This window comes from Streptomonospora sediminis (assembly GCF_054778995.1).
Genome location: NZ_BAAGYZ010000028.1, coordinates 1 through 48,531, shown reverse-complemented (window position 1 = coordinate 48,531; position 48,531 = coordinate 1). Strand labels below are relative to the sequence as shown.

Below are 48,531 nucleotides of genomic sequence, written 5' to 3'. Positions count from 1 at the left end.
ATCGCCGTCGCGGCCGCGGTTGCGCGGGGCTCCGCGCCGCTGGCGGGGACCGCCGCGGCCGCCGCCGCGCGAACGCTCGGGCTCCGGCGGCTCCACCCAGGGCTCCCAGGAGGGCTGGCGGGCACCGGTGACCTCCTGCAGCAGGGTGTCACCGGGGTTGACCAGGTGCTGCTGGGCCTCGACACCGGCGTCGCCGAGCAGCTTGCGTGCCGTGCGCCGCTGGTTGGGTGCCACCAGCGACACCACGCGGCCGGACTCCCCGGCGCGGGCGGTGCGGCCGCCGCGGTGCAGGTAGTCCTTGTGCCCGGTGGGCAGGTCGATGTTGACGACCAGGTCGATGCCGTCGACGTGGATGCCGCGCGCGGCGACGTCGGTGGCGACCAGGGTCTGCACGCGGCCTTCGCGGAACTTGGCCAGCGTCTTGGTGCGCACGCTCTGCGTCTTGCCGCCGTGCAGCGATGCCGCGGGCACTCCGGCGGCCACCAACTGCTCGGTGATGGAGTCGGCGCGGTGCTTGCTGCGCACGAACAGCAGCGTGCGGCCCTCGCGGGCGGCGATCTCGGTGATGACCTGCTTCTTGTCGTGCGGCAGCACCTTGAGCAGGTGGTGCTCCATGGTGGTCACGTGCGAGACGGGCGGGTCCACGGAGTGGGTGGCGGGGTTGTTCATGTAGCGGCGCACGAGCTTGTCGACGTCGCCGTCGAGCGTGGCCGAGAACAGCAGTGTCTGCGCGTCGGAGGGCACCTGGTCCAGCAGCGCGCGGACCTGGGGCAGGAACCCCATGTCGCACATCTGGTCGGCCTCGTCGAGCACGCTGAAGCCGACGTCGCTCAGGTCGCAGGCTCCCTGCTCGATCAGGTCGGTGAGGCGGCCCGGGGTGGCCACCAGCACCTCGACGCCGCGGCGCAGTTCGTTGATCTGGCGGGAGTAGGAGCTGCCGCCCACGACGTCGCCGATTCGCGCGCCCAGCGGGCGGCCGTAGTCGATCAGCGCGTCGCGCACCTGGTGGGCGAGTTCGCGGGTGGGGACGAGTACCAGACCGCGGGGGCGGCGGGATGCTGCGCGGCGCTCAGCGGTGCGCATCAGCAGCGGGAGCCCGAAAGCGATGGTCTTGCCCGATCCGGTGCGCCCGCAACCGAGCACATCACGGCCTTCCAGCGCATCAGGGATGGCGGCGGCCTGGATCGGGAACGGCGCGCTGACGCCGTTCTGCGCGAGCTTTTCAACGATCTTGTCGGGTAGTCCCAGATCGCCGAAACCCGGGCATGCGGCATTGTCCGTCAAGTGACGTAAACCTTCCTCATCAGTCGGCGGCGTTTCGAGGAAGGCTCTGCGGCCCCTTGGGCACGGCAGAGAGATCACACAAACGCGCCGGATAACGCGCCTCGGGAATCCTTGCGGATCCCCGGCGCCAGGCGGCCCGGCGCGCCCGATGCGCGCAGCACGGATTGACCGCCTTGTGCAGCCTACTAGACCGTCGTTTGGAACCGGGACGGCGCCGCCGGTATTCCTGCGGTGAGATCCGCCTCCTTACCGGTCCGCTGCGTACGCGCCCCGTGCGGGAGCGGGAGGCGGCGGGGTTCGCCGCCCGCCGCGTCCCGCCGCAGTGCGGGGGCTACCGGTCCGGGTCCTGGGCCGCCATTGCGGCCAGCCGCTGGGTTTGGGCGGCGCGCTCGGCCGCGGCCTGCTCTTCGAGGGTGCGGCCGTTCGCGCCCAGCAGGAGTTGCTTGGTGGCGGCCGCGGCTTCCCCGGGCACGGCCAGCAGCGCGGCCACGAGGTCGTCGACCGCGCCGTCGAGTTCGGCGCCGCCGACGACGAGCTCGGCCAGCCGCAGCTCGCGCGCCTCTGCGGCGGAGACGGTGCGCGCGGTCAGGCACAGTTCCATGGCGCGGTTGGGGCCCACCAGGTCGACCAGCGGCTTGGTGCCGGTGAGGTCGGGCACCAGCCCCAGCGCGGGCTCCTTCATGCACAGCTGCGCGTCGTCGGCGAGGATGCGCAGGTCGCAGGAGAGCGCAAGCTGCAGCCCGGCGCCGATGGCGTGGCCGCGCACGGCCGCCACCGTGACGATTCCGGGCCGGCGCAGCCACAGGAAGCCCTCCTGGAATGCGGCGATGGCCGCGTCCAACTCGGCGCCGCCGGCGCTGCCGCCGGCGATGGTGTCCATCAGCGAGGGCTCGCCCTCGGCGCCGCCGGGGCGGAACATGTCCAAGTCGATACCGGAGGAGAACGACGGGCCCTCTGCGTTAACCACAACAATACGGACAGAGCCGGGCAGGGTCTGGCCGACATGGGCCAGTGCCTTCCAGGTGCGTCCCGTCATCGCGTTGCGGCGCTCGGGACGCGCCAGAGTCACCGTTGCGACTTCGCCGTTCACCGCGAGCCGCAGCCCGGCCGCTTCCAGTCCGGCGTCGCCGGGTCCAGCCGCATCCGCCATGCGCACCTCCGCAGTGTGTCGCTGTGCCGCCGCAGCCGACCTGCGGGCCGCCGGCGTCCGATCGATGTCGGCCCAGGTTATATTCGCCATCAGCAGAGGCTGCAGCGGCGGTGCGGTTGTTGCGGCGCCGGTGTTGCCGGTCTGGTGCGGCGTATAGGGCCGTTGCGGCAATGGGGACGGCGCGGCAGTGGGGCCGTGGCCGGCAGCGGGGCGCGGCGGCCTGCCGCAGCCCGTCCCCTGGCGGGACCGGTAACGATCGCGGCCCGCACGGGCCGGGCGGGCGGTTCCATGCCGGCAGCGGTGCGGGTCAGCGGGTGCCGCCCTTCGCGGACGCCTTGTTCCAGCCGGAGGATTCAGAGGATTCCCAGGCGCTCCCGCAGGGCCGGGGCAGGCCCGATTCATTGCGGCGGGAACGCTGTCTGCAGTGGCAAGGCGTGGCGCGAAGGACCGCGGGGCCTTGGAGGCGTCCGGCCGCCCAAGGTGTGCACTCGCGCCTGGAAACCGATTTCCGGGCGGAGCGGGCCGGGCGCTCAGCCGCGGCGGGTTGCCCCTCCGCGGCCGCGGAGGGTGACGCCCGCCTCGGTGAGCAGGCGGTGCACGAATCCGTAGGAACGGCCGGTGGAGGCCGCCAGCGAGCGGATGCTCTCGCCTTCGTCATAGCGTCTTTTTAGTTCGCTCGCTAGTTCCGAACGTTCCGTGCCGGTCACTCGCGTGCCCTTCTTCAGGGTCTCGGCCACAACGTCCTCCCGTGCTCGTGGGTGATCAACGCGACATCGCTGCCCATGATCAGCCATGCGGAAGCCGGTGGCTACCCGTCGGCGACGCGGTGGAGTCGTCCCGACGCGGCGTGCGTATTTCGGTCAGTCCCTAATGTGGACCACAATTTCGGCCGCGACAACCACCTGGCACCAGCGCGCGTCGCGCCGGCCGCCCGGTGCGGATCCGCAGCTCAGGCGAGGGTGATCAGGTCGGTGAACTCCGAGGTCCACAGGTCCTCCACGCCGTCGGGCAGCATGATGACCCGTTCCGGCGACAGCGCCTCGACGGCCCCCTCGTCGTGGGTGACCAGCACGATGGCGCCCTTGTAGTTACGCAGCGCACTGAGGATCTCCTCGCGGCTGGCGGGGTCGAGGTTGTTGGTGGGCTCATCCAGCAGCAGCACGTTGGCGCTGGAGACCACCAGCGCGGCCAGTGCCAGCCGGGTTTTCTCGCCGCCCGAGAGCACGCTCGCGGGCTTGCCGACGTCGTCTCCGGTGAACAGAAACGAGCCCAGCGTGCGGCGCGCCTCGACCTCGGGCAGGTCGGGGGCCGCGTCCATCATGTTCTCCAGTACCGAACGGCCGGTGTCGAGGGTCTCGTGCTCCTGGGCGTAGTATCCCAGGCGCAGCCCGTGCCCGGGCAGGACCTCGCCGGTGTCGGGTTTTTCCACACCGGCCAGCAGCCGCAGCAGCGTGGTCTTGCCCGAGCCGTTGAGGCCCAGGATGACCACGCGGCTGCCGCGGTCGACGGCCAGGTCCACCCCGGCGAAGATCTCCAGCGACCCGTAGGACTTGGACAGTCCCTTGGCGGTCAGCGGCGTGCGCCCGCTGGGCGCGGGGTCGGGGAAGCGCAGCTTGGCCACGCGGTCGGATTGGCGCTGGCCCTGCACCGAGCTGAGCAGGCGTTCGGCGCGGTTCTCCATCTGGTGGGCCGCCCGCGCCTTGCTGGCCTTGGCGCGGAAGCGGTCGGCCTGGCGCTGCAGCTGGCCGGCCTGTTTCTCGGCGTTGGCGGTCTCGCGCTTGCGGCGGCGCTCATCGGCCGCACGCTGGTCCTGGTAGCCGCGCCAGCCCATGTTGTAGATGTCGATCACGGACCGGTTGGCGTCGAGGTAGAACACCTTGTTCACCACGTCCTCGGTCAACTCGACATCGTGGCTGATCACCACGAGCCCGCCCTGGTGGCCCTTTAGGAAGTCGCGCAGCCAGGCTACGGAGTCGCCGTCGAGGTGGTTGGTGGGCTCGTCCAACAGCAGGGTGTCGGCGCCGCTGAACAGGATCCGGGCGAGTTCGATGCGGCGGCGCTGGCCGCCGGAAAGCGTGCCCAACGGCTGGCTGAGCACGCGGTCCTCAAGCTTCAGGCTGCTCGCGATCGAGGCGGCCTCGGCTTCGGCGGCGTAACCGCCCATCACGTGCAGGTGCTCCTCGGCGCGGGCGTAGGCGCGCCCGGCTTTCTCGCGGACCTTGGAGTCGTCGCTGCCCATGCGGTCTTCGGCCGCACGCATGCGCCGCAGCGCGTCGTCGATACCGCGGGCCGAAAGGATGCGGTCGCGGGCGAGCTCCTCGGGGTCGGTCGCCCGCGGATCCTGCGGGAGGTAGCCCACCGTGCCGCCGGTGGTGACCGCGCCCGCCGTGGGGATGTCTTCGCCGGCCAGCACCTTGGTCAGGGTGGTCTTGCCTGCGCCGTTGCGGCCCACCAAGCCGATGCGGTCGCCGGGGGCGACCTGTAGCGAGGTGGGTTCCAGCAGTAGCCGGGAACCCACGCGCAGTTCGAGGTCAGAGGCGATCAGCATGGCACAACGACTTTCTGGCAGCAGGTGGTGCAGGGCGGTGCGGTCAACGGAGGAGGAGGTGCGGCGCGCGGCCGAATCACGCGGCGCAGCACCGGAAGGCGAGGGTCAGTTGGCGCGCATGCGCCCAGACTAGTGCCTCAAGGTCAAACACGTGCGACCGCGGCGTGATTCCCGCCCGCTGCGACCGGCCCGCCGGCCGACCGTGCCGGTGCTCCGGCCGGCGGCCGGAGCACCGGCAGTCATCCAACCGTTCCTAGGACCGCGTGGAACCGCTGTCGCCGGCCTGCCGGTCGGCGGCGGGCTCGGACGGCGGAGCAGCCGCGGATCCGGTGGCGTTGTTCGCCGGCCGCGCACCGGAGGCGCGCTCCGCAGGCGTGTCGGGGCCGCCCTGGGCGACCTGGTCGGGCCGCCCCCCGGCGGCTGCGCTGATGCGGCCGGTCTCTTCGGCCCGCGCCAGCGGGCGGTTGCGCAGCAGGGCCGCCAGCACCGCCACCACCGGGGTCGCCAGGAACATACCGAGGATGTTGCCGACGATCCCGCCGACGGTGATGACCAGCAGAACCACGGCCGAGGGCAGTTCCAGCGCCTTGCCGTACACCCGCGGCGCGAAGACGTGGCTCTCCAGTTGCTGCACGACCACCACGACCGCGACGACCACAACCGCGATCAGCCAGCCCTCGGTGACCAGCGCGACCATCGCCGCCAGCAGCCCGGTCAAAAAGGCTCCGATGACCGGCAGGAACGCACCGACGAAGGTCAGCACGATGAGCGGAATCGCCAGTGTCGGATCGATCAAAAAGACCAGGAACAGCCCGATGCCCACCGCGTCGATGAGCCCGACCAGCGCCACGCCGCGGACGTATCGCCCCATCACCCCATAGGAGATCTCGGCCGCGGCCTTGATGGAACGGCGCGAATGGCGCGGGAACAGCGAGGAGAGCCACTCCATGAGCAGGTCGCCGGAGTGCACGAAGTAGACGGTCAGCACGACGATGAGCACGACGCCGAGCAGGATCTCCAGCACGGTCGTACCGGCCACCAGCGCCTGGTTGACCCACTGCGACCAGTTCTCCTGCAGCATGGAGCTCAGTTCGCGCTCGACGGCCTCGATGGTTGTCGTGGCCAGTTCCGGGTCGAGCCCGAAGGCCTGCAGGTAGGTCGGCAGGTCGTCAATGGCCTGCTCGACGCTGTCGACCAGCCCGGAAAAGCCCGAGATGGCCGGCTGCACGACCATGGTGATGACCCCGGACAGCACGATCAGTCCGCCAATGCAGGCGATGGCGGTGGAGGTGCCCCGGCCCAGCCCCTTGCGCCGCATCCAGTTGGTGGGCGGCATCAGCAGCGCGGTGACGAACACGGCCAGCACCACCGGAATCGCGACCACGCTGATGTAGGCGAGGCCGTAGACGATGAAGCCGACGACGACTCCGATCAGCAGCAGCCGCCAGGCGACGTTGCCCATCCGCACCAGCATGTTGTCCGGCTCGGGCGGGTGATCGCCGCCGGTGTCGGGTGCGGCTACTGCGGGCCGGGGCTGCTCTGCGGGTTGCGGGCGCGTCCTGCGCCTCCCTTTCAGCAGCGGCCATTCCCACGGCCGTGTCAAGCGCACGTCTTCCCCCTACCTCTGCTGCCTGCGCGATGGCGCCGTACCGTTACCGGCCACGCCGCACCGATCAGCCGAAGTTACCGTATTGCCGGGTAAGCACACCGCTAAGTGCACCGCCCGGGTCGGCGGTGCGGCCGGCACCGGCCGGGGAGGGCCCGGCGCCGACCGCACCGGCTATCCGGTGCAGCCGGTTACAGCTGCCACGGTTCGCGCGGCCGGTCGCTGTCGACGATCTCGTTGCCGAAGGGCGCCAGGGCGACCGGGATCATCTTCAGCGATGCCCAGGCCAGCGGGATCCCGACGATGGTCACGGCCAGCCCGATCGCGGTGCCGATGTGGCCCAGCGTCAGCCACCACCCGGCCACGATCAGCCAGATGATGTTGAGCAGGGTGCTGCCTCCCCCGGCGCCCGGCTTGCGGGCGAGCTCGCGGCCGAAGGGCCACAGGGCGTAACGCGCCATCCGGAACGACGCGACACCGAACGGGATGGTGACGACGAGGATGTAGCAGATGACGCCGGCCAACACATAGCCCAGTGCCAACCACAGCCCGGCCACGAACAGCCAGATGACGTTGAGAAGCAAGCGGAGCAATGCCACTTGGGGTCGTTTCCCTTCCAGAGTTTCGCCCCGGCGCCGCAACGCGGCCGGGGAGTTCGGTGGCCTCTACCCGCATACGACGCCGCTTGCGCGCTGCGGGGTTCCGCGCCGCGCCCCCCGTTCGTCCCCTAAGGGGGCTGGGCGCACGGCGCGGCACACCGTACGCGCGATCCCGGTGTGCGGCGCACGGCCGGTCGCCGCGGCGCCGCGCCAATTCGCCGGAGGCCGCTAATGCGGGCACCCGCTCCGGCCCGCGCGTTAGGATCGGGGGCGTGCAGATCACCAAGCTCGGACACGCCTGCGTGCGCCTCCACCGCGACGGCGCCACTCTGGTCATCGACCCCGGTGGATTCAGCGAATCCGACGCCGCCGTGGGCGCCGACGCGGTAGCGATCACGCACGAGCACCCCGACCACTTCGACGTGGACCGCCTGCGCGCGGCGGCCGCGGCAAAGCCCGGCCTGGATATCTACACCCATGCCGGAATCGCCGCGCAGTTGCACGAGCTCGGCGACCTGGACGCTCGGGTGCACACGGTGGCCCATGGCGACACCATCGCCCCCGCAGGGTTCGACGTGCACGTCTACGGCGAGCGGCATGCCGTCATCCACCCCGACCTTCCGGTCGTCACCAACGTCGGGTTCCGGGTGGCCACCGCCGATGGCGCGGTCTTCCACCCGGGAGACGCGCTGACGGTTCCGGAGGACCCGGTGAGCACGCTGCTCGTGCCGGTGCAGGCGCCGTGGTCGAAGATCTCCGAGGTCGTCGACTACCTGCGTACCGTGCGTCCGGCCACTGCGGTGGTGGTGCACGATGCCCTGCTCAGCGAGACCGGCGCCGGTGTCTACTCGCGCAACGTCAGCCGGCTGGTGCCCGATATCGCTTATACGCACCTGCAGCCGGGAACCGTCACCAAGGGCTGACCGGCCGAGACCGCAACACGAGCCGGACGGCGGCCGGGCCGGACCGGTCCCCGCCGCCGCGCGATGCCCCGCTCAGCGAGACCGGCGCCGCGGTGCCGGTGCCTGCGCACGCAACACCTCGGCCGACCGGCGCCCGATATCGCCTGCGCGCACCTGCGGCCCGGGCCGTCACCACCGGCTGATCGATCGAGACCGCAACGCGAGCCGGCCGGGCCGAAACGGTCCCGGCCGCCCCTGATGGCGGGTGGCGGTGCCGCCCCGCTGGTCACGGGCACCTCCGGACCGATGCCGCGTGCTGCCGGGCGCGGCCGGCGCCGCTCGGGCACCGTGAGCCCTTACCTGTTTTGCAGGCGGTCTAAACCTTAATGTGATCGGCTCATCACGCCTTGCCCCTAGGCAGGCGGGCCATCGGTCAATACGATGTGTTGCACCCGGTTGAACAGACCAGGTCTTCGCAAATCAACACCGAAATCGGACATATGACCAGACTTTGGTCAGTGTTGATCGGTTTCGGTAACGGTTAAGCGAGTAATTTCCCCACCCCCCGTGCGCAAGCGGGAGTGGGGATGGCATGATTACGTACCGGCTCGCAGGGAGGGCGGCACCGCCTCCCCGGCCGTTTCGTGTGAGCGCCCCGCCGGTTTCGGCGGTCGGCCGCAGTGGCCTCCACCACACCCGGGAACACCGAAACAACGCACGGCGTTCAGGTCGTGCGGGGTTGCTCACGCTGTATGACTGCTTACACGTCTGACCCTTTCTTCCCGACAGCTTACTAGTGATTTCAGTAGAGGTGGTTCAACCATGTCTCAGGTACGCCGGCAGGCCACGCTGCGCCCCCGCCCGCACTGGGGGTGGCAGGATGCCGCCGCGTGCCGGGGCGAGGACCTTGTGCTCTTCTTCGGCCCCGATGGCGAGCGCCAGCCGGAGCGGGAGATCCGCGAACGCAAGGCCAAAGAGATCTGTACTCAGTGCCCTGTCCGTACCGAGTGCCTCGATTACGCGATCTCGCGACCCGAGAAGTACGGCACGTGGGGCGGCCTGAACGAAGACGAGCGCGCGTCCGAGCGCCGGCGCCGTATGCGCCGTGCCAACGCGGCCTGATCCGATACTTCCGCCCCGGCCGAACTCGCAGCGGACGACGATCCGAGACAACAGTTCTCTGAAGCGGCCCCCGGCCACGCTAACCCGCGGCGCCCCGACGGTTACCCGTCGAGGGCGCCGCGGGTTTTCTGCGTCTTTTTCCGCCGCGCTCGTTCCCGCCCGCGGCCAGGCGGCAGGCGGCGGCGCGCACGCGCGCGGCCCGCGCCGCCTACACATGGCGGCCCACACCGTGGTGCTCGTCCATCAGCGCCATCACCTGGTGGTCGGAAAGCTGGCCGAAGTCGCTGTACCACTCCCCCACGGCTCGGAAGTTCTCCGGGACCGCCAAGGCGACGATGCGGTCGGCTTCGCCGCGCAGCGCGTCGATCGCGGATTGCGCCGCCACCGGCACCGCCAGCAGCACCCGCGCGGGGTTGCGGCGGTGGACCATGCGCAGAGCGGCGCGCGCCGTGCCGCCGGTGGCCACCCCGTCGTCGACGACGATGACGTCGCGCCTCCGGAGATCCGCAGCAGGGTGTCCCCTCCGGTAGGCGTCCAGGCGCCGGTCCAGCTCGGCCCGCTCGGTCTCGACCGTGTGCGCCAGATGCTCGCGTGTCAGCCGCAGTTTGGCCAGCGCGGCGTCGTCGAAGCACACGTGGCCGTCCTCGGCGATGGCGCCCACGCCCAGTTCGGGGTGCCCGGGCACGCCGATCTTGCGCACGACGACGACATCCAGCGGCACGCCCAGCGAACGCGCGAGTTCGGCACCGACCGGGACCCCGCCGCGCGGCAGCGCCAGCACCACCGGATTATCGGCGGCATAGGCCCGCACCCGCTCGGCGAGGCGGCGGCCGGCCGATGCGCGGTCGGTGAACGGCAGTGACACGGGTAGCGGATTCATAGGGCTGTTGGGCGCCGGTCCGGCCCGCCGTGCGGGTCGGGAGCGCCCGCTCCTCGTCCAGTCGTCCAGACGGTCCGGATCGTCAGATCGCGTACCGCACGGCGGAAAGTGCTACCGGCATACCCGCCCGCACTCACCCGCCAACCTCGTCGGCGCGCAAAACTCATCCGCCCCCCCGATCGGCGCGGCCACCGGATCGGCCGGATCTCTCGGCACAGGACGAACGCCGGTCAGCCCCAAACGCGGCGGAAATCGCTCTCCAGCACGCCCATGATCAGCGCGTCGTGGCGGCGCCCGTCCCACAGCAGCGCGTCGCGCATCCGCCCTTCGACACTGAAGCCGCAGGACCGGTAGACGGCGATGGCGCGCATGTTGAACGCATAGACGTGCAGCCAGACGCGGTGCAGCCGGATGTGGTCGAACGCGTAGTCCAGGACCAGCTTCGTGGCCTCCTTGCCCAGCCCCTGGCCGGTGAACTCGATCGCCGAGAGGGCGATGCGGTAACCGGCGCTCTCGTTGTCGGCGTCGATGTCGGTCAGCGCCAGCTCGCCGACGAAGCGGCCGCCCGGCTCCTCGATGATCGCCAGGTCCAGCCGGTCGAGCTGGTCGGACCGGGTAGCGCACCACTCGCGGACCTCGTCGTAGCTCAGCCGGCGGTGGGTGCCGGTGAGCCTGCGGACCTCCTCATCGCGGGTGGACTCGAAGAAGTCGTCGGCGTGTTTAGCCGCGAGCGGCACCAGCTTGAGGTGCTCACCCGCGAGGGCGGGCTTCTCGCGCAACGCGCTCAGGTCGAGCATCGAGGGGGCTCCCGAGGTCGTGAGTCGGATGAGCGGGGAGGGCAGCGGGGAGAGAGGAAGGGGGATATGGCCGCGGCTCCGGTGAAGCCGGTCAGAAGATCATATGTAAAGGCCTGACGGGCGCCGCACAACCCCTTTGTGCCCTGGAGTGCGCCATCACGTAATCTGCGCGGGGCGCGTGGGCGCCGATTCGTCCGACTTTAGGGAGGTCCGGTGGCTCTCGGGCAACCGGTACGCCGCGCCGACGACACTGCGCGCCGAGCACGCCTGGCCGTGGCCGTACTGTTCCTGGCCAACGGTTTTGCGTTCGCCAACATCGTGCCCTGGCTGCCGACCATCAAGACCGAACTGGCGCTGTCGAACACCGAACTGGGCACGGCCATCGGCGCGATGCCGTTGGGCGCGCTGGTCACCGGCATGCTCGCGGGACCGCTGATCGCCCGGTTCGGCAGCGGCCGTGTCGCAGTGGGCTCCGGCCTGGTCCTGGCCGGCGTGGTGCCGCTGGTGGCCGCCGCACCGGCGTGGTGGACCCTGGCGCTGGCCCTGTTCTGCGTCGGGTGGATGGACGCGTGGATGGACTCGGCCATGAACGCCCACGGCCTGCGTGTGCAGCGCCGATACGGCCGGACCATCATCAACACCTTCCACGGGCTCTGGAGCGTGGCCGCCGTGGCCGGCGGCCTGGCGGGTTCGGCGATGGCCGGTTGGGGCGCACCCCGCCTCGCCCACATCGCGGTGGTGACCGCCGTACTGCTCGCAGGGCTGATCGCCATCGTACGGCTGCTCCTGCCCGGTCCCGAGGCCGATGAACCCGCCGCCGCCGAACCGGCGCACCCGGTGGCGACCACCCAACCGGTGACCGCCGGTCCGGGCTCCTCGCATCCGGAATCCGAACCCGGGTCCGAAACCGGCCCTGTGGCCGGCCGCGGTTGGCGCGCGCGGCTGCGCATTCCCGCTCGTTCGCTCGGCATGCTGGCCGTGCTGAGCGTCCTGCTGATGTCGGCTGGGGCCATCGAGGACTCCGCGGCGTCGTGGGGTGCGGTCTTCATGCGCGACGAGTTGGCGGCCCCGCTGTTCCTGGTCGGCCTGCCGTTCGTCGCCTGCCAAGGGATGATGACCATCGGCCGGCTGACCGGCGACCGGGTCACCGACCGCTTCGGCGCGGTCGCCGTGGCCCGTGCCGGAGCGCTGCTGTCCGCAGCGGGCATGGCACTCGCCCTGCTGGCAGCGGCGCCCATCGCCGCCATTGCCGGCTTCGGGCTGATGGGCTTGGGCGTGGCCACCCTCTTCCCGCTGGCGCTGGCGGCGGCCGGCGAGATCCCGGGGTTGCGCGGCGGGCACGGTGTGGCGCTGGCGGCGTGGCTGGCCCGGCTGGGTTTCCTGGGCGTACCGCCGCTGATCGGTGTGATCGCCGACGCAGTGTCGCTGACGACCGGGCTGTGGCTGATTCCCATCGCGGGGCTGCTCGCCGCCGTGCTCGCCGCGGGCCTGCGCCCCGCCCGGGCTGCCAAAGCCGCCCGGTAGCGCCTTGGGGCCACCGTGGGCTCGGCCACCGAGCCTCCGGAGGCCGGGCCGCGCGCCCATCGGGGCCCGCTGCGACCCGGCGGGCTTATCCGGTGCCGCCCCGGGCCGACCCGTTTCGGGCCGGCCCGGGGCGGCTGCCGCCATGCGGGCGCCTGGTTACTGCGCCTGCGTCGGACGCCGTGTGGCGTAGAGGGTCACCGCACCGATTCCGGATGCGATGGCACCGCCGAGGACGAATCCGGTGAGGTCGACACCGGTGGTGGGCAGGTAGCCGCCACCATCGGAGCCGCCGGAGGCGGTCGTGGCGCCATCGCCGGAGTCGGCGCTGCCGCCCGAGCCCGAACCGGAGTCGGAGTCGGATCCGCCGCCGGTCTCGCCGCCGCCGTCACCGCCACCGGCCTCGTCGGCCGGCGGGTTGCCGTCGTCGCCGCCGGAGTTGTCTCCGCCGCCGTCACCCGGACCGGGGGTTTCACCGCCGCCGTCACCGGGGCCGGGGGTTTCGCCGCCGCCGTCATCCGGAGGATCGGTGGGGTCGGGGTCCTCGCCACCCGGGTCCTCAGGGACCTCGGGGTCGCCGGGGTCCTCGCCACCCGGATCCTCGGGAACCTCGGGGTCGCCGGGGTCCTCGCCACCCGGATCCTCAGGGATCTCCGGGTCACCGGGGTCCTCACCGCCCGGGTCCTCGGGAACCTCGGGGTCGGGGATCTCCGGGGTCTCGGGCGGCTCAGGGTCCTCACCACCGGGCAGGAGGTTGTCGACGGTGTCGCCGACCCCGGGCAGAATCTGCGGCTGCACGACCGGCTCCTCGGCAGCCTTCTGCTGGTTGGTGCCGACCCCGGTCCCCGGGTTGCCGGGGTTCGTCTGCTCAGCACCGGTCCCCGGGTTATCGGGGTTCGTCTGCTCGGCACCAGTTCCCGAAGGGTTCTCGGGATTCTGCTCCGCGGCGGCATAGGCCGGTGCGCCGGCGAAACCGGCGGCCAGCAGCCCGGCCGCGGCCACACCGACCACGCGTGGTGTCCAGGACATATGACTCCTTTCAGTTCGAGCGGGGGTTACTCGGGCACGAGGGCGTAGAGGTCGCTGTTGGCGACCACGATCGCGCGTCCGCCGAGCAGGCCCCAGGGCCGGGCGACGTCGCCCTCGAGTTCGATCGGCTCGGCCCCGGCGGTGGTCGCCACCGCGACACCGCCGACCTCGCCGAAGACGGTGTCGCCGGAGACGCTCACGACCTCGAATCCCGCTAAGGCGGTTGCGCTTCCGGCCTGCAGATCGGCGACGACGGGCCCGTAGGCGGCCGAGGTCGGGCCGTAGGCCCACCCCGCATCGGCCAGCCCCTCGGCAGGGGTCTCGGTTGCGGCGGCGACCGAGCCGTCATTCCAGTTGTGGAATGCCAGCAGCACCCGGTCGCCGCCATCGGGCAGGCTCCAGGCCGCAACGACGTAGCCGCCGCCGGCCGTGTAGACCTCGTCCAGGGAGCCGGCGCCTTCGGGCGCCTTCGGCTTGACGTTTTCGGTCGTGCCGTCGGGCGCAACCCAGGTCCAGGGGCCGCGGACAACGGCGGTGAGCACCCGCTCGCCGTCGGAGAGCAGCGCGCCGCTGCCGTCCGGCTTGGACACCGGGGCCAGTTCGCCGTCCACGGGGATCGATGCGTTGCCGCCGGCGAGGACCAGCGGCGCGCCGCCGGCAAAGCTCACCTCGGCGTCCTCGGGCAGCGCGATCTCCTGCGGGGTGCCGCCCTTCGGCGGCCACAGCCACAGCGACGCGCCGCCGACGAGTGCGACGGCGTTCTCGGCACCGACGCGCACGAAGCGCGGCGTGCCGGAGGCTTCATCGGCGGGCAGCGGCAGGTCCGCGCTCCACTTCGGCTTGCCGTTGGCGCCGACGACACGCAGCCTGCCGGAGGGGTCGATGTAGGCGGCGCGGTCGCCGCCGGGTGCGACGTCGGGCTGGGTGCCCTCGTGCATCGGCCGGCTCCAGACGGCCTGCCGGGTGAATCCGGGCGGTGGTTTGCGCCCTTCCATGGCCGCGGCGGGCTGCTCGGTCGCGGCTTCCTGGGGCAGCACTTCAGGCACGTAGCGCACGGCCACGACCGCCCCGCCGACAACGAGGACGAGCGCGAGCACGCCGCCGCCTGCGGCCAGAGCGACGCGCCGGCCGCGCTTGGGCCGCTTCCGCTGCTGGTCGCTCATCAGCGCGACCTCGGTACCGCCCGCGGCCCGCACAACTCCGGTGGGGCTGACGATGAGCTGCCAGGCCCCGTTGGCGTCGCGCGCATTGACCAGCACCGGCCTGCCCAGGTGGGCGGCGTAGTCGGCGGCAAGGTCGAGGGCGGCGTTGCGCGTCTCCTTGGGCGTGGCGCCGAAAACCGTGCGCGTGTGGCGCTCGATGGTGACCTCGGCGCTGCGCTCGTCGGGCGAGACCACCAGGACCACGGTGCTGCGCTGGGGCGCCGCTGCAGATTGCTCGGTCACGGCCGCCTCCGGGTCCGGGCCGCACCAAAGCGGACCGCGTAGGCCACTCGCCGCGGTGGAGACGCTGCGGTCATGTTGTGCTGAACCTGTTCCATCACGAGGGATGCTGTCGTCTGCGACGCCGGGGGCCGAAGCGCGGATCCGCCGGGCCCGACCGCCTGAGCGGACCGGACGGCTGCGGGGAGTCATCACGGGTCACGGTGATGATACTTATCCCCTGGCGGCGCCCGCAGGCACGGGGAGCCCCATGCGGTGACCGCCGATGCACGCCCCGCAGCGCGATGGCGGCCCGCGGCCAGGCCGCCACCTGCAGTGGAGCCGATCGCACGCCCGCCGCCGCGCACATTACCGGCCGCCGCCGGGCCCAGCACCGGCTAGGCAGACGATCCCGTATCTTTTTGGCCACATTCGGCCGCCCGTACAAGCCAACCGCATTGCACTACCGGGAGACACCGGCCGACTCCGCTGGGTACCGCGGGAGTGCCGGCGGCCCGGCAGGTACTCAGCAGGTGCCGAGCATGCCGGCCAGCGCCGCCCGGTCGGTCGCAGGCAGCCAGAGCCCGTACCGGTCGACCACCCCCACGTAGGCGATGGCGTAGGTGCAGCGGAACGCCGGATACGGCCGCCACCGGCCCGGGCCCGAATCCCCCTTGCTCTGGTTGGCGGGGCCGTCGGTGGCGAGCAGGTTGGCAGGGTCGTTGGCGAAGTCCACGCGCCGATCGGTGTCCCACTGCGCCGCTCCGGTACGCCAGGCCAGTGCCAGCGGCACGACGTGGTCGACCTGCACCCGCATGGGTTCGGCTGCGGAGAACTCGATCCGCTCGCCGGTGTAGGGGTCTTCCAGCACCCCGCGGGTGACGGTGCAGTCCGCGGCGGTGCGGGTGCTGCGCAGGTCGCGGGCGAGGATGTCGTGGCGGGTGGGGCAGCCGTTGCCGTCGGTGTCGGCCCAGGACTCGCCGAACTCCGCGCGCTCGTAGTCCGCGCCGGATTCTTCCGGGGCGACCTCGGCGCGGGTCAGCAGGGTCTCGGCCCGCTCGACCTGCTCTCCGGTGGGCGGCCGGGCGCCGGGTGCGGACGATGGGGCCGGCTCGGGAGAAGGCGCGGCGGAGCCGTCTGCGGGCGGTCGGCCGCCCAGCGGCGGCAGGACGCCGCAGCCGGCGAGGACGGCTCCCGCCGCGGTTAGCGCGGCGGCGGTGCGTGCGCCCGCAGGGGCGGTGCGGCGGGAGCGGGGGCGGGCGCGGCAAGGGGCAGCGGTGCCACCGGTACCGGGCGTACCGGTATTGCGGCCGCGGGCGCAGGCCATGGTGACCACCTGGCCGGCGCGGGTGAGGGGTACGGAGCGGGTACGCGCCGGTTACTACGAGGATGCCGGAGGGCGCTGCCCGTCCTGCGCCGGGGGGTGCGCGGCCGCACCGGAACCGCCGGTGCCGGTGCCGGTTTCCCGGTCCGCGCCGGTGCCGGTGCCCGCTGCCGTGTCCGCGGGCGCCGCCTCGGCGCCCGTGTCCGCTCCCGCCTCGCGTGCGCGGGCGGAGTCCTCCTCGTCGATGGGGTCGGCGCCCCAGCCCAGCAGGCGCCGCAGCCGCGCCGTGATCTCCGCTGCGGTCTCCCCGGTCGGCGCCTCGTCCGGCCGTCCGGTGGCAGCGAGCGCCTCCTCGCGGCGCTGCACCATGCGGCGGGCCCGCGCGTGGCGCAGGGCGGCGATCTCGGCGCGGGCCTCGGCGGTACGCGGGGTCGGCCACCGGGCGTCGATCTCGGCGTTGAGGGCCGAGCCGACCAGCACGGCCAGCGCCATCAGCCACAGCCACGCCAGTACCGCGATGGGCGCGGACAATGAGCCGTAGATGCTCACCTGGCCGAAGGACGCATCCAGGTAGATCCGCAGCAGCGCCGATCCCGCCAGCAGGACGAGCGTGGCCACGACCGCACCCGGCAGGTGGCGCCACAGCGGCGTGCGTACCGGGGTGCTCAGCACGTAGAGCATCGCCACCGCCAGGGTGCTCAGCGCGCAAACCACGGGCCAGTAGAGCAGGTGGAGGTATCCGGCTGTTCCGGGAAGCAGGTTGTGCACCAGGTCGGGTCCTGCCACCAGCACGGGCAGCACCATGAGCGCGAACACCAACCCGCCCAGGTAGGCGACCAGCGCCAGCAGCCGCCGGCGCAGGTAACCGCGCAGCTCGTCCAGGCCGTAGGCGATGGTGATGGCGTCGATGAAGACGTTCATGGCGCGCGAGCCCGACCACAGCGACACCAGGAACGTCACCGACAGCAGACCACCCTGGGCGCCCGCGAGGAATTCGTCGACCAGCGGCGCGACCAGGGAATCAACCGCCTCGGAGGTCAGCGCGGTGGCGGCCAGCCCCAGCAGCCAGGCCCGGATCTCCAACACGGTGCCGGTTCCCAGTACCGGCCGCAGGTGGCCGAGGGTGCCCACCAGCCCCAGCAGCAGGGCGGGCAGGGAGAGCAGCGAGAAGAACGCCGATTCCGCGGCCAGTCCCACGACGCGCGTGCGGGAGATCGAGCCCAGTGTCCGCGCCACCACAAGCACCACGCCGCTCAGCAGCGGGTGGCTCCGCTGCCACGCCGCGAACCGCGCACCGGCGGCGCGCACGATCCGGTTCCACAGGCCCCACACACTTCCAACCTAGAGCCCGGATCCCTCCGGCGACCGCCGCGGCGCGCAGACCACCTGAAACAGGGTGATTACAGGTTGAAAAAGGTGGACGGCATGCGCTTCTCCAATCGGACACCCCGGCGCACTGCCGCCGGCACCCGCCACACTGCCCGGCCGCCACTTGTCAAGTGACAAGCTTCACCGATACCCGTGCCGCCGGAACCTGGACAAAGAGCCGGGCAACGTGGCATCGTCAAGGACATGATCGCTGCTTTGGACCCGATGCTCTGCGTGCGCCGGCACGTGGACTTCCTTCGGGTCCGCAGTGCCATCTGTCGCAACGTCGGCTGACCCCGCCGCTTTGTATTTTCCTACGCCCGAATTCTGGGGCGCGAGCGGCGCCGACGTTCTCCCACGACTGGCCTTCCGTTGAGCCCTGTGCACAGTGCCGTGCCGGGTTGCGAGGTCCCGCCGTGGTGCGCGCGCCGGCGGCCCTACGCCCCGCGCAACCGCTTCGGAGGACCCCGCAATGCCTCCCACACCCGCATCGACCGGCTCACGGCCGCGGCGCGGCGAGGGCCAATGGGCGCTCGGCTATCGCGAACCGCTGAACAAGAACGAAGAGAACAAGAAGAACGATGATGGGCTCAATGTCCAGCAGCGCATCATCGACATCTACTCCAAGGCCGGGTTCGACTCCATCGACCCGGCCGATCTGCGCGGGCGCTTCCGCTGGTTGGGCCTCTACACCCAGCGCGCCCCGGGCATCGACGGCGGCAAGACCGCGGTGCTGGAGCCCGAGGAGCTCGACGACCGCTACTTCATGATGCGGGTGCGCATCGACGGCGGCCAGCTGAGTGCGGCCCAGCTGCGCGTCATCGGCGAGATCTCCACGTCCTACGCGCGCGACACCGCCGACATCACCGACCGCCAGAACGTCCAGCTGCACTGGATCCGGGTCGAGGACGTCCCGGCGATCTGGGAGAAGCTGGAGTCGGTGGGCCTGTCGAGCATGGAGGCCTGCGGCGACACCCCCCGCGTCATCCTGGGCTGTCCGCTGGCCGGCATCGACGAGAACGAGATCCTCGACGCCACCCCGCAGATCCAGCAGGTCTACGACGACTACATCGGCAGCCCGCTGTTCTCCAACCTGCCGCGCAAGTTCAAGACCTCAATCTCGGGCTGCTCCGCGTTCTGCACCAACCACGAGATCAACGACGTGTCCTTCGCGGGCGTGGTGGGCCCCGACGGCACGCCGGGCTTCGACCTGCTGGTCGGCGGCGGGCTGTCGACCAACCCCATGTTCGCCGAACGGCTGGGCGCCTTTGTCCGCCCCGACCAGGTCAGCGACGTCTGGGCCGGTGTCGTCTCGATCTTCCGCGACTACGGCTACCGGCGGCTGCGCCACCGCGCCCGGATCAAGTTCCTGATCAAGGACTGGGGCCCGGCGAAGTTCCGCGAGGTACTGGAAAAGGAGTACCTGGGCTATGCGCTGCCCGACGGCCCCGAGATCGACATGCAGGAAGGCCTGCAGCGCGACCACATCGGTGTGCACCGCCAGCGCGACGGCCGCAACTACGTCGGATTCGCGCCGCGCGTGGGGCGGGTTTCGGGCACGCGGCTGACACGCATCGCCGACATCGCCGAGGAGCACGGTTCCGACCGCATCCGCACCACCGCCGACCAGAAGCTGGTGGTGCTCGACATCGCCGACGACCGGGTCGAGTCCATCGTGGCGGCGCTGGAGGCCGAGGACCTGCGGGCGCGCCCCAGCGTCTTCCGCCGCCAGACCATGGCCTGCACCGGCATCGAGTTCTGCAAGCTCGCGATCGTCGAGACCAAGGACCTCGGCGCCTCGCTGATCGACGAGCTGGAGCGGCGGCTGCCGGACTTCTCCGAGCCGGTCACCATCAACATCAACGGCTGCCCGAACTCCTGCGCCCGCATCCAGGTGGCCGACATCGGGCTGAAGGGCCAGTTGGTCACCGACTCCAACGGCGAACAGGTCGAGGGTTTCCAGGTGCACCTGGGCGGCGGGATGGGGCTCAACCCGTCGTTCGGACGCAAGGTGCGCGGGCTGAAGACCACCGCCGAGGACCTGCCCGACTACGTCGAGCGGGTGCTGCGCCGCTTCGCCGAGCAGAAGCACGAGGGCGAAACGTTCGCGGCCTGGGCTTCCCGGGCCGAGGACGGCGACTTGAAGTGAACCCGGCGAGCCGGCGCCCGCGGAGGGCGGGCGCCGGCCCCGCCCGGGCCGAACGGCCGGACCGGGCCGCCCGAAGAGCACCGAAAGCCCGAGAGGAGCGGTGAGGCGGAACATGAGCGAACGCGCCGCCCCCCACTACTGCCCCTATTGCGGAGACGAGGACCTGATTCCGCACGAGGAAGGCGGCGAGCCGGGCGCGGGATACGCCTGGGCCTGCCTGTCCTGCGCGCGGGTGTTCCGGGTGAAGTTCATCGGTCTGCGCTCGGCCGCCTTCGGCGGATCGAGCGGCGGTCCGAGACCAACGGATGGGAACGCATGAACGTCACATTGGACGGCCAGGAGCTGGCGGAGCGGGCAGCGGCCGAACTGGAAGACGCCAGCGCCCAGGAGATCATCCAGTGGGCCGGCGAGACATTCGGCGACCGGCTGTGCATGACCTCCTCCATGGCGGACGCACTCATGGTCGACCTGGCCTCCCAGGTCGTCCCCGGGATCGACGTCATCTTCCTCGACACCGGCTACCACTTCGCCGAGACCATCGGCACGCGCGACGCCGTCGAGGCCATCTACCCCATCAACCTGATCAACGTCGAGCCGCAGCGCAGCGTGGCCGAGCAGGACCGCGACCTCGGCCCGCGGCTGCACGGGCGCAACCCCAACATCTGCTGCCACCTGCGCAAGGTCGAGCCGCTGCGCCGCGCATTGGAGCCCTATGACGCGTGGCTGACCGGTCTGCGCCGCGACGAGGCCGCCACCCGCCGCAGCACCCGGGTGGTCCAGTGGGACCGGCGCCGCAAGATGGTCAAGGTGAACCCGATCGCCCGCTGGACCCAGCACGAGGTCGACACCTACATCGAGGAGCACGGGGTGCTGGTCAACCCCCTGCAGTACGACGGCTTCCCCTCGATCGGCTGCGCGCCCTGCACCCAGCGCGTGCCCGAGGGCCAGGACCCGCGCAGCGGGCGCTGGGCCGGCATGAACAAGACCGAATGCGGTATCCACCTTTGAGCGCGTACGGGAGCGGCCCGGCGGATACCGCGAGCGCGCCGCTGGTGGCGGTGGCCCACGGCAGTGCCGACGCGCGCTCGGCGCAGGCGGTCGAGGCGCTGTTCGAGCGGGTGCGCGCCTTGCGTCCGGGGCTGGACGTGCGCGTGGCCTACCTCGACCACGCCGCGCCCCGCGCCGGCGACGCGCTGAGGGGGCTGGCCACCGAGGGTGCGGGCGCGGCCGTGGTGCTGCCGGCGCTGCTGACATCGGCGTACCACAGCAAGGTCGACCTGCCCGCGGTGCTGGAGGAGGTGCGCGAGTCCTGCCCGTGGCTGCGTGTGCACTACGGCGCCACGCTGGGGCCGCACCCGCTGCTGCTGGATGCGGTCGAGCGGCGGCTGGCCCAGACCCCGGGTGCGGCGGGACCGGACACATCGCTGGTGCTGGCCGCGGCGGGTTCCAGCCACCCGGAGGCCAACGCGGTGATCGCGCGGTCGGCAGCCGAACTGGAGCGGCGCGGCCCCTGGGAACGCGTGGTGCCCGCCTTTGCCTCGGCCGCCTCGCCCACACCCGGCGAAGCGGTGGCGCAACTGGCGGCGGCGGGCGCCTCGCGGGTGGCCGTGGCGAACTACCTGCTCGCCCCGGGCTTCTTCGCCGACCGGGTGGCCGAGCAGGCCGCCGCGGCAGGAGCGGTGGCCGTCTCGCCCGCACTGGGCGACGCCCCCGAGGTCGCCGAAACGGCGCTGCGGCGCTACGACGAAGCACTGGGCCGCCTGCCGTCCCGCAGCGCGGCCTGAGCCCTATCCACCGCGGCCGCCGGGCCCGGCCCACCCGGGTCGGCCCGGCGGCCGCAGTGCGTGTACCGAGCGCGCCCGCTGGTCGGCGTACGGCCCGGGTGGCTAGGCTTGAAAGCGGAATCCGCGGTTTCCCAGACACGGAGAGAGGCTGTTCCCTAACATGGCGGAGTCTCGAAGAGGAGCAGAACCCATGTCCGTTGCTGCAGTAGAACCGCCCGCGGCGCCCCCCTCAGCCGCTGCGGAAGACACAACGCTCCGCTCTGTGGCGGAGCGCATGGCCGACATGCTCCCCGAAGGTTTCCGCGCAGAGATCCTCGAAGGAAGCATCGTCGTGTCACCCACTCCCACCATGAAGCACGGCGGTGTGGTCAGCCGCTTCCACCGCCAACTGGTCCGCCAACTCCCCGAATCCAAGGACTGCTACCAGGTCGTCTCCGTCGGTCTGCCTGGGGACGGTGCGGATATCGCCATTCCCGACCTCCTTGTCATGCCCACCGAAGCAGAGACCGACCATTGGCTTGCCGACCCCGACGCCGTCGAGCTCGTCCTGGAGGTCGTGTCGCCCGGCAACGCCCGCAAGGACACCGAAAGCAAGCCGCGGGTCTACGCCGCGATGGGGATTCCGATCTATCTCCTGGTCGACCCCCGCGACGGGTCCATCACCTGCTACTCGGATCCGCGCGAGGGCCGGTTCCAAGCCGAGCACCGGATGAAGTTCGGCGACGCGGTCGTCCTGCCCGAACCGCTGAAAGACCTCAGTATCGAAACCGGCGACCTGCCCTGCTACTCGTGACTCCTCCGGCCCGCACCGCCCGGTCCCGCCGCGCGGCTTCCGCCGGGGCCGTTGTGCGCGCTCTCCAGCGTTCCACCGCGCGCCGCTAGGCTTGGCCTTCCCTGGACCGAACCGTGTTCGGTAGCCGTCGAAGGAAAGAAGGAAAAGCCGCGCATGGCCCCCACACACGAGGTGTTCAACCAGCCCGAGCCCCTGGAGGGCCACGACGTCGCCGCCGACGCAGCGCTGACCGGCGGGCTGGAGTGCGAGGAGGCCGGCTGGGCGACCGGAGAACTGCACGAGCTGGGCCGCCTCGCGGGCACGGCGCGGGCACGGTCCTGGGGCGAGCAGGCCAATGCCAACGAGCCCGGGCTGCGCACGCACGACCGCTACGGCCACCGCGTCGACGAGGTCGACTTCCACCCCGCCTGGCACGTCCTGCTGGACACGGCCGTCACCAGCGGCCTGCACGCCGCGCCCTGGGCCGACGGGCGCCCTGGCGCCCACACCGCCCGCGCGGCGAAGTTCTACACCTGGTCGCAGGTTGAGAACGGCCACGGCTGCCCTGTGTCGATGACCTACGCCGCGGTGCCGGCGCTGCGCCACTCCCCCGAGCTGTCGGCGCGTCTGGAGCCGCTGCTGACCGCGCGCGACTACGACTTCGGACTGCGCCCGCCGGCGGCCAAGCGCGGCATTCTCGCGGGGATGTCGATGACCGAGAAGCAGGGCGGCTCCGATGTCCGCTCCAACACCACCCGCGCCGTGCCCCAGGGCGGCGGCGAGTACCGGCTCACCGGGCACAAGTGGTTCACCTCGGCGCCGATGGCCGACGTGTTCCTGACCCTGGCCCAAGCGCCGGAGGGGCTGACGTGCTTCCTGGTGCCGCGGGTGCTGGAGGACGGTACCCGCAACGCGCTGCTGATCCAGCGGCTCAAGGACAAGCTGGGCAACCGCTCCAACGCCTCGGCGGAACTGGAGTACGACGGGGCGGCGGCCCAGGTGGTCGGCGAGCCGGGCCGCGGAGTGCCCACCATCCTCGAAATGGTCAACGGCACCCGGTTGGACTGCGTGATCGGGTCGGCCGCGGGGATGCGCGCCGGGCTGGTGCAGGCGGTGCACCATGCCACGCACCGCACGGCGTTCGGGCGCGCGCTGGTCGACCAGCCGCTGATGGGCAACGTGCTGGCCGACCTCGCCCTGGAGTCGGAGGCGGCGACAACGCTGATGGTGCGGTTGGCCGGCGCCGCCGACCGGGCCGTGCGCGGCGATGCGGCCGAAGCGGCCTTCCGCCGGGTCGCGGTGGCGGTGGGCAAGTACTGGGTGACCAAGCGGCTGCCCGCCCACGCCGCCGAGGCGCTGGAGTGTCTGGGCGGCAACGGCTATGTCGAGGAGTCGGGCATGCCGCGCCTTTTCCGGGAGTCGCCGCTGAACTCGATCTGGGAGGGCTCGGGCAGTGTCGCGGCGCTCGACGTGCTGCGGGCGCTGAAGGGCCACCCCGACGGCGCCGAGGCCTTTGTCGCCGAGTTGCGCCGCGCCGAGGGCGCCGATCCGCGGTTTGACACGGCGCTGCACAAGCTGCTGGACCTGTTGGCCGACACCGCAGAGGCGGAGTTTCGCGCGCGCAGCGTTGTCGAGGCGATGGCGCTGCTGCTGCAGGCGTCGCTGCTGCTGCGCCGCAGCCCGGCGCCGGTGGCCGACGCGTTCACCGCATCGCGCCTGGGCGGCGACTGGGGCCGCGCCTTCGGGACCCTGCCGCGCGGCACCGATACCGCAGCGATCATCGGCCGGAACGCGCCGCAGGTGGCCCGGTAATCCCGTAGCCCCGTAGGCGGGCAAGCGAGCAGGCGCGGGCAGGGCCGCGGCGGTCGCGGGCGAGGACGCGAGGGCACGACCGCAAGTGCGTTGCGGGTGCCGCCGGACCGCCCGAAACCACGGTCGTTTGCCCCGAAATCGGACACCGTACTGCGGATGACCTGCAAGATTCGGCAAGTTGAGGAATACTCCCGCGGCCAGGACGGAACAACAATCTCGTCACCTGACGAAATGAGAATCGAGATTGCTTGCCATGGTGGAAGTCTGGCCCGGTTCCCCTTATCCGCTCGGCGCGACCTACGACGGGTCGGGGACCAACTTCTCGCTGTTCTCCGAAGCCGCCGAGCGGGTCGAGCTGTGTTTCTTCGACGACCGCGGCGCCGAGTCGCGGGTGGCGCTCACCGAGAACGACGGCTTCGTCTGGCACGGCTACTTGCCCGGTGTGGGCCCGGGACAGCGCTACGGCTACCGAGTGCACGGTCCCTACGCACCTGACCAGGGCCACCGGTGCAACCCGAACAAACTGCTCGTCGACCCCTACACCAAGGCGATCGACGGCGCGGTGAACTGGCACGAGTCGCTTTTCAGCTACCACTTCGCCGACCCCACGCGCCGCAACAACCGCGATAGCGCGCCGTATGTGCCCAAGTGCGTGGTCGTCAGCCCCTTCTTCGACTGGGGCAACTCCGCACGCCCGCGGATCCCCTACCACCAGACCGTCATCTACGAGACCCACGTCCGCGGCCTGACCATGCGCCATCCCGACATCCCCGAGCACCAGCGCGGCACCTACGCCGGGCTGGCCCACCCGGTGATGATCGACTACCTGGCCTCGCTGGGTGTCACGGCGGTGGAGCTGATGCCGGTGCACCACTTCGTGCCCGAGCACGCGCTGGTGGCGCGCGGCCTGACCAACTACTGGGGCTACAACACCCTGGCCTTCCTCGCCCCGCACAGCGGCTACGCGGCCAACGGCGCGCGCGGCGAGCAGGTGCAGGAGTTCAAGGCCATGGTGAAATCGCTGCACGAGGCCGGCATCGAGGTGCTGCTCGACGTGGTCTACAACCACACCGTCGAGGGCGACCACATGGGCCCGACCCTCTCGCTGCGCGGCATCGACAACCTCAGCTACTACCGGGTGGCAGACGACGACCTGCGCTACTACCTCGACTACACCGGCTGCGGCAACAGCCTCAACGTGCGCCATCCCCACGCGCTGCAGTTGATCATGGACTCGCTGCGCTACTGGGTCACCGAGATGCACATCGACGGGTTCCGCTTCGACCTCGCCTCGGCACTGGCGCGGGAGTTCCACGATGTCGACCGGCTGAGCACGTTCTTCGACATCGTGCAGCAGGACCCGGTCATCTCCCAGGTCAAGCTGATCGCCGAGCCCTGGGACGTTGGACCGGGCGGCTACCAGGTGGGCAACTTCCCGCCGCTGTGGACCGAGTGGAACGGCAAGTACCGCGACACCGTTCGCGACTTCTGGCGCGGCGAGCCGGTGGTGCCCGAGCTGGCCTCGCGGCTGGCGGGCTCCAGCGACCTCTACCAGGACGACGGCCGCCGCCCGGTCGCCTCCATCAACTTCGTCACCTGCCACGACGGCTTCACAATGGCCGACCTGGTCTCCTACGCGCACAAGCACAACGAGGACAACGGCGAGGACAACCGCGACGGCACCGACGACAACCGCTCCTGGAACCACGGCGTCGAGGGGCCCAGTGAACGCCCCGAGGTCCTCGCCCTGCGCCGGCGCCAGGTGCGCAACTTCCTGGCCACCCTGTTCTGCTCGCAGGGTGTGGCGATGCTCTCCCACGGCGACGAGATCGGCCGCAGCCAGGGCGGCAACAACAACGCCTACTGCCAGGACAACGAACTCGCCTGGGTCGACTGGAAGCACGCCGAAACAGAGACCGACCTGCTGGAGTACGTGCGCGAGCTGGCCCGGCTGCGCCGCGAGCACCCGGTCTTCCGCCGGCGCCGGTTCTTCCAGGGGTGCGGGGCCGGCGAGCGCGGCCTGCCCGACATCGCCTGGCTGCGCGCCGACGGCCGGCCAATGGGCGACGGCGACTGGGACTCCGGCGGTCGGGCGCTCGGCGTGTTCCTCAACGGCGACGCCATCAGCGAACCCGATCCGCGGGGCCGCGCGGTGCACGACGACTCCTTCCTGCTGCTACTCAACAGCGGCAGCGACCCGGTCGACTTCACGCTGCCCGGCAAGGAGTACGGCACCGCCTGGGAGACCGCGCTCGACACCGCCGACCCCGACACCGCCGGCCGCCCTTCTGTGCCCGCGGCCGGCACGGTGCAGGTGATCGACCGGGCGCTGCTGCTGCTGAAACGGGCTTCGCGGCGGCGGTCGGCGCGGGTCTGAAACCGCGCTCCGCGGGGGGCGGCGCACGGCGCGCCCGCCGCCCCGGCGGAGCGCGCACCCTTTCGGGGTCTAGTGTCGGAAGGCATGACTGCCGTATCCACCGGCGCCGCAGGCCAGGCGCCCCGTTTCCGTGCGCTGCTGCCCCGCGCCCAGGCGGACCCCGACCTCGCCGCCACCTACGCTTACCCTCCAATTGCCGATCGGCCGTGGCTGCGCGCCAACATGGTCGCAAGCGCCGATGGCGGCGCCTGGGGACCGTCGGGCCGCACCGCGGACCTGTCCTCGCCCCCCGACCGCGCCGTGATGTCGGTGCTGCGCGGCCAGGCCGATGTGGTCCTGGCCGGGGCGGCGACGGCGCGGATCGAGGGCTACCGGCCGGTGCGCCCGCGCGAAGTGTGGGGCGACCTGCGGGCGGGACGCCCCGAAACCCCTCCCTTGGCCGTGGTCACCCGCACGTTGGACGTGCACCCCGACGTGCTCAAGGCCGCGCCTCCGCAGTCGCGCACCATCGTGATCACCACGGAGTCGGCACCGGCCGAGCGCCGCCGCGAGGCCGCGCTCACCGCCGATGTCGTCGTGGCCGGTGCGGAGTGGGTGCGCCCCGAGGCCGTGCTGGAGGCGCTGGCCGAACGCGGCCTGTACCGGGTCCTTACCGAAGGCGGGCCGCACCTGCTGGCGGAGTTCGCCGCGGCGGGGCTGCTGGACGAGTTGTGCCTGACACTGAGTCCGCGGCTGCTGGGGCCCGAAGCCGCGCGCATCGTGGCCGGCGATTCGCCTTCCCATACCTTCGACCTGCGCCTGGACGGGCTGCTGGAGTCGGAGGGGACGCTGTTCATGCGTTACCTGCGCGAGTGACGGGCGGGCCGGAACCGGCCACTGCCGCGGTCGGGGCCGGTTCCGGCCCGCCACCAATGACGCATAAACCTACCCTCAACCGGACATACCCGGAGTGTGGTTCGCTGTCGTACACCCCCTGAGGCGGGTAAGAAACCGACGAAGGTAATTTTTCCCCGACCCGAGCCGACCCCGTGAAGCAGCGCGGCGCCGCCGCCTGCTGAACCTGCTGACCCCGATCGCAGTCACCTCGATTCGCGCCCCCGCGCATTCCGGGCGAGAGGATGAACGCAGTGCCGACGTCCGAAAACGACTCACCGCCGGTCTACCGCGAAATCGCCGAGGACGTGCGAGCGGCCATCGCATCAGGTCGGCTGTCCGACGGCGACCGCGTCCCGGGCGAGAACGACCTGATGAAGCAGTACGGCGTTGCGCGGGCCACCGCCCGCCAGGCCCTGTCGGTACTGATCAACGAGGGCATTGTCGTGGCCATCCGCGGTTCGGGGGTCTACGTCCGCACGTTCCGGCCGCTGCGCAGGCACGGCCCCAAACGGCTCTCCCGCGGCCTGTGGGGAGCGGGGCGCGCCATCTGGCAGGCAGACTCCCCCGACGGCGCGTTCGAGACCGACAGCGTCGAAGTCGCCGAGATCCCGGCGCCCGCCTACGTGGCCCGCGCGCTCGGCCTGGCCGACGAGGCGCCGGTGGTGCGGCGGCACCGGCGCCACCGCCTCCAGGACCGGCCGATGCAGTTGGCCACGTCCTACCTGCCAGCGGGCCTCGCCGCGGGCACCGCGATCGCCGAGGACGAGACCGGCCCCGGCGGCATCTACGCCCGCCTCGCCGAGCAGGGCCACGCCCCCGCCCACTTCACCGAGGAGATCCGGGTGCGCATGCCCACCCCCGGCGAAACCCGCGACCTGCGCCTGAACGCGGGCACCCCGGTGCTGGACGTGCTGCGCACCGCGCTGACCGACCGCCACGAGCCCGTGGAGTTCAACGAGATGACGCTGGACGGATCGGCCTACGTGCTCCAATACGACTTCGATGCCTGACACCCCGACCGCTCGACGGGCCGCGGCCCGGCCTGCTGATCAGCCGCGCTACCGCCGAGCCCGCCGCGGTGGCGGGCGCCTTGCCCCGGGCCGGGAGGGGCGCACCGCGCAGCGGCCGGCGCACCGCTCGGCACGGAACCGCAGGGCCGGGGCGGGGGCGCTCCCGGCTGTTGACGTGGCGGCTTATCCGTGTCCGTATAGAGGGCACGGGCGGGTTCGCTAGAGAACCGGCGCTACCCGTCGGCGGCTCCCCTGGCGATGCCCGGGCGGCCGTATTGCTCAGCGGGCCGGGGAGGACGGACCCGGCCCGCTGAGCGGACCGGGTCCCTTGGTGGCTACCGCCGCCCCCTCGGGATCGTCCCGGTGCGGTCCTCGTCGACCGAGGCGAAGACCACGAAGACCAGGACGATGAGGGTCCCTCCCACGACGACCGCCCCGCCTGCTGCGGGGAGGACGTCGCCGGGAACACTCGCCGCCCACTTGCTCAGGGCATGGCCCAGCACAGTGGAGACGGCCAGCGATCCCAGGGCGATCACGGAGAGCAGCGCGAACAGTTTCCTGTCGCTCCACGGGCCCGGACGCATCCGGGCCGCGCGCAGGACCGCGGATCCGGCGGTGAGCCGGGCGAGCCAGACGACCTCGGAAGCGGCTGCGACGAGTGGGCTCCACCCCGGCCGGGTCTCCTCGCGGAGCCGGCCGAGCCGGTGATCGACCCAGAGGCGGCAGTAGTGGGGCCACCCCACACGGAGCGGCTGACGGTGTCCTAACGGCTGTCGGTACGAAACCAGCATCGTCACACTCCCGGCTGCCAATAGCCTCACGCAACCCCTACCCGCGCGGCTGTCCCGCGAACTTCCCAGGTATGAAGAAACACGTATTGATCGGTCGATGCAGGACCGGGCGGTCCGGCCGGACCGGGAGAACCGGGGAACCGGAGAACCGTGTGGCCCGGGTGGACCGGGGGCCCGGGTGGTCCCGGCGGGTGGGGCGGAGCGGCTTGGCGCCGAAATGCCCATCGGCCTCGCAACCGGGCGAAGCGGTGCGAATGGCGGTAGCGTCACTGGTATGGATGAGAAAACCGGGCCTGCACACAAGTCCGACCAGGAGTGGCGAGCGGTCCTCGACCCCGAGGCGTTCGCCGTACTGCGCCAAGGCGCCACCGAGCGCCCCTGGAGCGGGGAGTACGTCTCCACCGACACCACCGGTGTCTACCGCTGCCGCGCCTGCCGTGCGGAGCTGTTCCGATCCACCGAAAAGTTCGAGTCGCACTGCGGCTGGCCGAGCTTCTTCGACCCCGCCGACAGCGACGCGGTGATTCTGCACGAAGACCGCTCCATGGGCATGGTGCGCACCGAGGTCCGCTGCGCCCAGTGCGACTCCCACCTGGGGCACGTGTTCTACGGCGAGGGCTACAGCACCCCCACCGACGCCCGCTACTGCATCAACTCGGTGGCACTCACGCTGGAGGCAGACGACTCAGTGCAATAGCATCCTCCTTCATGGGTTCACTCGGCTGGCGCTCCCCGTTCCTCCAGCCGTTACGATCGCTGCGTCCGCCCAACCACGCAGTAGCCGCACGGCGGGCGGCCCGCCCGCAACGGCCGCACGTCCCCGATGGAAGTTGGCAATGACCGAACACGACCGGCGGCCCGCAGCCTCCACCCGCGTCCCCGGCCCCCGCGCCGGCATGGCCCAAGGCTCGTGGCCGTGGCTGCTTCCCGCGTTCGCCCTGGTCGTCGTGGCCGCCGCCGTACCCGGCCCGCTGCTGATCGCCGTTCCGGCGGCCGCACTGGCGCTGGCGATGGTGTGGTTTTTCCGCGATCCCGAGCGCGCCGCCGCCGGCGCCGGGCTCGCCAGTGCGGCCGACGGTGTCGTGCAGTACATCGACGACCAGCCCGGCGGCGGCATCCGCGTCGCCGTATTCATGAATCCCCTCAACGTGCACGTCAACCGCGCACCGCTGAGCGGGGTGGTCACGGGGATCGAGCACCGGCCCGGCGGCTTCCGACCTGCATTCGACAAGGACAGCGAGCGTAATGAGCGCGTCATCTGGACCTTCCAAACCGAGATCGGTGAGGTCACGGTCGTTCAAATCGCCGGCGCGATGGTCCGGCGTATCGTCCCGTATCTCACTGAAGGGCAGCAGGTGGAGAAGGGGCAGAGGATCGGCCTCATCCGCTTCGGGTCCCGTGTCGACGTCTACCTTCCGCCCGGTATCGCACCAGCGGTGGAGGTCGGCCAGCAGGTTCGCGCCGGCGAAACCCGGCTCGACCGCGACGGCGGCCACTGAGACACCCCCGGACGGAATCGCCGCCGCGGCCCTGGCCGGCGACACCGCGGCGGCCGACGGACCGGAGCCCAAACTGCGGCTGGCGGTGGCCGACTACCTGACATTGGGCAACGCGCTGTGCGGGTTCATGGCCGTCTGGCAGCTCGCCGCCGCGCAATCGGCCCAGCTCGCCGCGGGCGGCGCAGGGCCGCTGGGCCGCGGGGCCATCGCCGCAGCCGTGGTGCTGCTGCTGTTGGCGGCCGCCTTCGACCTGTTCGACGGCCGTGTTGCGCGCAAGTTCGGCGGCAGCGGCATGGGCGCCGAACTCGACAACCTCGCCGACGTGATCAGCTTCGGGTTCGCACCCGCATTCTTCGTGGTGTCCTGGGGAACCCTCAGCGGCGGCGGCGCGGTGCTGCCGGTCGTGGCGGCGGCCGCGCTGCTGCTGGCGGTGGTGGTGCGCCTGGCCCGGTTCTCCTGCCAGAGCCCGGGCTGCGGCAACTTCACCGGGCTGCCGAGCCCGTTCGGCGCCATGGCCGTGGTCACCGTAGTGCTGCTGGACCCGCCCGTGCTCGCGGGATCGGCCGCGGTGCTGGCGGTGGCCTGGCTGATGGTGAGCCGCATCGAGTACCCCAAACCGCGCGGGCAGCTCGCCTACGGGCTGCTGGCCCTGATCGGGATCAGCGTGGCGTGCCTGGCGGCCTGGGTGCTGGACGCCCCCGCCGCCGAAGCGCTGCTGTACTCCGGCTGCGGCCTGGTGTTGGCGCTGCTGGTGGCGGTGCCGGTCTACCTGCTCAGCACGCGCCGCCGCGCCCGTGTCGCAACCGCTGCCGCGGGCGCCCCGGCGGCTCCGTACGCGGCGCCGCAGTCGGCACTCCCCCAGTCGGCGGTGCCCAAGCCGGCGGCCGGGAATTCCGCGGACGAATAGCGAGCGGGCCGGCCGCCGCCGGGCGGAGATCCACCGTCCGCTCGGCGGCCGTACAGCCCGTTCACTGCGGCCGGGCCCCGCTGCGCGTGCCGCGGTGCCCGGCCCCGCAGCGGGGCGGCGGCCGCTCAGGCCAGGGCTTCGACCAGTTCGGCGGGGGTCTTGCGCCGGCCGGTGTAGAACGGCACCTCAAGGCGGGTGTGCCGGCGCGCTTCGGCGGCCCGCAGGTGGCGCATCAGGTCGACGATGCGGTGCAGTTCGTCAGCCTCGAACGCCAGCATCCACTCGTAGTCGCTCAGCGCGAACGTGGAAACCGTGTTGGCGCGCACGTCCGGGTACGGCGCGGCCATCTTGCCGTGCTCGGCCAGCATCGCGCGGCGCTCGTCGTCGGGCAGCAGGTACCACTCGTAGGAGCGCACGAACGGGTAGATGCACAGGTGGTCACCCGGCTCCTCGCCGGCGAGGAATGCGGGGACGTGGCCGCGGTTGAACTCCGCGGGCCGGTGCAGGCCCACCACCGACCACACCGGGGTGCTCGCCCGGCCCAGCCGGGTGCGGCGGAAGGAAGTGTACATCTCCTGCACCGCCTCGGAGCTGTCGGCGATCCACCAGAACATCATGTCGGCGTCGGCGCGCATGCCCTGCACGTCGTAGCAGCCGCGCGTGGTGACGCCCTTGCCGGCTGCGCTGTCGAACAGCGCGCCCAGCTCATCGCCGATGGCCGAGCGGTCGGCACCGGACAGGTCGCCGGCCTTGAACACCGACCACATGGTGTAGCGGATGAGCTGGTTGAGGTCCTGCGCGTCCTGCGCGCCCTGGTTGTCCGGTGCCGCGGTCACAGTTGACTCCTTGTCCCGTGCGTCTGGTCTTTTTGGTCTTTTTGGTCGGTCTGGTCTGTTCGGTCTGTCCGGTGGATCCGATCCGTGCGGTCGGCCGGATCCGAGGTGCCGCCGACTGCCGCTGACGCCGCGACGTCCGCGGCGGCGCGGGTGGCACCGCCGATGCAGGCGGGGATGCCGACTCCGTCGTAGGCCGCCCCGCACACCGCGAGACCGCCGATCCCGGCCAGTTCGGCGCGGATGCGTTGCACCCGGGCGCCGTGGCCGGTGTCGTACTGCGGCAGCGCACCGCCCCAGCGCGTGACCCGCTGTTCGGTGGGCCCGGCCGTGATACCGCAGACGGCGGCGAGGTCGCGCGCCGCCGCCGCGGCGAGCTCGCCGTCGGAGCGCTGCAGCAGCGCCTCCTCGCCCGCGCGCCCGATCGAGCAGCGCACCAGCACCGTGCCGGCCTGCGCGCCCGCGTGCTCCAGTTCCTCGGCCAGCCAGGGCCACTTGAGGCTGCTGAACGTGGCGGCCTTGATGCTCAGCCCTTCGCGGGAGGACACCAGGAACCCGCTGCCGGCGGGGCTGCGGGAGAAGGCGGAGGCGGGGTAGGCCAGCGTGGCAATGGCCATGCTCGCGTACTCGATTCCGGCCAGCTCCGCGGCGGCCGCAGGGGCCAGCGGACGGACCAGCTTGGCCGCCGCAGGCGCCGGACAGGCCAGCACAACGCCGTCGGCGCCGACCTCGCGCGCCGCCGATCCCGGCGCGTCGGGTGCCGCCGCGCCGACTGCCAGCGTCCAGCCGCCGGAGCCGGTGCGCGCCAGCCCCCGCACGGTCGCGGAGGTCTCGATACGCGCGCCGCTGCTGTCGGCCAAGGCATCGATCAGGGTCGCGATCCCGCCGCGCAGGGTCGCGAAGGCCGGCGCGGCAGGGCCCGACCGGGTGCGCTGCTGCTGTGCGGCGCGCCCTGCGGCGCGCGCCAGCGAGCGCTCTTCGCGAGCGAGCGGGGCGAGCTGGGGCAGGGTGGACTCCAGAGACAGCCGCTCGGCGCGGCCGGCGTAAACCCCGCCCAGCATCGGTTCGACCAGGCGGTCGACGACCTCGTGCCCCATGCGGGCGCCGATGTAGGCGCCGACGGAGGTGTCCTCGCCCATCGGCGTGCGCGGCAGTACGCGGTCCAGGCCTGCGCGCAGCACCCCGCGCGCCGACAGCACCCGGCTGCGGGCCAGCGCGGCCAGATCGCCGGGCACGCCCATGACCTGGCCTTTGGGGAATGCGCGCAGCCGGCCGCGGCTGTAGACGGCTGCGGGCAGCGGCGCCGGGTGCTCGATCCGGTCGGCGATGCCGAGCTCGGCGATGAGGTCGAGCGCTTCGGGCCGCCGCGCGAGCACCGACTCCGCGCCGGCGTCGACCGGGACCCCGGCAACCGGTGAGGCGTACAGCTTCCCGCCCACGCGCGGCGATGCTTCCAGCACGGTCACGTCGGCTCCGGCCCGGCCCAACCGGTAGGCGGCGGTGAGCCCGGCCACACCGGCGCCCACGACGACGACATGGGGTTTCTGCTGCATGCCTCCAGCTTTCCAGATACTGCGGGCGGGTGCGCCGCGGGTGCTGTGATCCCGGCGGCCCCGGCACAGGGACCGGTAGCGCGCCGGCCGCGGCCCTGCGCACCACTGCGGCCACCGGTCGGCGGCGGTGCGCAGGGGGTCGTGACCAAGCCGCAATCGCAGTGCCGCAACGCGTGCGGCGGGGATGCCGTCGTAAGGGCATGTTCGCCAAACGTGCCACCCCCGCACCGCGCAACCGGAACCGGCCGCTGCCGGCCGCGGCGCCCGCGCCGCTCGCGCTGCTCGCTGTCCTGCTGCTCGCTGCACTCGCCGGTTGCTCGTCGCCGCAGGACTCCTCCGGCGGCAACTCCAGTGAGGCCCTCGGCCCCGGCTCGGGGCAGGCCGCACAGCAGAACCAGCAGGACCAGGATGCCGCCGCCAAGGGCGCTCCTGCGGAGGAAGGCGGCGGTGCGGGCGCCGCCGACCAGGTACCGCTCGCCGATCGCGACCTGGTGCACACCGCCGACCTGGAGGTCGAGGTCGAGGGCGTGCAGAAAGCCGCCGGCGCCGCCGCGGACTGGACGGAGTCGGCCGGTGGCTACGTGGCCGCGGAGAACGTGCAGACGGCCGACGGCAGCGCGCCGCGCGCCTCGCTGACCCTGCACGTGCCCAAGGAGCGCTATGAGGAGGCGCTGGACGAGTTCGCGGCGCTGGGCTCGGTGTCCAGCCTGGACCGCACGGTGTCCGACGTCACCGAACAGGTCGCCGACGTCGACAGCAGGGTGGAGTCGGCCGAGGCGTCCTTGAAGCGGCTGCGCGACCTGCTCGACGAGGCCGAGTCCGTCGACGACGTGCTGGCGGTCGAGGAGCAGATCAGCACCAGGCAGGGGGACCTGGAAGCGCTGCAGGCGCGCCAGGAGTCCTTGGCCCAGCAGACGTCCTACAGCACGGTGCGGCTGGATCTCGCGCCGCCGTCGACATATGTGCAGGAATCGGAGGACGACTCGATCGGCTTCGTCGGCGGCCTGCAGCGCGGCTGGCAGGCGCTGGTGGCCGCTGCGCAGGTGCTGGCGGCGGTGGCGGGCTGGCTGCTGCCGTTCCTCGCCGTGATCGCTGTGGTCGCCGTGCCGGCGTGGCTGCTGCGGCGCCGCCGCAAGAACGCGCAGCGGCGCACGGCCGCAGCGGCGACAGCGGCCGATGCCGGCACCGCGGGTGAGGGCGCGGGCGATAAAGAGGCGGGATGACGACGGTGTGGAACTGCCCGAAATCAGTGCTGATTTTGGGCAGTTCCACATGGCCGCGGGAACGTTGTGTCAGGCGGAACCACTAGCGCGCGGTCTCGGTGTGGACGTACTCCGTGAGACGGGCCAGCATGTCGGGGTCGGTGTTGGGCAGCACGCCGTGGCCCAGGTTGAACACGTGGCCTTCGGCCGCCGCGCCCGCGTCGATGACGTCTGAGGCCCGGCGGGCGACCGCGTCCCAGGGAGCGAACAGCACGGCGGGGTCGAGGTTGCCTTGCAGCGCCGTGCCCGGCTGCACCCGCTGTGCGGCCCGGTCCAGCGGCACCCGCCAGTCGACGCCCACCACATCGGCTCCGGCCTCGCTGAGCAGGCCGAGGAGTTCGCCGGTGCCCACGCCGAAGTGGATCCGGGGCACGTCGAGTTCGGCGAGGCGCTCGAAGATCCACGAGGTGAAGGGCAGGACGGATTCGCGGTAGTCGTCGGCGCTGAGCGCACCAACCCAGGAGTCGAACAGCTGGACGGCGCTGGCTCCGGCGGCCACCTGGACCCGCAGGAACTCCACGGTGATGGCGGCCAGGCGCTGCATCAGGTCGGCCCACAGCTCGGGCTCGCCGTACATCAGCGCCTTGGTGTGCTCGTGGTTCTTGGAGGGGCCGCCCTCGATCAGGTAGGAGGCCAGCGTGAACGGGGCGCCGGCGAAACCGACCAGGGGACGCTCGCCGAGTTCGCCGGCGAGTTGGCCCACCGCCTCGGTGACGAAGGCGACGTCGCCGGGTTCGAGCGCGCGCAGCCGTTTGATGCCCTCGGCGTCGCGGATGGGCGAGGCGACGACGGGGCCCACCCCGGGCTTGATGTCGAGATCGACACCGATGGCCTTGAGGGGCACGACGATGTCGCTGAAGTAGATGGCGGCGTCGACGTCGTAGCGGCGCACCGGCTGCATGGTGATCTCGACGATCATGTCGGGGCGCGCGCAGGCGTCGAGCATGGGCACGTCGGCGCGCACCCTGCGGTATTCGGGCAGTGAGCGCCCTGCCTGGCGCATGTACCAGACCGGCGTGTGCGGTACCGGCAGGCGCCGGCAGGCGCGGAGGAATGGAGAGTCGTGCAGCGTCACATCTCCGATCGTGCCACGTGTTCGGGGCGCCCGCGCCCGAACCCGTGCCGGCGGTGCGTCGGTGCCGCGGTCCGATACGGCGGGTGAATAGAGTGGTGGGTACGGTCGCGGGGACCGCGGCTCCGCGGATCCCAAGATCATCACAAAAGGCCGACACGCCGGAAAAACTGTGCGTGATGGCCGGTGACCCGTGCCACCGTCATGGGGTACCCGCCGTCACGCGCCGCAACCGCCGGTGCGCTCTGCTCCGGCGGCGGGGCTGCGGGGGCGTGTGCCCGCCCTGCCGGGCGCGCATCCGCGGTCGAGTCGAACGGTGTGCTGCCAGTGCCATGCAACCAAGATTGAGGCTGTCGTTTCCATCATGCCCCCTCTCGGTAGGGTCGATGACGCGCCATCCGCCTTCCAGCGGGCGGTCGAGAGTCTGCGCGCCCCCGCGGTCCGCTCGGAGATCGCGGTCGAGGACATTCCCGCCCCCAAGCGCCTCGCCCCCCACGCCGCGGCCATGTCGGCCAATGTCACCGCTGACGGCGAGGACGCCGCCTTCGGCAGGCTGATCGTCCTCTACGATCCGCAGGGCACCCGCGACTGGCCGACTCCTTTCCGCGTGGTGGTCTGGGTCAGTGCCGATCTCGAAACCGAGATCGCCGCCGACCCGCTGCTGGGCCAGGTCGCCTGGAGCTGGCTGACCGAGGCGTTGGAGACACGCGGGACACCGCACCAGGGCCTCAGCGGCACGGTCACCCGCGCCACCACTGAGGGCTTTGCCGCAAAGGCCGACCGGCCGGTGAGCACCGAACTGGAGCTGCGTGCGTCGTGGTCCCCCGATGCCGACGACCTTTCGGCGGACATGCGGGTGTGGCTGGACCTGCTCTCGGCGGCGGCCGGGCTGCCGCCGGTGGACGTGGCCGACATCGCCCAGCGCCGCGGCCGCTCCGAGGGGTGAGCACCCAGCCCCGGTAACGCCGCCGATGGCTCCCGCCGCCCGACCGCGGCCGGGCACCGGCGGCACCGCACGCACGCACCCCCGCCGATCGGCAACGGGCCTTGGAGCGTGCTCCGGTCGCGCTCTCGGCGCGGCGACCGCATACCGTGGGGGTGTGGCGAACGTGCTGAACTCGAAGACAGGTACCCCGGATCCGGAGGACTCCCGCGGGCAGGAAACCGGGCGTGCAGAGGCGGAACCCGAGGCTCCGCTGCTGCGTGAGCCCCGCGACGGCCTGCCGCCGGTGGTGGCCGACACCGCGCAGTTGGCCCGCGTCGTCGACACTTTCGCCGCGGGTACGGGTCCGGTGGCGGTCGACGCCGAGCGCGCGTCAGGCTACCGCTACGGGCAGCGTGCCTACCTGGTTCAGCTGCGCCGCGAGGGGGCGGGCTCGGCGCTGATCGACCCGGTCGCCTGCCCGGATCTGTCCGGGCTGGACTCCGCCCTGTCCGGGGCCGAGACCGTGCTGCACGCCGCCCACCAGGACCTTCCCTGCCTGACCGAGGTCGGGCTGAACCCCACCGAACTGTTCGACACCGAGCTCGCCGGGCGGCTGCTGGGCTACCAGCGGGTGGGCCTGGGCTCGATGGTCGAACGGGTGCTGGGGGTGCGCCTGGCGAAGGAGCACTCGGCCGTCGACTGGTCGGTGCGTCCGCTGCCGGAGGACTGGCTGACCTACGCCGCACTGGACGTCGAGATCCTGGTCGAGCTGCGCGATGCGCTGCGCGCCGAGCTGGAGGAAGCCGGGAAACTGGAGTGGGCGCGCGAGGAGTTCGCCTGGGTGCTGCAGGCGCCGCCGAAGGAACCGCGCTCCGACCCTTGGCGGCGCACCTCGGGCATCCACCGGGTCCGCAACCAGCGGGGCCTGGGCGTGGTGCGCGAGCTGTGGACCGAGCGCGACCGCATCGCCCGCGAACGCGACACCGCGCCCGGCCGCGTGCTGCCCGACTCCGCCATCGTCGAGGCCGCCACGGCGATGCCCGCGACCGCGCCGGAGCTCACCGCCATCAAGCCCTTCAGCGTCCGGTTGGCGCGGCGGTACGTCCCCAACTGGCTCAAGGCGATCAACAGGGTGCGCGGCATGCCTGCGGCCGAGCTGCCCCAGCCCAGCGCTCCCGGCGAGGGCCCGCCGGCCACCAACCGGTGGTCCGACCGCGATCCCGCGGCCGCGCGGCGGCTCGAAGCGGTCCGGGCCGAGCTGTCCGGTGTTGCCGAACGCATCACGATGCCCGCCGAAAACCTGCTGCAGCCCGATACCGTCCGGCGGTTCGCGTGGTCGCCGCCGCAGCGCACCGATGCCGAGTCCGTCGCCGAGCACCTGCGCGGGCACCACGCACGCGGCTGGCAGGTCGCGCTGACGGCCGAGCCGCTGGCCGCCGCGCTGCGCAAGGCGGCCGGCTGAGGATTGCGCCCGCCGGCGCACCCTTGCGCGGCAGGTTCCACACTGCGAGCGACGCACTTTATCTACTACCTACATTGTTAAACCACTCATCGAGTCAAAAATGGCCAAGTGTGACGCATTTCACCCAAGGCAGCGGCTCAGCAAATACCCGGCCAGTCGTTGGGCAGATTATGTTATGGAATCGTGCTGTTCTTGATGCGAAGCGGAGAAGTCCCGTGGCGTGCGACTGGTTATTCCGGATGGGTGGTGAGCCTCTTGGCGATCTGGCGCTCCTTGCTGCGCAAGACCGGGTTCGCACCCGCTGATCCGGCGACCGCCACCCGCGCGGCCGACCGGGAGCAGGGCCGCACGCCGGCGCTGCGCGCCGCCGCATTGGAACAGACACTGCACGAGCACGTCGCCTCCTACGGCTCCGCCGACCCGCGCACCATCACCGCCCGCAACAACCTGGCCAGCAAGTACGCCCAGATCGGCCGCCGCGCGGCCGCGGTCGCCCAGTTCGAGCAGGCGCTGGAGGACGCGGTGTCGGCCTACGGCGAGGCCCACCAGCAGACCGACGTCATTCGCGAGAACCTGGCCTGGAGCTACGAGGACGCCGCACGCCACGGCGACGCCGCCGAGCAGTGGGAAACCCTCCTCAAGCGCCGCGACGAACACTTGGGGCCGGTGGCCGGCGACACCGTTGCCGCGCGCAGCCGGCTGGCCATCAGCTACCGCAAGAGCGAGCGCTACGACGCGGCCATCGCCCACTACGAGAAAGCGATCGAGGACGCGGGCGTCCCCGAGGCGCGCGAGGATCTGCGGCTGGGCCTGAGCCAGGCCTATAGCTCGGTGGGCCGCGAGGACGACGGCATCCAGCAGTTGCGCATGGTGCTGGTCCAACGGCGGCGCCGGCTGGGCTCCCGGCACCTGGACACCCTGATCGTCCAGCACCGGCTGGGCCGCGCCTACACCCACGCCGGCCGACTGGAGGAGGCCATTGAGACACTGCGCTCGGCCTACTTCAACGGCCTGGGTGCGGCCGGCGACCCCGACATCCGGATGCTCACCCTGCGGATGCGCCGCGACCTGGCCAGCGCCCTCAGCGCCCTGGGCCGCCACCGCGAGGCCGCCGGGCTGTTCTAAGTCCGGCCGGGGCGCGCGCGGTCACCGACCCTGCGGAAACCCGACATAACGGGCGCACTGCCACCCTGCAATCCGACACACCGGACACACGCGCGCCCGCCCGGGCCGCCCGCCGCCCGACCGCGGCCGGCGGGCGCGCACACCGGTTCCACTCCCTTCTGCACGCCCTTGCGAATCGGGCGGGCGGGCCTGCTCGCCGCAGTAGTTACTGGCGAGTAGCATGTCCTCTGTACCGGTCACCAGTCATCCGTCCGTTGGAACCAGGAGGGCAATCGTGCCGCGAACTGCCCGCGACGTCGTTTTCGTCGACGGAGTCAGAACTCCGTTCGGCAAAGCCGGCAAGGGCCTCTACGCCGAGACACGCGCCGACGACCTCGTCGTACGCGTCATCCGCGAGCTACTGCGCCGCAACCCCGGCCTGCCGCCGGAGCGTGTGGACGAGGTGGCCATCGCCGCCACCACCCAAATAGGCGACCAGGGGCTGACGATCGGGCGCAGCGCCGCCCTGCTGGCCGGGCTGCCCCGCAGCGTCCCCGGCTATGCCATCGACCGCATGTGCGCCGGGGCGATGACCGCGGTCACCACCAGCGGGGCCGGCATCTCCTTCGGCGCCTACGACATCGCCATCGCCGGCGGCGTCGAGCACATGGGCCGCCACCCGATGGGCGAGGGCGTCGACCCCAACCCGCGCTTCCTCTCCGAGAAGCTGGTGGACCCCTCGGCGCTGGTCATGGGCAACACCGCCGAGAACCTGCACGACCGCTACCCCTCCATCACCAAGGAGCGGGCCGACGCCTTCGCGCTGCGCAGCCAGGAGAAGGTCGCCAAGGCCTATGCCGACGGCCGGATCCAGCCCGACCTGGTCGAGGTGCTGGTGCGCTCGGCCGAGGAGGGCTACGGCCTGGCCACCGCCGACGAACCGCCGCGCCCCGAGACCACCCTTGAGGGCCTCGCCGGGCTGAAGACCCCCTTCCGCCCGCACGGCAACGTGACCCCGGGCAACGCCGCCGGGCTCAACGACGGCGCCACCGGCGCGGTCATCGCCGCCGAGGACACCGCCGCGGAACTGGGCCTGGACGCCCGCATGCGGCTGGTCGACTTCTCCTTCGCCGGTGTCGACCCGGAGGTCATGGGCGAGGGCCCGGTCCCGGCCACCGAGAAGCTGCTCGCCCGCCAGCGGATGGCCATCGGCGACATCGGCCTCATCGAGATCAACGAGGCCTTCGCCGTCCAGGTGCTGGCGTTTTTGGAGCACTTCGGCATCGCCGACGACGACGCGCGGGTCAACCCCTGGGGCGGCGCGATCGCGCTGGGCCACCCGCTGGCGTCCTCCGGGGTGCGGCTGATGATGCAGCTGGCCCGGCACTTCGCCGAGCGCCCCGACGTCCGCTACGGGCTGACCACCATGTGTGTGGGCATGGGCATGGGCGGAACCGTGCTGTGGGAGAACACCAACTGGGAAGGGAGCGCCAAGTGAGCAGCACCGACGACCCGGGCGCCGCGGCCGGCGTCCCCTCCTCCCCCGAGGCCCTGCGCGAGGTCTTCGCCGACGAGGTGGTCACCCGCGCCCTCTCCCGCGATGTCCGGCTGCCCTACGGCGCGGGCAAGGCCGTGCTGATCACCCTGGACAACGGACACGACCACACCAAGCCCAACACCTTCGGGCCGGCCGGGCTGCTCAGCCTGGACGCGGCGATCGAGGCGGCGCGCGCCCGCACCGACATCTCCGCCGTCGCGGTCACCGGCAAGCCGTTCATCTTCGCCGTGGGCGCCGACCTGTCGGGCGTGCCGCAGGTGCAGAACCGCGCCCAGGCCCACGCGGTGGCCAGGCTCGGCCACGACGTGCTGCGCAAGCTCGGCGAGCTCGACGTGCCCACCTTCGCCTTCGTCAACGGCGCGGCTATGGGCGGCGGCGTCGAGGTGGCGCTGCACTGCCGCTACCGCACCGTCTCTTCGGGCGTGGGCAACTTCGCGCTGCCCGAGGCGTTTTTGGGACTGGTCCCGGGCTGGGGCGGCACCTACCTGCTGCCGCACCTCATCGGCGCCGAGCAGGCGCTGCGGCTCATCGTCGACAACCCGCTGGCCCAGAACCGGATGATCAAGGGTCCGGAGGTCCGTTCGCTGGGCATCGCCGACGCGATGTTCGAGCCCGCCGACTTCGTCGAGGAGTCGCTGCGCTGGGCCGCCCGCGTCATCACCGGCGAGACCGCGGTCGAGCGTCCCCGGGTCGACACCGGCCAGGCGTGGGACCAGGCGGTGGGCACCGCCCGCTTCATGCTCGAGGGCAAGCTGCACGGCGCCGCCCCGGCGCCGGCGCGGGCGCTGGAGCTGGTCGCCGCCGCCAAGGACCGCACCCGCGACGAGGGCTTCGCCGCCGAGGACGACGCGCTGGCCGACCTGATCATGAGCGACGAGCTCGCGGCAGGGCTCTACGCCTTCGACCTCAACCAGAAGCGGGCCCGCCGCCCCGCCGGCGCCCCCGACAAGTCGCTGGCCCGGCCGGTCACGAAGGTGGGCGTGGTCGGTGCCGGGCTGATGGCGGGCCAGCTCGCGCTGCTGTTCGCCCGGCGCCTGGGCGTGCCGGTGGTGATGACCGACCTCGACCGCGAGCGGTTGGACGCAGGGGTCGGCCACGTGCACGGCGAGATCGACAAGCTGCAGGGCAAGGGCCGCATCACCGCCGACCAGGCCAACCGGCTCAAGTCCCAGGTGAGCGGTTCGCTGAGCATGGACGCCTTTGCCGACGCCGACTTCGTCATCGAGGCCGTGTTCGAGCGGATGTCGGTCAAGCAGGACGTCTTCGCGCAGGTCGAGGCGGTGGTGTCCGACGAGGCGGTCCTGGCCACCAACACCTCCTCGCTGTCGATCACCGAGATGGCCTCCGGCCTCGCCCACCCCGAACGGGTGGTCGGCTTCCATTTCTTCAACCCGGTGGCGGTGCTGCCGCTGCTGGAGATCATCCGCGGCGAGCACACCGGCGACACCGCGGTGGCGACCGCGTTCGCCACCGCCAAGCAGCTGAAGAAGTCCGCGGTGCTGTGCAAGGACGCGCCCGCCTTCGTCGTCAACCGGCTACTCACGCTGTTCATGGGCGAGGTGCTCGGCGCCGTCGAGGAGGGCACCGAGCCTGAGACCGCCGACCGGGCGGTGGCCCCGCTGGGGCTGCCGATGCCGCCGCTGATGCTGCTGCAGCTGGTGGGTCCGGCCGTCGCCTTGCACGTGTCGGAGACACTGCACGCGGCCTACCCGCAGCGGTTCGCGGTCTCCGGGCAGCTGCGCCGGCTCGTGGAGTCGGGCAGGAACGAGATCTACGGCCCCGACCTGCAGATCGACCCGCAGGTGCGCGAGCTGTTCACCGGAGGCGACCGGCCTTCCAGCGAGGACCTGATCCTGCAGCGCGCGCTTGAGGCGCTGGCCCGCGAGATCCGCATCATGCTCGACGAGGGCGTGGTCGCCGAACCCGCCGACATCGACCTCTGCCTGATCGCCGGCGCCGGCTGGCCGTTCCACCTGGGCGGTATCACGCCCTACCTGGACCGCTCCGGTGTGGCCGAGAAGGTCAACGGGTCGCTGTTCCATCCCGGCGGCCCCAAAGCGGTCTGATTCCGCTGCCGCCGGCTGCGCGCCTCCGCGCGGCCGGCGGCGGGTGCACCGCCCGGCCGGTCGGCGCACCGGCTCATCGGCGGATCGGCCGTAGTGCCCGGCCCGCCGATCGACGCGGTATTGAAGGACTGTTCTATGCTGGGGACATGACGGGCGCAACGGCACCCTTCGTTCTGACCAACCACTTCCGCGTGACCTGGGAGGGCTCCTGGTTGGCCCTCGCCTGCGCGGTGTTCACCGGCACCGGTATCGCCTTGATGCTGCGGGGCGGCGCCACCGACCTTGTCATGGGAGCGCTCGCAGTCCTCGTCTTCGGCGGTGCGGGTGCCGTGTCGGTGACACGGATGTTCTCGCCCCGCCCCGTCCTGGTCCTCGACTCCCAAGGGGTGCGCTTCCCCGCGCCCTGGCCGCGTTCGGAGTCCGATGACGCCGTCCTGGCCTGGGACGACGTTGCGGTACTGCGGGCTTGCACCCAGTACGTCCCCCACCGCGGCGGCACCGTGAGCATCCACTACCTCGACTTCGTGCCCACCGACGAGGCCGACCGCCCCTTCCGCATGCCCACACCTTGGCGCACCGACCACGCCGTGCGGGTCCGGCCCACCTGGGACCACAGCGCCGACGAGGTCATCGCCGCGGCGCGCACACGCAAGCCCGGGCTCGCCTTCGAGGACCGCCGCGAACCCCGCGGCGGGCGCGTCTGAGCAGCGGTCGGCCCCGGCTCCGGGCCGGCGGCTGCCGGCTCAGCCGACCCGGGCGGGTTCCCGGCTGGGCTCGTCCGCCTCGGCGCCGGCGTCCTCGCCCTCGGTGATGCCGATCCGGTCGTGCAGGCGGCGCAGCGGTGCGGGCAGCCACCAGTTGGCCCGGCCCAGCAGGCGCATGGTGGCCGGTACCAGCAGTGCCCGCACCAGCGTGGCGTCGACGACCACCGCCATCACCAGGCCCATGCCCATGATCTTGAGGAAGAGCAGGTCGGAGAATCCCATCGCGGCCAGCACGACCACCAGCAGCACGGCGGCACTGGTGATGATGCCGCCGGTGCGCTGCAGTCCGGTGGCCACCGAGTGGGCGTTGTCGCCGGTGCGGGCGAACTCCTCGCGCACCCTGCTGAGCAGGAACAGCTCGTAGTCCATGGCCAGCCCGAACGCCACGATCACGATCAGCACGATGTAGGTGGGGTCGATGGTGCCCACCGGCGTGAAGCCCAGCACGCCGGAGAGGTGGCCCTCCTGGAAGCCCCACACCACCACGCCCAGCGAGGCGCCCAGGGACAGTGCGCCCATGATCACCGCCTTGACCGGAAGCACCACCGAACCGAACGCCAGGAACAGCAGGGCGAGGGTCACCGCGACCACGAACACCAGGGTGGCGGGCAGTGCGTCGACGATCGCGGCGACGTTGTCGATCTGCATTGCGGCGGCCCCGCCGACCAGTACCTCGTCGGCGCCATCGGGCGGGGCGGCGGCGCGGACGTCGCGCACCAGGTCGGTGGTATCCGGGTCGTCGGTGTCGCCCTTGTAGGCCACGGTGAGGTGGGCGATGTTGTCGCCGGTGCGGGCGACCTCGGCGGATTCGGCGCCTTGGAGGTCTTCCAGGCGCTCGGCGAACGCCTGGAGTTCGGGTTCGGCGACGTTGCCGGTGACGGCGATGTCCAACCGCCCGATTCCCCCGGCCGGGAAGTCCTCTCTGAGGGAGTCCATGGCCTGGCGGCTGCCGGAGTCCTGGGGCAGGTAGCGCTGGTCGGTGGAGCCCAGTTCGGTGTAGGCCAGCGACGAGGCGAACGCCACCAGCACCGCGCCCACGGCCAGCAGGTAGAGCACCGGCCGCCGCATCACGCTGTGGGCCAGCAGCGCCCAGCCGCCCTGGCGGTGGCGGGCGCCGGCCGCCGGTGCCGCAGCGCCGGCTCTGGCGCGCACCAGTGCGCGTCTGCGCTTGCGGCGGGCGAACAGGGGCAGGGCGTCGATGCGCCGGCCTGTCACCGACAGCAGTGCGGGCAGGGCGACCAGTGCCGCGAGTACGTCGAAGAGCACGACCGCGATGCCGCCGAGCCCGATCGAGCGCAGGATGGGCTGGGGGAAGAACAGCAGTCCGGCGAAGGCGATCATCACGGTAACGCCGGAGAAGGCGACGGTGCGCCCGGCGGTGGCCAGGGTGCGCGAGACGGCGCCGCTCACGTCGGTGCTGCGTCCCAGTTCCTCGCGGAAACGGCTGACCATGAACAGGCCGTAGTCGATGGCCAGTCCCAGGCCGAGGATGGTGGCGATGTTGATCGCGAAGACCGAGACCTCGGTGACATGGGTCAGGGCGCGCAGCAGGGTCAGCGAGCCCAGGATCGCCAGCCCGCCCACTGCCAGCGGCATCAACGCCGCGACGACGCCGCCGAAGATCAGGACGAGCAGCACCAGCAGGACGGGCAGCGACATCAGTTCGGCGCGCACCACGTCGCTCTCGGCCTGAGCGGACAGGTCGTGCTGGATGCCGATGGTGCCGCCGATGCGGGTCTCCAGCGGTCCGGCGTCCAACTCCTCCTTGATGGCCTCGAAGTTGTGCATCCGCTCGGCTTCGGAGCCGCCCGCCAGGGTGATGGGGACGTAGGTGGCGTGGCGGTCCTCGGAGATGAGGATGCCGCGCTCGGTGTCGCTGAGTCCTTCGTCGAGGTAGGTGCGCACCGACCGGACGCGGTCGTCGGGCAGGTCCTCGCGCAGTTGCCCGATCGCGGCGGCGAACGACGGGTTGTCGATGCGGATTTCGTCGCTGCGGTAGACGACCGCGGCGTCGACCTGGTCGTGGCCCAGTTCTTCTTCCAGTACGTCGACCGCACGGGAGGATTCCGCTCCGGGATCCTGGAACCCGCCGTCGCTGACCGCGCCGAACACGCCGGTTCCCCAAACTCCGGCGAATACGGCGAACAGCGCCGTTGCGGCGAGCACCCAGAGCCGCCGGCGATAGCCGAACCGGCCAAGACCTGCGAACATGCTCCTGCTCCCCGTTTCCGCGCAACGTATAGTGAGAAAGGTGAACGCCGTTTGCTTGCTTACGGTGTTCACTTCCGAACACGGCGTTTATCAATACTATTCTCACATGCGACCGAAAAGGACGCCCCGAGGGGTCGAGAAGGACGAGGTTTGACCGAAGAGCCGGCATTCTCCCAGGTCGAGAAAACTCCGCTGCGGAACCGGCGCGAACGTGTGCGCGAGGCCACATCGCGCGAGATCAAGAACATCGCCCGGCGCCACCTGACCGCCCACGGGGCATCAGGGGTGTCGCTGCGCGCCATCGCCCGCGAGATGGGCATGACCGCACCCGGCCTCTACCGGTACTTCACCAGCCTCAACGACCTGCTGGAGGTGCTGCGGGCCGACCTGTTCGCCGAGCTGGGGGCCGCGGTCGACGCGGCCGAGGCGGCCGTGCCCGCCGCCGACACCGACGGCCGGCTGCTGTCGGCGCTGCGGGCGGTGCGCGCCTGGGGGCTGGCCAACCGGGCGGAGTTCGCGCTGCTGTTCGGGCCCGCTGCAACCCAGGCCGCCGACCCCGACGACAGCCCCGCCGCCGAGGCGGGGCGGCGCTTCGCTGCGACCTTCGTCGCTCTGTTCGACCAGCTCATCGCCGAAGGCCGTTTCACCGTACCCGCCGAGACCGAAGCGTCGGCGGCCCTGCGCGGGCAGTTGGAGGCCTTTGCCCGGCTCACCGGCTTCAGCGGCGACCGCGCCTCGATCGGCGCCACCCGCGTGCTGCTGGGCTGCTGGGTGCGCTTCTACGGCGTCGTCTGCATGGAGGTCTTCCAGCACCTCGGGTTCGTCTCCGACGACATGGAGGCGCTCTTCGAGGACGAGCTGCGCGATCTGGTCTCGGGGCTCGGCGTCGCCTACCGCTCCCCCGTCCCGCCTGCGCCGCCCGCCTGACGAACCGGGCATCCCCGGCAGCCGCGCGCGGTCCCGATGCGCTATTCTCCGGCTGTGCGCCCTATTCGACGCCATTCGGAACCATGGTGGCGCTTGCTGGTAATCGCCCGCGTTGCCTGCGTTGCCCGGCCGTATCGCCGCAAAGCCGCATAACGACAAGGACCGCCCTCGTGGATCCCACCCCCGGCGGCCAGGGGCACCCCGCAGCCGACCGCCCCCCGGCACCGGTCCCCCCGCACGGCGCCGCCCCCTCCGGCCAGGTCGACACGGCATCGGCCGCCTACCCCGGCTCTCCCGCGCCCGCCCCCGGTTGGACGGCCGCGCCGCAGCCGGTCGACCGCTCACCGGCGGTCTGGTTCGCCGTGGGCGCCGCGGCGCTGCTCGCGGTGTCGGCGTTCACGATCTCGGTGCTGCTGGTGGTGCTGGCGCCGCCGCCGGAGGGGCCCCAGGGCGCGGCGCCCGCGGCCGCCGACCCCGCCCGCTTCACCAGCAAGGAGTTCTCGGCACGCCCCTCCACGGTCGAGGTGGACCTGACCGACCACCCCGCCTACTCGCTGGCGGTGCCCGAACCCGTGCCGTGCGAGGTGCCCGGGCTCGACCCGGAATCCGGATCGTCGTGGGAGGGCTTCAGCGCCACCCTGACCGACTGCCTCGCCGAGCTGTGGCGGCCCCGGCTGGAGCAGTTGGGCCTGCGCTCGCCCGAACCGGAGTTCCGGGTCAGCCGCACCGACCCCGACTCCGGCTCCGGCGAGCCCGGGATCGTCCTGGCTTATTACGAGAACAGCCGGATGCGCATCACCGCGGTGCTGCCCAACGTCGTCTCGCTCCTGGACGACGTGCCCGACGGCAGGCAGGAGAGTGTGGCCGGCGCACTGCTCGCCCACGAGTACGGCCACCACATCCAGGAGCTGACCGGCATCCTGGGCGTCAGCTACGCCGTCGAGAGCGAGGCGGGCAGCGAGGACGCGCGGCTGGAGGCGCTGCGCCGCACCGAACTGCAGGCCGAATGCCTGGCCGGGATGGCCATGCAAGGGCTGGAGGGTTTCAGCGACGGCGATGTCGACGCGGTCAACGACATCCTCAACCGGGGCAACGGCCTGGACACGCACGGGTCGGTGGACAACCGGCGCCACTGGTTCGACAAGGGGACCGCGCAGGGGCGCATCGGGGCGTGCAACACCTATGCGGCGCCCGCGGCGCAGGTGAACTGACCCGGCGCGGCCGCACCCGGCCGGGCCGGCCGCAAAGCCTGGCCGCCGCGAGTGC

General features: G+C 71.8%; 41 protein-coding genes. 24 read left to right on the top strand and 17 right to left on the bottom strand.

Annotation, left to right across the window (positions count from 1 at the left end; all coding sequences use genetic code 11):
* The 6 genes from ACYVD5_RS07465 to ACYVD5_RS07440 all read right to left on the bottom strand — a co-directional run.
* Nucleotides 1-1,284: DEAD/DEAH box helicase (locus ACYVD5_RS07465; protein ID WP_461000188.1), on the bottom strand; the 1,284-nt coding region annotated here is incomplete at its 3' end.
* Between the two features lie 331 nt (nucleotides 1,285-1,615).
* On the bottom strand, nucleotides 1,616-2,434 hold the full coding sequence (locus tag ACYVD5_RS07460; RefSeq protein ID WP_461000187.1) for an enoyl-CoA hydratase/isomerase family protein: 819 nt from the start codon (nucleotides 2,432-2,434) through the stop codon (nucleotides 1,616-1,618).
* Between the two features lie 530 nt (nucleotides 2,435-2,964).
* On the bottom strand, nucleotides 2,965-3,171 hold the full coding sequence (locus ACYVD5_RS07455) for a helix-turn-helix domain-containing protein (RefSeq protein WP_461000186.1): 207 nt from the start codon (nucleotides 3,169-3,171) through the stop codon (nucleotides 2,965-2,967).
* 212 nt (nucleotides 3,172-3,383) lie between these two features.
* A complete protein-coding gene (locus tag ACYVD5_RS07450; RefSeq protein ID WP_461000185.1) occupies nucleotides 3,384-4,982 on the bottom strand; it encodes an ABC-F family ATP-binding cassette domain-containing protein in 1,599 nt (532 codons plus the stop codon).
* 253 nt (nucleotides 4,983-5,235) lie between these two features.
* Nucleotides 5,236-6,591: an AI-2E family transporter gene (locus tag ACYVD5_RS07445; protein ID WP_461000184.1), complete on the bottom strand. Its 1,356-nt coding sequence runs from the start codon at nucleotides 6,589-6,591 to the stop codon at nucleotides 5,236-5,238.
* 188 nt (nucleotides 6,592-6,779) lie between these two features.
* On the bottom strand, nucleotides 6,780-7,187 hold the full coding sequence (locus ACYVD5_RS07440) for a YccF domain-containing protein (protein WP_461000183.1): 408 nt from the start codon (nucleotides 7,185-7,187) through the stop codon (nucleotides 6,780-6,782).
* 272 nt (nucleotides 7,188-7,459) lie between these two features.
* Between ACYVD5_RS07440 and ACYVD5_RS07435 the strand changes: the two genes are divergently transcribed.
* Both ACYVD5_RS07435 and ACYVD5_RS07430 read left to right on the top strand, forming a co-directional pair.
* Nucleotides 7,460-8,110 carry an MBL fold metallo-hydrolase gene (locus ACYVD5_RS07435; RefSeq protein ID WP_461000182.1) on the top strand — a complete coding sequence of 217 codons (651 nt, stop codon included), beginning with the start codon at nucleotides 7,460-7,462 and terminating at the stop codon, nucleotides 8,108-8,110.
* An 801-nt stretch (nucleotides 8,111-8,911) separates the two neighbouring features.
* On the top strand, nucleotides 8,912-9,211 hold the full coding sequence (locus tag ACYVD5_RS07430; RefSeq protein WP_461000181.1) for a WhiB family transcriptional regulator: 300 nt from the start codon (nucleotides 8,912-8,914) through the stop codon (nucleotides 9,209-9,211).
* Between the two features lie 208 nt (nucleotides 9,212-9,419).
* On the opposite strand, the gene ACYVD5_RS07425 is transcribed toward ACYVD5_RS07430, so the two are convergent.
* Nucleotides 9,420-10,076, bottom strand: coding sequence for a phosphoribosyltransferase (locus ACYVD5_RS07425; protein WP_461000180.1), 657 nt, complete (start codon nucleotides 10,074-10,076; stop codon nucleotides 9,420-9,422).
* Nucleotides 10,077-10,321: 245 nt separating this feature from the next.
* Nucleotides 10,322-10,888: a GNAT family N-acetyltransferase gene (locus ACYVD5_RS07420; RefSeq protein WP_461000179.1), complete on the bottom strand. Its 567-nt coding sequence runs from the start codon at nucleotides 10,886-10,888 to the stop codon at nucleotides 10,322-10,324.
* Nucleotides 10,889-11,101: 213 nt separating this feature from the next.
* On the opposite strand from ACYVD5_RS07420, the gene ACYVD5_RS07415 reads away from it, so the two are divergent.
* A complete protein-coding gene (locus ACYVD5_RS07415) occupies nucleotides 11,102-12,412 on the top strand; it encodes an MFS transporter (RefSeq protein WP_461000178.1) in 1,311 nt (436 codons plus the stop codon).
* A 156-nt stretch (nucleotides 12,413-12,568) separates the two neighbouring features.
* Here ACYVD5_RS07415 and ACYVD5_RS07410 read toward each other — a convergent pair whose 3' ends face one another.
* From ACYVD5_RS07410 to ACYVD5_RS07395, 4 genes are all read right to left on the bottom strand, one after another.
* Nucleotides 12,569-13,438 (bottom strand): hypothetical protein, encoded by an 870-nt coding sequence (locus tag ACYVD5_RS07410; RefSeq protein ID WP_461000177.1) that lies wholly within the window; start codon nucleotides 13,436-13,438, stop codon nucleotides 12,569-12,571.
* Nucleotides 13,439-13,464: 26 nt separating this feature from the next.
* Nucleotides 13,465-14,883: a hypothetical protein gene (locus tag ACYVD5_RS07405; RefSeq protein WP_461000176.1), complete on the bottom strand. Its 1,419-nt coding sequence runs from the start codon at nucleotides 14,881-14,883 to the stop codon at nucleotides 13,465-13,467.
* A gap of 502 nt (nucleotides 14,884-15,385) precedes the next feature.
* The gene (locus tag ACYVD5_RS07400) at nucleotides 15,386-16,186 is read right to left on the bottom strand and encodes an HNH endonuclease family protein (RefSeq protein ID WP_461000175.1); all 801 of its coding nucleotides are present in this window, start codon (nucleotides 16,184-16,186) and stop codon (nucleotides 15,386-15,388) included.
* Nucleotides 16,187-16,240: 54 nt separating this feature from the next.
* Nucleotides 16,241-17,515: a YihY/virulence factor BrkB family protein gene (locus ACYVD5_RS07395; RefSeq protein ID WP_461000174.1), complete on the bottom strand. Its 1,275-nt coding sequence runs from the start codon at nucleotides 17,513-17,515 to the stop codon at nucleotides 16,241-16,243.
* 508 nt (nucleotides 17,516-18,023) lie between these two features.
* Here ACYVD5_RS07395 and ACYVD5_RS07390 point away from each other — a divergent pair.
* The 9 genes from ACYVD5_RS07390 (at nucleotide 18,024) to ACYVD5_RS07350 (ending at nucleotide 28,331) form a co-directional block, all read left to right on the top strand.
* On the top strand, nucleotides 18,024-19,700 hold the full coding sequence (locus ACYVD5_RS07390) for a nitrite/sulfite reductase (protein ID WP_461000173.1): 1,677 nt from the start codon (nucleotides 18,024-18,026) through the stop codon (nucleotides 19,698-19,700).
* A 112-nt stretch (nucleotides 19,701-19,812) separates the two neighbouring features.
* Nucleotides 19,813-20,019, top strand: coding sequence for a hypothetical protein (locus ACYVD5_RS07385; protein ID WP_461000172.1), 207 nt, complete (start codon nucleotides 19,813-19,815; stop codon nucleotides 20,017-20,019).
* On the top strand, nucleotides 20,016-20,708 hold the full coding sequence (locus tag ACYVD5_RS07380) for a phosphoadenylyl-sulfate reductase (protein ID WP_461000171.1): 693 nt from the start codon (nucleotides 20,016-20,018) through the stop codon (nucleotides 20,706-20,708). The genes ACYVD5_RS07385 and ACYVD5_RS07380 overlap by 4 nt, the downstream gene beginning before the upstream one ends.
* Nucleotides 20,690-21,484: a sirohydrochlorin chelatase gene (locus ACYVD5_RS07375; protein ID WP_461000170.1), complete on the top strand. Its 795-nt coding sequence runs from the start codon at nucleotides 20,690-20,692 to the stop codon at nucleotides 21,482-21,484. Before ACYVD5_RS07380 ends, ACYVD5_RS07375 begins: the two co-directional genes overlap by 19 nt.
* Before the next feature lie 274 nt (nucleotides 21,485-21,758).
* Entirely contained in the window at nucleotides 21,759-22,277 is a 519-nt protein-coding gene (locus ACYVD5_RS07370) for a Uma2 family endonuclease (protein ID WP_461000169.1), read from the top strand.
* A 153-nt stretch (nucleotides 22,278-22,430) separates the two neighbouring features.
* Nucleotides 22,431-24,068: an acyl-CoA dehydrogenase family protein gene (locus ACYVD5_RS07365; protein ID WP_461000168.1), complete on the top strand. Its 1,638-nt coding sequence runs from the start codon at nucleotides 22,431-22,433 to the stop codon at nucleotides 24,066-24,068.
* 253 nt (nucleotides 24,069-24,321) lie between these two features.
* Complete coding sequence (gene glgX, locus ACYVD5_RS07360; RefSeq protein WP_461000167.1) at nucleotides 24,322-26,445, top strand: glycogen debranching protein GlgX; 2,124 nt, start codon at nucleotides 24,322-24,324, stop codon at nucleotides 26,443-26,445.
* An 84-nt stretch (nucleotides 26,446-26,529) separates the two neighbouring features.
* Nucleotides 26,530-27,300: a pyrimidine reductase family protein gene (locus ACYVD5_RS07355; protein WP_461000166.1), complete on the top strand. Its 771-nt coding sequence runs from the start codon at nucleotides 26,530-26,532 to the stop codon at nucleotides 27,298-27,300.
* A gap of 272 nt (nucleotides 27,301-27,572) precedes the next feature.
* Nucleotides 27,573-28,331, top strand: coding sequence for a GntR family transcriptional regulator (locus tag ACYVD5_RS07350; RefSeq protein WP_461000165.1), 759 nt, complete (start codon nucleotides 27,573-27,575; stop codon nucleotides 28,329-28,331).
* 335 nt (nucleotides 28,332-28,666) lie between these two features.
* Here ACYVD5_RS07350 and ACYVD5_RS07345 read toward each other — a convergent pair whose 3' ends face one another.
* Nucleotides 28,667-29,074, bottom strand: coding sequence for a hypothetical protein (locus ACYVD5_RS07345; RefSeq protein WP_461000164.1), 408 nt, complete (start codon nucleotides 29,072-29,074; stop codon nucleotides 28,667-28,669).
* Nucleotides 29,075-29,396: 322 nt separating this feature from the next.
* Here ACYVD5_RS07345 and msrB point away from each other — a divergent pair, with 322 nt between their 5' ends.
* The 3 genes from msrB (at nucleotide 29,397) to pssA (ending at nucleotide 31,528) form a co-directional block, all read left to right on the top strand.
* Nucleotides 29,397-29,819 (top strand): peptide-methionine (R)-S-oxide reductase MsrB, encoded by a 423-nt coding sequence (msrB, locus tag ACYVD5_RS07340; RefSeq protein WP_461000163.1) that lies wholly within the window; start codon nucleotides 29,397-29,399, stop codon nucleotides 29,817-29,819.
* 139 nt (nucleotides 29,820-29,958) lie between these two features.
* Nucleotides 29,959-30,621 carry a phosphatidylserine decarboxylase gene (locus ACYVD5_RS07335; RefSeq protein ID WP_461000162.1) on the top strand — a complete coding sequence of 221 codons (663 nt, stop codon included), beginning with the start codon at nucleotides 29,959-29,961 and terminating at the stop codon, nucleotides 30,619-30,621.
* Between the two features lie 31 nt (nucleotides 30,622-30,652).
* Complete coding sequence (gene pssA, locus ACYVD5_RS07330; protein ID WP_461000191.1) at nucleotides 30,653-31,528, top strand: CDP-diacylglycerol--serine O-phosphatidyltransferase; 876 nt, start codon at nucleotides 30,653-30,655, stop codon at nucleotides 31,526-31,528.
* A 125-nt stretch (nucleotides 31,529-31,653) separates the two neighbouring features.
* On the opposite strand, the gene hemQ is transcribed toward pssA, so the two are convergent.
* Both hemQ and hemG read right to left on the bottom strand, forming a co-directional pair.
* Nucleotides 31,654-32,364 carry a hydrogen peroxide-dependent heme synthase gene (hemQ, locus tag ACYVD5_RS07325; protein ID WP_461000161.1) on the bottom strand — a complete coding sequence of 237 codons (711 nt, stop codon included), beginning with the start codon at nucleotides 32,362-32,364 and terminating at the stop codon, nucleotides 31,654-31,656.
* The gene (hemG, locus tag ACYVD5_RS07320) at nucleotides 32,361-33,914 is read right to left on the bottom strand and encodes a protoporphyrinogen oxidase (protein WP_461000160.1); all 1,554 of its coding nucleotides are present in this window, start codon (nucleotides 33,912-33,914) and stop codon (nucleotides 32,361-32,363) included. Before hemG ends, hemQ begins: the two co-directional genes overlap by 4 nt.
* A gap of 200 nt (nucleotides 33,915-34,114) precedes the next feature.
* Between hemG and ACYVD5_RS07315 the strand changes: the two genes are divergently transcribed.
* Nucleotides 34,115-35,137, top strand: a complete 1,023-nt coding sequence (locus ACYVD5_RS07315) for a DUF4349 domain-containing protein (protein ID WP_461000159.1) — start codon at nucleotides 34,115-34,117, stop codon at nucleotides 35,135-35,137.
* Nucleotides 35,138-35,219: 82 nt separating this feature from the next.
* Here ACYVD5_RS07315 and hemE read toward each other — a convergent pair whose 3' ends face one another.
* Complete coding sequence (gene hemE, locus ACYVD5_RS07310) at nucleotides 35,220-36,179, bottom strand: uroporphyrinogen decarboxylase (protein ID WP_461000190.1); 960 nt, start codon at nucleotides 36,177-36,179, stop codon at nucleotides 35,220-35,222.
* Nucleotides 36,180-36,612: 433 nt separating this feature from the next.
* Here hemE and ACYVD5_RS07305 point away from each other — a divergent pair, with 433 nt between their 5' ends.
* From ACYVD5_RS07305 to ACYVD5_RS07280, 6 genes are all read left to right on the top strand, one after another.
* Nucleotides 36,613-37,194, top strand: coding sequence for a DUF3000 domain-containing protein (locus ACYVD5_RS07305; RefSeq protein WP_461000158.1), 582 nt, complete (start codon nucleotides 36,613-36,615; stop codon nucleotides 37,192-37,194).
* A 154-nt stretch (nucleotides 37,195-37,348) separates the two neighbouring features.
* The gene (locus tag ACYVD5_RS07300; RefSeq protein WP_461000157.1) at nucleotides 37,349-38,635 is read left to right on the top strand and encodes an HRDC domain-containing protein; all 1,287 of its coding nucleotides are present in this window, start codon (nucleotides 37,349-37,351) and stop codon (nucleotides 38,633-38,635) included.
* Nucleotides 38,636-38,881: 246 nt separating this feature from the next.
* The gene (locus ACYVD5_RS07295) at nucleotides 38,882-39,760 is read left to right on the top strand and encodes a tetratricopeptide repeat protein (protein WP_461000189.1); all 879 of its coding nucleotides are present in this window, start codon (nucleotides 38,882-38,884) and stop codon (nucleotides 39,758-39,760) included.
* A gap of 274 nt (nucleotides 39,761-40,034) precedes the next feature.
* Nucleotides 40,035-41,237, top strand: coding sequence for a thiolase family protein (locus tag ACYVD5_RS07290; protein WP_461000156.1), 1,203 nt, complete (start codon nucleotides 40,035-40,037; stop codon nucleotides 41,235-41,237).
* Nucleotides 41,234-43,363: a 3-hydroxyacyl-CoA dehydrogenase NAD-binding domain-containing protein gene (locus tag ACYVD5_RS07285; protein ID WP_461000155.1), complete on the top strand. Its 2,130-nt coding sequence runs from the start codon at nucleotides 41,234-41,236 to the stop codon at nucleotides 43,361-43,363. Before ACYVD5_RS07290 ends, ACYVD5_RS07285 begins: the two co-directional genes overlap by 4 nt.
* Before the next feature lie 146 nt (nucleotides 43,364-43,509).
* Nucleotides 43,510-44,067, top strand: a complete 558-nt coding sequence (locus tag ACYVD5_RS07280; RefSeq protein WP_461000154.1) for a hypothetical protein — start codon at nucleotides 43,510-43,512, stop codon at nucleotides 44,065-44,067.
* A 39-nt stretch (nucleotides 44,068-44,106) separates the two neighbouring features.
* On the opposite strand, the gene ACYVD5_RS07275 is transcribed toward ACYVD5_RS07280, so the two are convergent.
* Entirely contained in the window at nucleotides 44,107-46,338 is a 2,232-nt protein-coding gene (locus ACYVD5_RS07275) for an MMPL family transporter (RefSeq protein ID WP_461000153.1), read from the bottom strand.
* 150 nt (nucleotides 46,339-46,488) lie between these two features.
* Here ACYVD5_RS07275 and ACYVD5_RS07270 point away from each other — a divergent pair, with 150 nt between their 5' ends.
* Entirely contained in the window at nucleotides 46,489-47,265 is a 777-nt protein-coding gene (locus ACYVD5_RS07270; RefSeq protein WP_461000152.1) for a TetR/AcrR family transcriptional regulator, read from the top strand.
* Between the two features lie 170 nt (nucleotides 47,266-47,435).
* Nucleotides 47,436-48,476 carry a neutral zinc metallopeptidase gene (locus tag ACYVD5_RS07265; RefSeq protein ID WP_461000151.1) on the top strand — a complete coding sequence of 347 codons (1,041 nt, stop codon included), beginning with the start codon at nucleotides 47,436-47,438 and terminating at the stop codon, nucleotides 48,474-48,476.
* Nucleotides 48,477-48,531: the final 55 nt, after the last annotated feature.

Coding starts and splice junctions, on each gene's coding strand:
- ACYVD5_RS07355 (WP_461000166.1), top strand. CDS start 26,530: ATGACTGCCGTATCCACCGGCGCCGCAGGCCAGGCGCCCCGTTTCCGT.
- ACYVD5_RS07400 (WP_461000175.1), bottom strand. CDS start 16,186: ATGGCCTGCGCCCGCGGCCGCAATACCGGTACGCCCGGTACCGGTGGC.
- ACYVD5_RS07390 (WP_461000173.1), top strand. CDS start 18,024: ATGCCTCCCACACCCGCATCGACCGGCTCACGGCCGCGGCGCGGCGAG.
- ACYVD5_RS07460 (WP_461000187.1), bottom strand. CDS start 2,434: ATGGCGGATGCGGCTGGACCCGGCGACGCCGGACTGGAAGCGGCCGGG.
- ACYVD5_RS07450 (WP_461000185.1), bottom strand. CDS start 4,982: ATGCTGATCGCCTCTGACCTCGAACTGCGCGTGGGTTCCCGGCTACTG.
- msrB (WP_461000163.1), top strand. CDS start 29,397: ATGGATGAGAAAACCGGGCCTGCACACAAGTCCGACCAGGAGTGGCGA.
- ACYVD5_RS07375 (WP_461000170.1), top strand. CDS start 20,690: ATGCGGTATCCACCTTTGAGCGCGTACGGGAGCGGCCCGGCGGATACC.
- ACYVD5_RS07365 (WP_461000168.1), top strand. CDS start 22,431: ATGGCCCCCACACACGAGGTGTTCAACCAGCCCGAGCCCCTGGAGGGC.
- hemE (WP_461000190.1), bottom strand. CDS start 36,179: ATGCGCCAGGCAGGGCGCTCACTGCCCGAATACCGCAGGGTGCGCGCC.
- ACYVD5_RS07335 (WP_461000162.1), top strand. CDS start 29,959: ATGACCGAACACGACCGGCGGCCCGCAGCCTCCACCCGCGTCCCCGGC.
- ACYVD5_RS07380 (WP_461000171.1), top strand. CDS start 20,016: ATGAACGTCACATTGGACGGCCAGGAGCTGGCGGAGCGGGCAGCGGCC.
- ACYVD5_RS07315 (WP_461000159.1), top strand. CDS start 34,115: ATGTTCGCCAAACGTGCCACCCCCGCACCGCGCAACCGGAACCGGCCG.
- glgX (WP_461000167.1), top strand. CDS start 24,322: ATGGTGGAAGTCTGGCCCGGTTCCCCTTATCCGCTCGGCGCGACCTAC.
- ACYVD5_RS07385 (WP_461000172.1), top strand. CDS start 19,813: ATGAGCGAACGCGCCGCCCCCCACTACTGCCCCTATTGCGGAGACGAG.
- ACYVD5_RS07410 (WP_461000177.1), bottom strand. CDS start 13,438: ATGTCCTGGACACCACGCGTGGTCGGTGTGGCCGCGGCCGGGCTGCTG.
- ACYVD5_RS07430 (WP_461000181.1), top strand. CDS start 8,912: ATGTCTCAGGTACGCCGGCAGGCCACGCTGCGCCCCCGCCCGCACTGG.
- ACYVD5_RS07420 (WP_461000179.1), bottom strand. CDS start 10,888: ATGCTCGACCTGAGCGCGTTGCGCGAGAAGCCCGCCCTCGCGGGTGAG.
- ACYVD5_RS07370 (WP_461000169.1), top strand. CDS start 21,759: ATGGCCGACATGCTCCCCGAAGGTTTCCGCGCAGAGATCCTCGAAGGA.
- ACYVD5_RS07280 (WP_461000154.1), top strand. CDS start 43,510: ATGACGGGCGCAACGGCACCCTTCGTTCTGACCAACCACTTCCGCGTG.
- ACYVD5_RS07275 (WP_461000153.1), bottom strand. CDS start 46,338: ATGTTCGCAGGTCTTGGCCGGTTCGGCTATCGCCGGCGGCTCTGGGTG.
- ACYVD5_RS07305 (WP_461000158.1), top strand. CDS start 36,613: ATGCCCCCTCTCGGTAGGGTCGATGACGCGCCATCCGCCTTCCAGCGG.
- hemG (WP_461000160.1), bottom strand. CDS start 33,914: ATGCAGCAGAAACCCCATGTCGTCGTCGTGGGCGCCGGTGTGGCCGGG.